The sequence below is a fragment of the Mesorhizobium sp. M6A.T.Ce.TU.016.01.1.1 genome, assembly GCF_003997065.1.
GTDB lineage: Bacteria > Pseudomonadota > Alphaproteobacteria > Rhizobiales > Rhizobiaceae > Mesorhizobium > Mesorhizobium mediterraneum.
Genome location: NZ_RZTJ01000004.1, coordinates 467940 through 523779, shown reverse-complemented (window position 1 = coordinate 523779; position 55840 = coordinate 467940). Strand labels below are relative to the sequence as shown.

Annotated in this window: 55 protein-coding genes and 2 tRNA genes (2 of these 57 only partly in view); 33 read left to right on the top strand and 24 right to left on the bottom strand. The window is 62.8% G+C overall.

Features of this window, described 5'->3' with window-relative positions; all coding sequences use genetic code 11:
- Positions 1-1110: the 3' portion of an O-antigen ligase gene (locus EOC94_RS11205; protein ID WP_127290399.1), read on the top strand. Its footprint begins 243 nt before the window's first position; 1110 of the gene's 1353 nt are visible here — the last part of the coding sequence; its start codon lies off the left edge, out of view; it ends in the stop codon at positions 1108-1110.
- Between the two features lie 41 nt (positions 1111-1151).
- On the top strand, positions 1152-1967 hold the full coding sequence (gene proC / locus EOC94_RS11200) for a pyrroline-5-carboxylate reductase (protein WP_127290397.1): 816 nt from the start codon (positions 1152-1154) through the stop codon (positions 1965-1967).
- A gap of 15 nt (positions 1968-1982) precedes the next feature.
- Here the strand turns inward: proC and EOC94_RS11195 are convergent, their stop codons facing one another.
- The 4 genes from EOC94_RS11195 to EOC94_RS11180 all read right to left on the bottom strand — a co-directional run bounded on the left by EOC94_RS11195 (position 1983) and on the right by EOC94_RS11180 (position 5005).
- Complete coding sequence (locus tag EOC94_RS11195) at positions 1983-2375, bottom strand: type II toxin-antitoxin system VapC family toxin (RefSeq protein WP_127290395.1); 393 nt, start codon at positions 2373-2375, stop codon at positions 1983-1985.
- Positions 2375-2617, bottom strand: a complete 243-nt coding sequence (locus tag EOC94_RS11190) for a type II toxin-antitoxin system VapB family antitoxin (protein ID WP_127290393.1) — start codon at positions 2615-2617, stop codon at positions 2375-2377. Before EOC94_RS11190 ends, EOC94_RS11195 begins: the two co-directional genes overlap by 1 nt.
- 103 nt (positions 2618-2720) lie before the next feature.
- Positions 2721-4034, bottom strand: coding sequence for an NAD(P)H-dependent oxidoreductase (locus EOC94_RS11185; RefSeq protein ID WP_127290391.1), 1314 nt, complete (start codon positions 4032-4034; stop codon positions 2721-2723).
- Between the two features lie 341 nt (positions 4035-4375).
- Positions 4376-5005: an outer membrane protein gene (locus EOC94_RS11180; RefSeq protein ID WP_245465539.1), complete on the bottom strand. Its 630-nt coding sequence runs from the start codon at positions 5003-5005 to the stop codon at positions 4376-4378.
- Between the two features lie 323 nt (positions 5006-5328).
- Here EOC94_RS11180 and EOC94_RS11175 point away from each other — a divergent pair, with 323 nt between their 5' ends.
- Positions 5329-6330: a YihY/virulence factor BrkB family protein gene (locus EOC94_RS11175; RefSeq protein ID WP_127290389.1), complete on the top strand. Its 1002-nt coding sequence runs from the start codon at positions 5329-5331 to the stop codon at positions 6328-6330.
- Here EOC94_RS11175 and EOC94_RS11170 read toward each other — a convergent pair.
- Complete coding sequence (locus EOC94_RS11170) at positions 6287-6571, bottom strand: DUF3606 domain-containing protein (RefSeq protein ID WP_127203583.1); 285 nt, start codon at positions 6569-6571, stop codon at positions 6287-6289. The genes EOC94_RS11175 and EOC94_RS11170 overlap by 44 nt on opposite strands.
- 216 nt (positions 6572-6787) lie before the next feature.
- Here EOC94_RS11170 and EOC94_RS11165 point away from each other — a divergent pair, with 216 nt between their 5' ends.
- Positions 6788-7051 (top strand): hypothetical protein, encoded by a 264-nt coding sequence (locus EOC94_RS11165; RefSeq protein WP_029348484.1) that lies wholly within the window; start codon positions 6788-6790, stop codon positions 7049-7051.
- Positions 7052-7239: 188 nt separating this feature from the next.
- The gene (locus EOC94_RS11160) at positions 7240-7440 is read left to right on the top strand and encodes a CsbD family protein (protein ID WP_095483513.1); all 201 of its coding nucleotides are present in this window, start codon (positions 7240-7242) and stop codon (positions 7438-7440) included.
- A 141-nt stretch (positions 7441-7581) separates the two neighbouring features.
- Here the strand turns inward: EOC94_RS11160 and EOC94_RS11155 are convergent, their stop codons facing one another.
- Positions 7582-7782 (bottom strand): hypothetical protein, encoded by a 201-nt coding sequence (locus EOC94_RS11155; RefSeq protein ID WP_095483977.1) that lies wholly within the window; start codon positions 7780-7782, stop codon positions 7582-7584.
- A gap of 218 nt (positions 7783-8000) precedes the next feature.
- Between EOC94_RS11155 and EOC94_RS11150 the strand changes: the two genes are divergently transcribed.
- The gene (locus EOC94_RS11150) at positions 8001-8891 is read left to right on the top strand and encodes a transglutaminase family protein (protein ID WP_127290453.1); all 891 of its coding nucleotides are present in this window, start codon (positions 8001-8003) and stop codon (positions 8889-8891) included.
- 321 nt (positions 8892-9212) lie between these two features.
- Here EOC94_RS11150 and EOC94_RS34070 read toward each other — a convergent pair whose 3' ends face one another.
- The gene (locus tag EOC94_RS34070; protein WP_185928207.1) at positions 9213-9389 is read right to left on the bottom strand and encodes a hypothetical protein; all 177 of its coding nucleotides are present in this window, start codon (positions 9387-9389) and stop codon (positions 9213-9215) included.
- A gap of 110 nt (positions 9390-9499) precedes the next feature.
- Positions 9500-9574 (bottom strand) — tRNA-Thr (locus EOC94_RS11145).
- Between the two features lie 159 nt (positions 9575-9733).
- Between EOC94_RS11145 and EOC94_RS11140 the strand changes: the two genes are divergently transcribed.
- From EOC94_RS11140 to EOC94_RS11085, 12 genes are all read left to right on the top strand, one after another.
- Positions 9734-9964: a hypothetical protein gene (locus tag EOC94_RS11140; protein WP_127290387.1), complete on the top strand. Its 231-nt coding sequence runs from the start codon at positions 9734-9736 to the stop codon at positions 9962-9964.
- A 128-nt stretch (positions 9965-10092) separates the two neighbouring features.
- Entirely contained in the window at positions 10093-11385 is a 1293-nt protein-coding gene (gene murA / locus EOC94_RS11135) for a UDP-N-acetylglucosamine 1-carboxyvinyltransferase (protein ID WP_095483508.1), read from the top strand.
- Between the two features lie 91 nt (positions 11386-11476).
- The gene (locus tag EOC94_RS11130; protein WP_127290385.1) at positions 11477-11911 is read left to right on the top strand and encodes a DUF2948 family protein; all 435 of its coding nucleotides are present in this window, start codon (positions 11477-11479) and stop codon (positions 11909-11911) included.
- 10 nt (positions 11912-11921) lie between these two features.
- Positions 11922-13214: a histidinol dehydrogenase gene (gene hisD, locus EOC94_RS11125; RefSeq protein ID WP_127290383.1), complete on the top strand. Its 1293-nt coding sequence runs from the start codon at positions 11922-11924 to the stop codon at positions 13212-13214.
- Between the two features lie 6 nt (positions 13215-13220).
- A complete protein-coding gene (locus EOC94_RS11120; RefSeq protein WP_126103672.1) occupies positions 13221-13706 on the top strand; it encodes a UPF0262 family protein in 486 nt (161 codons plus the stop codon).
- A gap of 1 nt (position 13707) precedes the next feature.
- The gene (locus EOC94_RS11115) at positions 13708-14172 is read left to right on the top strand and encodes a low molecular weight phosphatase family protein (RefSeq protein WP_281032968.1); all 465 of its coding nucleotides are present in this window, start codon (positions 13708-13710) and stop codon (positions 14170-14172) included.
- A gap of 92 nt (positions 14173-14264) precedes the next feature.
- Entirely contained in the window at positions 14265-14483 is a 219-nt protein-coding gene (gene infA, locus EOC94_RS11110) for a translation initiation factor IF-1 (protein ID WP_006200926.1), read from the top strand.
- Between the two features lie 27 nt (positions 14484-14510).
- Positions 14511-15137: a Maf-like protein gene (locus EOC94_RS11105; protein WP_126103674.1), complete on the top strand. Its 627-nt coding sequence runs from the start codon at positions 14511-14513 to the stop codon at positions 15135-15137.
- 49 nt (positions 15138-15186) lie between these two features.
- Entirely contained in the window at positions 15187-15384 is a 198-nt protein-coding gene (yacG, locus tag EOC94_RS11100; protein WP_095483502.1) for a DNA gyrase inhibitor YacG, read from the top strand.
- Positions 15385-15582: 198 nt separating this feature from the next.
- Positions 15583-15658, top strand: a tRNA-Phe gene (locus EOC94_RS11095).
- Between the two features lie 334 nt (positions 15659-15992).
- Positions 15993-16529 carry an MgtC/SapB family protein gene (locus EOC94_RS11090; RefSeq protein WP_095483501.1) on the top strand — a complete coding sequence of 179 codons (537 nt, stop codon included), beginning with the start codon at positions 15993-15995 and terminating at the stop codon, positions 16527-16529.
- A 259-nt stretch (positions 16530-16788) separates the two neighbouring features.
- A complete protein-coding gene (locus EOC94_RS11085; RefSeq protein ID WP_095483500.1) occupies positions 16789-17229 on the top strand; it encodes a hypothetical protein in 441 nt (146 codons plus the stop codon).
- A gap of 546 nt (positions 17230-17775) precedes the next feature.
- Here EOC94_RS11085 and EOC94_RS11080 read toward each other — a convergent pair.
- Genes EOC94_RS11080 through EOC94_RS11070 form a run of 3 tightly spaced genes read right to left on the bottom strand, consistent with a single transcriptional unit; the run spans position 17776 to position 21639 of the window.
- A complete protein-coding gene (locus EOC94_RS11080; protein WP_127290381.1) occupies positions 17776-18657 on the bottom strand; it encodes an alpha/beta hydrolase-fold protein in 882 nt (293 codons plus the stop codon).
- A gap of 20 nt (positions 18658-18677) precedes the next feature.
- Positions 18678-20723, bottom strand: coding sequence for a Fe(3+)-hydroxamate ABC transporter permease FhuB (gene fhuB / locus EOC94_RS11075; protein ID WP_127290379.1), 2046 nt, complete (start codon positions 20721-20723; stop codon positions 18678-18680).
- A complete protein-coding gene (locus tag EOC94_RS11070; RefSeq protein ID WP_245465538.1) occupies positions 20716-21639 on the bottom strand; it encodes an ABC transporter substrate-binding protein in 924 nt (307 codons plus the stop codon). The genes fhuB and EOC94_RS11070 overlap by 8 nt, the downstream gene beginning before the upstream one ends.
- A gap of 261 nt (positions 21640-21900) precedes the next feature.
- Here EOC94_RS11070 and EOC94_RS11065 point away from each other — a divergent pair, with 261 nt between their 5' ends.
- The gene (locus tag EOC94_RS11065) at positions 21901-23979 is read left to right on the top strand and encodes a TonB-dependent siderophore receptor (RefSeq protein ID WP_185928206.1); all 2079 of its coding nucleotides are present in this window, start codon (positions 21901-21903) and stop codon (positions 23977-23979) included.
- Positions 23980-24226: 247 nt separating this feature from the next.
- Positions 24227-24571, top strand: a complete 345-nt coding sequence (locus EOC94_RS11060) for a hypothetical protein (RefSeq protein ID WP_164547040.1) — start codon at positions 24227-24229, stop codon at positions 24569-24571.
- A gap of 68 nt (positions 24572-24639) precedes the next feature.
- Here EOC94_RS11060 and ggt read toward each other — a convergent pair whose 3' ends face one another.
- The 3 genes from ggt to EOC94_RS11045 form a co-directional block, all read right to left on the bottom strand.
- Positions 24640-26379, bottom strand: a complete 1740-nt coding sequence (ggt, locus tag EOC94_RS11055) for a gamma-glutamyltransferase (protein ID WP_126103678.1) — start codon at positions 26377-26379, stop codon at positions 24640-24642.
- Between the two features lie 367 nt (positions 26380-26746).
- Positions 26747-28039: an L-rhamnose catabolism isomerase gene (gene rhaI / locus EOC94_RS11050; RefSeq protein WP_127290375.1), complete on the bottom strand. Its 1293-nt coding sequence runs from the start codon at positions 28037-28039 to the stop codon at positions 26747-26749.
- A 168-nt stretch (positions 28040-28207) separates the two neighbouring features.
- The gene (locus tag EOC94_RS11045) at positions 28208-30310 is read right to left on the bottom strand and encodes a bifunctional rhamnulose-1-phosphate aldolase/short-chain dehydrogenase (protein WP_127290373.1); all 2103 of its coding nucleotides are present in this window, start codon (positions 30308-30310) and stop codon (positions 28208-28210) included.
- Positions 30311-30522: 212 nt separating this feature from the next.
- On the opposite strand from EOC94_RS11045, the gene EOC94_RS11040 reads away from it, so the two are divergent.
- The 7 genes from EOC94_RS11040 (at position 30523) to EOC94_RS11010 (ending at position 37656) form a co-directional block, all read left to right on the top strand.
- Complete coding sequence (locus EOC94_RS11040; RefSeq protein WP_127290371.1) at positions 30523-31332, top strand: DeoR/GlpR family DNA-binding transcription regulator; 810 nt, start codon at positions 30523-30525, stop codon at positions 31330-31332.
- Positions 31333-31377: 45 nt separating this feature from the next.
- Complete coding sequence (rhaS, locus tag EOC94_RS11035) at positions 31378-32373, top strand: rhamnose ABC transporter substrate-binding protein (RefSeq protein WP_127290369.1); 996 nt, start codon at positions 31378-31380, stop codon at positions 32371-32373.
- An 85-nt stretch (positions 32374-32458) separates the two neighbouring features.
- Entirely contained in the window at positions 32459-34000 is a 1542-nt protein-coding gene (locus EOC94_RS11030) for a sugar ABC transporter ATP-binding protein (RefSeq protein ID WP_127290367.1), read from the top strand.
- A complete protein-coding gene (locus EOC94_RS11025; RefSeq protein ID WP_127290365.1) occupies positions 33997-34974 on the top strand; it encodes an ABC transporter permease in 978 nt (325 codons plus the stop codon). Before EOC94_RS11030 ends, EOC94_RS11025 begins: the two co-directional genes overlap by 4 nt.
- Positions 34971-35972, top strand: coding sequence for an ABC transporter permease (locus EOC94_RS11020; protein WP_127290363.1), 1002 nt, complete (start codon positions 34971-34973; stop codon positions 35970-35972). Before EOC94_RS11025 ends, EOC94_RS11020 begins: the two co-directional genes overlap by 4 nt.
- Positions 35972-36289, top strand: a complete 318-nt coding sequence (gene rhaM / locus EOC94_RS11015) for an L-rhamnose mutarotase (protein WP_127290361.1) — start codon at positions 35972-35974, stop codon at positions 36287-36289. Before EOC94_RS11020 ends, rhaM begins: the two co-directional genes overlap by 1 nt.
- Positions 36286-37656, top strand: a complete 1371-nt coding sequence (locus EOC94_RS11010; RefSeq protein WP_127290359.1) for an FGGY-family carbohydrate kinase — start codon at positions 36286-36288, stop codon at positions 37654-37656. Before rhaM ends, EOC94_RS11010 begins: the two co-directional genes overlap by 4 nt.
- Here EOC94_RS11010 and EOC94_RS11005 read toward each other — a convergent pair whose 3' ends face one another.
- The 3 genes from EOC94_RS11005 to galE form a co-directional block, all read right to left on the bottom strand.
- Positions 37657-39483 carry an alanine racemase gene (locus EOC94_RS11005; RefSeq protein WP_127290357.1) on the bottom strand — a complete coding sequence of 609 codons (1827 nt, stop codon included), beginning with the start codon at positions 39481-39483 and terminating at the stop codon, positions 37657-37659.
- Between the two features lies 1 nt (position 39484).
- Entirely contained in the window at positions 39485-40735 is a 1251-nt protein-coding gene (locus EOC94_RS11000; RefSeq protein ID WP_127290355.1) for a D-amino acid dehydrogenase, read from the bottom strand.
- Positions 40736-40839: 104 nt separating this feature from the next.
- On the bottom strand, positions 40840-41835 hold the full coding sequence (gene galE / locus EOC94_RS10995; protein ID WP_127290353.1) for a UDP-glucose 4-epimerase GalE: 996 nt from the start codon (positions 41833-41835) through the stop codon (positions 40840-40842).
- Between the two features lie 276 nt (positions 41836-42111).
- Here galE and hemA point away from each other — a divergent pair, with 276 nt between their 5' ends.
- A complete protein-coding gene (gene hemA / locus EOC94_RS10990; RefSeq protein WP_095488094.1) occupies positions 42112-43389 on the top strand; it encodes a 5-aminolevulinate synthase in 1278 nt (425 codons plus the stop codon).
- Positions 43390-43421: 32 nt separating this feature from the next.
- On the opposite strand, the gene EOC94_RS10985 is transcribed toward hemA, so the two are convergent.
- Together EOC94_RS10985 and mscL are read right to left on the bottom strand one after the other, a co-directional pair.
- Positions 43422-44588, bottom strand: a complete 1167-nt coding sequence (locus tag EOC94_RS10985; RefSeq protein WP_127290351.1) for a pyridoxal phosphate-dependent aminotransferase — start codon at positions 44586-44588, stop codon at positions 43422-43424.
- 111 nt (positions 44589-44699) lie between these two features.
- Positions 44700-45119: a large conductance mechanosensitive channel protein MscL gene (gene mscL, locus EOC94_RS10980; RefSeq protein ID WP_127290349.1), complete on the bottom strand. Its 420-nt coding sequence runs from the start codon at positions 45117-45119 to the stop codon at positions 44700-44702.
- A 240-nt stretch (positions 45120-45359) separates the two neighbouring features.
- Between mscL and EOC94_RS10975 the strand changes: the two genes are divergently transcribed.
- A complete protein-coding gene (locus EOC94_RS10975) occupies positions 45360-48848 on the top strand; it encodes a PAS domain-containing hybrid sensor histidine kinase/response regulator (protein ID WP_127290347.1) in 3489 nt (1162 codons plus the stop codon).
- 35 nt (positions 48849-48883) lie between these two features.
- Here EOC94_RS10975 and EOC94_RS10970 read toward each other — a convergent pair whose 3' ends face one another.
- The gene (locus EOC94_RS10970) at positions 48884-49543 is read right to left on the bottom strand and encodes a response regulator transcription factor (RefSeq protein WP_095488092.1); all 660 of its coding nucleotides are present in this window, start codon (positions 49541-49543) and stop codon (positions 48884-48886) included.
- A gap of 125 nt (positions 49544-49668) precedes the next feature.
- Entirely contained in the window at positions 49669-50106 is a 438-nt protein-coding gene (locus tag EOC94_RS10965) for a hypothetical protein (RefSeq protein ID WP_126103692.1), read from the bottom strand.
- A gap of 109 nt (positions 50107-50215) precedes the next feature.
- On the opposite strand from EOC94_RS10965, the gene EOC94_RS10960 reads away from it, so the two are divergent.
- Together EOC94_RS10960 and EOC94_RS10955 are read left to right on the top strand one after the other, a co-directional pair.
- Complete coding sequence (locus EOC94_RS10960) at positions 50216-50566, top strand: DUF952 domain-containing protein (RefSeq protein ID WP_164758999.1); 351 nt, start codon at positions 50216-50218, stop codon at positions 50564-50566.
- Entirely contained in the window at positions 50563-51639 is a 1077-nt protein-coding gene (locus tag EOC94_RS10955; RefSeq protein WP_127290345.1) for a quinone-dependent dihydroorotate dehydrogenase, read from the top strand. The genes EOC94_RS10960 and EOC94_RS10955 overlap by 4 nt, the downstream gene beginning before the upstream one ends.
- A gap of 74 nt (positions 51640-51713) precedes the next feature.
- On the opposite strand, the gene EOC94_RS10950 is transcribed toward EOC94_RS10955, so the two are convergent.
- Both EOC94_RS10950 and EOC94_RS10945 read right to left on the bottom strand, forming a co-directional pair.
- The gene (locus EOC94_RS10950) at positions 51714-51992 is read right to left on the bottom strand and encodes a hypothetical protein (RefSeq protein ID WP_095488021.1); all 279 of its coding nucleotides are present in this window, start codon (positions 51990-51992) and stop codon (positions 51714-51716) included.
- Between the two features lie 28 nt (positions 51993-52020).
- Positions 52021-53358 (bottom strand): MATE family efflux transporter, encoded by a 1338-nt coding sequence (locus EOC94_RS10945; protein WP_127290449.1) that lies wholly within the window; start codon positions 53356-53358, stop codon positions 52021-52023.
- A gap of 117 nt (positions 53359-53475) precedes the next feature.
- Here EOC94_RS10945 and EOC94_RS10940 point away from each other — a divergent pair, with 117 nt between their 5' ends.
- Positions 53476-54378 (top strand): histone deacetylase, encoded by a 903-nt coding sequence (locus EOC94_RS10940; RefSeq protein WP_127203570.1) that lies wholly within the window; start codon positions 53476-53478, stop codon positions 54376-54378.
- Positions 54379-54430: 52 nt separating this feature from the next.
- Here EOC94_RS10940 and EOC94_RS10935 read toward each other — a convergent pair whose 3' ends face one another.
- The gene (locus tag EOC94_RS10935) at positions 54431-54694 is read right to left on the bottom strand and encodes a DUF6460 domain-containing protein (protein WP_095488019.1); all 264 of its coding nucleotides are present in this window, start codon (positions 54692-54694) and stop codon (positions 54431-54433) included.
- Positions 54695-54960: 266 nt separating this feature from the next.
- On the opposite strand from EOC94_RS10935, the gene EOC94_RS10930 reads away from it, so the two are divergent.
- Positions 54961-55840, top strand: partial view of an acyltransferase family protein gene (locus tag EOC94_RS10930; RefSeq protein WP_127290343.1) — the beginning only. It continues 992 nt past the right edge of the window; the window shows 880 of its 1872 coding nt (coding positions 1-880); the start codon lies at positions 54961-54963; its stop codon lies off the right edge, out of view.

Sequence of the window (55840 nt, the reverse complement as noted above, 5' to 3'; positions counted from 1 at the left end):
GTGGTGCGCTCGCTGCTCAGCCCGTCCTGGCTGCTGATGCTGGCTTTCCTCGTGCTGTCGGTGGTGATGGCAACCGACCCGCCGACGGCGATGCGCGCCGCCTCCTTCACGCTGCTCGGCATTTTGACAATGGCGACGATCCTGGCGCTGACCCGTGACGCCGAGGCTTTCTCGAAAGTCATCATCTTTACCACCGTCGTCGTCATGGGTCTCTCCTATGTCGGCCTAGTCGTCTTTCCGCACGAGGCGCTGCACACCACCGCTTCGCTGGAGCCGGAACATGCCGGCCTGTGGCGCGGCGTGTTCACCCACAAGAACATCGCCGGGCCTGTCATGGCCTGCTTCAGTTTCGCCGGGCTGTACCTCTATCGGCGCGGACAGCGGCTATGGGGCGCGTCGATCTTCTGCGCGGCGGTGATCTTCATGTTGCACACCGGTTCCAAGACGACCGCGGGACTGGTGCCGTTTTCGATCCTGATCGTCGTGCTGCCGAGCCTGATTGGCATGCGGCTCGGCACGCCGATCCTGTTCGCCCTGGCCATCATCGCCTCGGCGATCGGCACGCTGGGCATCGTCTTCCTGCCGCCGGTGAAGCATCTGGCGGCACTCTATTTCCCCGACCTGACCTACACCGGACGCACGACGCTGTGGGAGTTCGCCGGCGAGATGCTGGCGAAGCGTCCATGGACCGGTTACGGCTACGAGAGCTTCTGGGGCACGCCGCTGCTGCTCAACCAGGATCAGCCCTTCGACCGGGCCTGGGACATCCGAACCATCGTGCATGGCCATAACGGCTATCTCGACATCGCGGTGCTGATGGGCATCCCGGCGCTCTGCGTGGCGGTCTACACCTTCCTGATCGCACCGCTGCGCGATTACATGCGCATTCCCTTGCGCAAGGAAAACATCTATCTCGGCGACTTCTTCATGATGGTGGTGCTGTTCGCAGCGCTGAACGCCTTCCTCGAAAGCTTCTTCTTCCATCGCGCCGATCCGGTCTGGCTGTTCTTCGTGTTCGGCCTGTTCGGCCTCCGGCAGGTGTCGCTGCGGCCTATGGCGGTCCAGGGTTCGTCCCGACCCCATTCGTCCCAAGAGGGCTTTCCCGCCTAGTCGCGAGCGTCTATGGGAGAACCTTTTAGCGGAGGTTTTCCATGACGATCAGGCTCGTTCTCGCCGGCTGCGGCAATATGGGTTACGCCATGCTCTCGGGCTGGCTGAAATCGGGCAAGCTCCCCCCGGCGGCGGTTTTCGTGGTCGAGCCCAATGCCGATCTGCGCAAGCGCGCCGAAGCGCTCGGCTGCGATGCCGCCGCGGATGCCGGCGGCATTCCAGCGGACGCGGTGCCGGCCGTCGTCGTCATCGCGGTGAAGCCGCAGGTGATCCGCGACGTGACCGCCGCCTACAAGCGCTTCAATGATGGCCGCACCACCTTCGTCAGCATCGCCGCCGGAACGCCGGTCGCCACCTTCGAGGGCATTCTAGGCGACCGCGCGCCGATCGTGCGCTGCATGCCCAATACGCCGGCGGCGATCGGCAAGGGCATGATGGTGGTGTTTTCCAACAGGCTGGTGTCCGACGACACCAAACGTTTCGTCGCCGATCTGCTTTCGGCGAGCGGAGAAGTGACCGATATCGATGATGAAGGCCTGATGGATGCGGTGACGGCGGTATCCGGGTCTGGCCCCGCCTATATATTCCATTTCATCGAAGCGCTGACCGTGGCGGCCGAGAGGGCCGGATTGCCGACCAAAACCGCCAGGCTGCTGGCCATGCAGACGGTCTATGGCGCCGCCTCGCTCGCCGCCGAAAGCGGCGAAGATCCGGGCGTGCTGCGCCAGCAGGTGACCAGCCCGAACGGCACCACGGCCGCCGCGCTGGCCGTGCTGATGGGCGAGGACCGGCTGACCCACCTGCTCACCGAAGCGGTGGAAGCGGCGCGGCTAAGGTCGATCGAGTTGGGGAAGTAGGTTCGGCTTCGCGGATTACGCGAGATCGGTATGCGAAAAGTCGTTACCCTTATAGAGCAGTGCGGAGCCATGACTTTTTGCGCAGGCGTAAGAAAGGCAGTCGGCTAAGTTGAGCTGGGCGGGATGGCCACGCCCCTTTCCATAGTTTGAAAACGCCTGGATCGCGAGCGTTGCATCGCCGGCGTCGATCGGCACGATTTCGATTTCAGCCTCGCGAAGAAACGCTTCTATCGCGTCGCCGGCGACAACCGGCTGGACGGCGAGCATCGTTGAAAGCCGCATCGCCGCTTCAAGCACGGCCAGCGCCGAAGTTATCCTTGCGGGCGCTGCCTCGATGCGGTTGCTCCACTCGTCGGCATCCTCTTCTCCTGAAAGAATCGCGACAACCACGGAGGTGTCGACGAACATCAGGAATGCCCCCACATTTCGTCGATCTCATCCTTCGTCACAGCCCGACCGCCCTGGCCTGCCTTGGCCTGGAAGTCGTTGGCAATGGCTGCTAGCCGCGCCGCCAGGGGAATGCGTCCGCTTTCCCGCTTCAATTCGGATTCAAGCGCTTCGATGACCGCTTCGGTCATCGAAATCTTTCGTTTGGCAGCAAGCTCTCGCGCCAGTTCGCGTGCGCGCGGGTCCCTGATCTGAAGATTCATGTAATCGGCCTCCGCCTTCGCTGTCACTACAATATAGAGAGTTTGTCATGACAATACCAGCGTGCTCGGGAAAGCCGTCCGACAGCTCCCACTCTCGACGGCATCAAGCCCCATACAGCATTTCGTCCTGCAGCCGGCGCAAGGCGAACAGCCTAGTCGTCGGGTCGGGCGCGGCATTGCCTGATGTCAGCAGCTCGCCCTTCCTGACCGGTCTCAGCACCTTGCCGCCTTCGAGCAGGCCGACCGGCACAGCGCGGTTGGCGCGGGCCTCTTCGACAGTCATGGTCCACGAGCGGTAGCAGGTCTCGCCGATCGCATCGAAAATCTCTCCTGCCGCCAGATCGCGCTTGGCCACGGCGCAGACCTCGGCAACCGGCCTCGGCAGCGGCACCATGTCCGGTTTGCCATAGAGCGCTATTCGGGCGGCGGTGAGCGGCACTTCCAGCGAGGTCAGATGATAGGGCCGGAAGAAGCTGTAATACGGGCCGTGGCCGATATGCAGATCGTCCATGCGCTCGATGATGCGCGGATGCGTCGCCTCGACGATGACGAAGACGCCGGGCGCCACGCCTTTGCCGATGGTGTAGTCGACGACGCCCTTCTTCGACAGGATGCCGCCATCCGCGCGCGGGATGAGCACCTTGGCCAATTCATCGCGATCGGCCTTGGGGCCATGCATGCCGGCAATGTCAGGCACCAGCCCGGTGGCGTTGGCGATGGCGCACATCTCGACCATGGTTTTGGATCCGTCGACGAACTCGACCAGCATGCGCGGGTTCATGTTGCGGCGCAGCGCTTCCGCGCGATAATCATCGGGCACGGCGTCGTGGTTGAGCGGGTTGTTCTTGCCCTTGCCGGCCGAGACGATGGTGTAGCCGAGCGCCGAGGCGAACTCGATCAGTTCCATGCAGCTCGACGGCTCGTCGCCGGCACCGACCGAATAGACGACGCCGAGCCGGTCGGCCTGCTGCTTCAAATAGCAGCCGATGGTGACGTCGGCCTCGACGTTCATCATCACCAGATGCTTGCCGTGCTCCATCGCCATCAGGTCAAAATCGGCGGCGACCCCTGGCTTGCCGGTGGCGTCGATCACCACGTCGATCAGCGGGTTGGTCACCAGCATCTCGTTCGAGGTGATGGCGATCTTGCCGCTCTCGATCGCCTCGCTGACCTTCGACGGCGTATCGGCCTCCCGTGCCATCGCCTCGTCGCCATAGGCGATGCGGACGGCGTCACGTGCCGTGTGCGGGCGCCGGGTCGAAACGGCGCACACCGAAATGCCCGGCATAAGCATGCCCTGCGTCACCAGGTCGGTGCCCATCTCGCCGGAGCCGATGACGCCGATGCGCACCGGACGGCCTTCCGCGGCGCGCTTGGCGAGATCGCGGGCAAGCCCGGTCAGGGCGACATTGGTCATGCGCAAGTCCACTGCTTTTGATTTGAAGGGGGAATAGCAGGGAACGGTAACCTTTTGCCAACGAAACCGGCCGCCGTCGGCAATTTCTTGTGGCTGGCTCTCACGCCACGACCGGATAGTGTTCAGCCTAGATACTGTTCAGAGATGAGGAGACGTCCTTGTCGGCGCGGCGCGCCCGACAGGGTCTCAGGCGAGGTTGGCATGACAAAATGAGTTCACGCCCACACCGCAGTCATGCTGCCGTCAGAGCGACGACGGTGCCCAAGCCTGCGCTCAATTGCCTGAGGCCGGCTTGGGTCGTCCAGGGACCGCAGTCGGTTCGTCTGCTGGCGTCGTTTAGACTAGAACTTGTATGCGAGGCCTACAGAGACGGTGTGCATCGTCAGGTCGACTTCCCCGCGCGTGATGTCTTCCGTGCCGAAATCGTAATAGCGATACTCGGCCCGTCCAAGCCAGTTGTCGGTGAAAGCATGTTCAGCGCCGAGCCCCGCGGTCCAGCCGGTGAAGCTCATATCGTCATCTTCCACAACCGTAGACACTTCGCCATGCGCAAAAGCAATACCGGCCGTGCCAAAAAGCAAGGTGCGATCCCAAGCGTAGCCCACACGTCCGCGCACGGACCCGAACCAGTCGATCTCGGCGTCCCCGTCATCATCGTCGAGCTCGATCCAGCTCTTGTTTATGTCACCCTCGACACCGAACACGAAATTCCCGGACTGGAAATTATAGCCGGCAAGCGCTCCAACAAATGCTCCGTCCAGATCGGCCGTTCCAACAAGTGGTGGATTGGTGAAAATCGTCACATCCGCATCAGCCCAGCCATATCCGCCTTGCACGCCAAGGTAGACACCGCTCCAGTCATAGACTGAAGCGACCACGGGCTCCTCATATACTGGGTCTGCCGCGAGAGCGCATCCGCCCCAGGCAAGCAGCATCGTGGCGGTCAAAGCAGTCCGTCTGATGGAAAACATGGCACCCCTCCTCGGCTCCAGAATATCCCCCACAGTAGCCGGCTATCTCCCCGAAGTCTGTTGCTGAACTGCAACGCTGCGGGAAAACATTCAGCACGTCGAACTCTGGCCGTATTGCCGTAAAGGGGAACCGCACGCCCGCTCCCAGGTCTGCAATCTCCGCCGCCTGCTACCTCCTCGTCGTAGCAGTGGCACCTCGCCAAACAACTCAAGATCCATCACCTAGCCCCCGGATCCAAACGGACCAGGACTTCTCCCATTTGCTGCTCTGGTCCGCTGCCGTGCTGCCTCTAATTGCTTGCTGAGAAGCAGGTGAGCAAAACATGTGGAATCTGGCGAAAGAGGGCTGGGCACTCCTTGCAGAGAGCGTCCTCGGCTTCATCAATGACAACGCCCTGAGTCACGGCGCAGCGATGGCGTTTTATGCCACAACCTCGCTCGCGCCGATCCTGCTCATCGTTGTCGCTATCGCTGGCCTGGCCTTCGGAAACGATGCGGCGCAACTTGCCCTTTCGGCCCAGCTCGCGGGCCTGATGGGGCCGCAGAGCGCGGAGCTTTTGCAAGCGACGATCGAAAACGCCTCCCAACGGACGGCGGGCACTCTTGCTGCCATCCTGGGGCTCGTCACGCTGTTCGTCACCGCATCCGGCGTGTTCGGCGAAATGCAGCTTGCGCTGAACGAAATCTGGAAAGTCAAACCGGTTAAGACATCGATTTCCGGGCTTGTGCGGGCCCGCGCCGCAAGCCTCGGGCTCGTCGCCGCGCTTGGCTTCCTGCTCCTGGTGTCCCTGGTCGCGAGCGCCGCAATTTCTGCGCTCGGCGAAATCATCAACGCATATCTACCCTTCGGCACCATTATCCTGAGTACAATCAACGGGATCGTCTCGTTTGCCCTGATCGCGCTTTTGTTCGCGGCAATCTACAAGGTCCTGCCCGACCGCGCGCTGCGATGGCGAGACGTTGGCATCGGCGCCGTGGTGACGGCGTTTCTCTTCACGATCGGCAAGTCGCTGATCGGCTGGTATATCGGAGCAAGCGCGACCGCATCGTCATACGGCGCAGCCGGCGCATTGCTCGTCGTGCTGTTGTGGGTCTTTTATTCGTCCGAGATCTTTCTGCTGGGCGCCGAATTTACACGAGCCTACTCGGTTCGATACGGCAGCCGATCCGATCTGAAGGCGACCATCAAAGCAAGTGATCGCGAACAGAAGCTGGCGACGGCGGCCAGGATTGAAAAGTCTGAAAACGAAATCCTCGGCTGGATTGTTTTCAGCAGTCTGCTCACCGCGTTTCTAAGCCATTTCTGGCATCAACACCGGCGTTGAGACGTCCGGCGCGGCGGCCCGAGCCTAGCAGCGGCTTGGGGACATCCGATCGAAGCGACGTGCGAAGTTCCTTCGCCGCCGCCACCAGCTTGGCGCGGTTGCTTCCATATCTCTTGATCAACTGATGGACTTGCGCTGGAGTGATGCCGTTTTGCCGGGCAAAATGCGCTACTATGTAGTCCTCGCTGCCGGAGATCCGATCCCGGTGGCGGGGATAGAGCTTCGCCGCGTCGGCTGTCATGCTTACTCTCCTTTGGTCACGTTTGCTCACGATGCATGATTGGCCAACGCAAAAGGGGCGATTTCGTTGCCGCATGCGACACCAGTGCACTCCGCTTTTTCGCCGCAGCCCTAACGCAGCAAAGCAATCGGCCGACGCGCGCCTTCGGTTCCATACGTCGATTTTTCGAGACTCAGCCCTCTGGCACGCGCATGATATGGGCAGGGAGGAAAAGCCATGCGCGAATTGCCAAAGAGCATTGACGCAGACGTTGTAATCGAAATCAGCAGGTTGCTCGACGACCGTGCGAAGTCGGCACCAGTGCCAGTCCACAAGCTTGCCTCGATGATCTCGAATAGTGTCGAGACCGACCTGCCGACAGCTTCCATTGAAGAGCTGATCGTTGAAATGGCCATGACCCGCCAACTCCCGATGCTGTTCGATCTACCGGGGGCGGATGCAGATAACGTCATATCGATCGCCTTGGCGCGCGCCAGCTGATCCCGCTGGGGAACCTTTCTGTCGAGTTTCAAGACGCGGATGGTTCCATTCGCTCCCCTGCTCCAATTCGCCCCGCCGGCTCCGGCTGGCGGCTTTTTGCTCGCCAACAATAATCGTCATGGGCGATCCGCTGCTCGGGAACGTGTGGTGTCCAATTGCATTTCCTCTAGACGACAAAGGAGGAATCCATGAATTGGGATCAAATCAAGGGAAAATGGATGCAGTTCAAAGGCAAGGCCAAGGAGCAATGGGGCGACCTTACGGACGATGACCTTGATCGCATCGAGGGCAATCGTGACCAACTCGCAGGGCGTATTCAGGAGCGGTATGGAATCGCCAAGGAAGAGGCAGAGCGCCAGATAGACGACTGGTCCAGAAGCCTCACCTGAGCGTTCAGAATCAAGGCTGCGCCACAGATCGGCGCAGCCTTTCCAAAGCCTGCCGCTCCGAAATGAGCGGCGGGCGACGTGTAGGCGATGGTGGCGAGGTGATCTACGCCACTGTCGCTTTCAGGATGTTCGGAACGAGAACTAGCGCGCCGATTGTCTGTTGGCTTGTGCGGCGACTGCCGTGAGGAAAGCCGTTGCAGCAGTATCGCACGCCGCTCGGGACGGGCTGTAGGCGAAAAGGATCAGCTCGGCAGCCCCTATCGTAAGGCCATGCTTTTCAGCGAAAGCAGCTATTTCGTAGGGCTTGTCGTGACCTATGGCCAGATCGTAGTCTTCGTTCATTATTTCCTCCCGTTTGCGACGTTCCTCGCCTTGGCCCCTCCTTGGCGCAAAGATTAAGTTCCGGGGCATTGAGAGAGTCTACCAATTGGAGATTGCAAAAGGCTTAGGCCTACGGTGCCTGATGCGATCCGGTCGAGGCGGAGGACTCCATTTTGTCCGCTGCACATCGAAAAAGATTATATGATTGCGCTGATATCGCAGGTGGTCGACGCAAGCCAATGCCGATTTTTTCAGTCAAGCACACGACCGTCTATCGCTACACGCAACCGGTGACGTTCGGCGAGCACCGGCTGATGTTCAGGCCGCGCGATAGTTTCGATCAGCGACTTCTCGATCACGCGCTGTTTGTGAACCCCAAGCCCAAAGAGATTCGCTGGATCCACGACGTTTTCGGAAACTGCGTTGCGGTGGTCGACTTCAAGGGTTCCGAAGACGAACTGCGTTTCGTGACAGACATTCGGCTCGATCACACACCGCAGCATGCGCCTGATTTCCGGATCGATGAAGCGGCACTCAGTTATCCCTTCTCCTATGATCCCGACGAGGCAACCGACCTCACTCAAACCATGGAGCGCCATCATCTCGATGACGGCGACGAGATCGGCAAATGGGCGCGACAGTTCGTGAGTGCCAGAGGGCACACCGAGACGGGCAAATTGTTGATGACGCTTTGCTACGCCATCCACGAGAGCTTTGTGTATTCCCGACGAACTGAACCAGGGACGCAACCGCCGCTCATGACGTTGCACCTGCGTCGAGGCACATGCCGGGACTTTGCGTTGTTCATGATGGAAGCGGTTCGTTCGCTGGGTTTTGCCGCCCGTTTTGTGACTGGCTATGTCTATGTGCCGAACCGCGACAGCGCTTCTGTCCTCGGCGGCGGTTCGACGCATGCGTGGTGCCAGGTCTATTTGCCTGGCGCGGGTTGGGTCGAATTCGATCCCACCAATGGCATTGTCGGCAACCGGGATCTGATCAGAGTGGCTGTCGCCAGGCATCCGCAGCAAGCCATCCCTCTTTCTGGAAGCTACTCCGGCAGCGCGTCGAGTTTTCTCGGCATGACGGTGGAGGTCAAGGTGGCGAAGGAAGCCGGCACCAATGGAAATTAGCACTCTCTAATGTTTTGCGGGTTGTTACCGCGAACCCGCTGTCACGGCATATCAACGCTGACGTTTAAGGCTGCGCCCTGCTCAAGGCTTAGTTTCTTCCTGAGGAGGCGCGCTTGGGACTGGACAATCAGGGTGTGGCCATTTTTCACACGGAGAGGGCTTGTCGCCAGCGTCGCCATAACGTTCCACGAGTATTGCGAATCCGTAGGCGAAGGCGGCAAGAAGCGCCAGGATAACCACTATGCGAGCGGCCATACGGTATTGTAGCAGGATCCGGCTTAGGATTGACCCAGCATCAGCTTGCGCTCGGCAGGCTGCCCGTCACTTTTTGCGAAACTTGTCTCGGTTCCGAAGGTCCCAAGCATAATAGTAGGCGGCCATGATGCAGGGCAGCCCGGTACCGATCAACAAAAAGAAACCGACCTCACCGATCAGCGGCTCGAGCAATTTGCCGATCGCCAAGAGCGCGAACAATCCGATTAAGACCACAACAGGCATCGCGTCTTTTTAGCTGACGGGAGACATACCGGCACTTCTTCGTTCGCCTGCTGGCGCCGGAAAGAAGAAATGACTAGGCGAAGCGCACTATTGAAAATCTTCGGGAAATCTGGTGCTGCGAGAGAGGATTGAACTCTCGACCTCTCCCTTACCAAGGGAGTGCTCTACCACTGAGCTACCGCAGCCGCTGATGGCGGGGCTTCTGCCATATAGAACCGGCAAGCGCAAGGCCAAGCGCAAGCCATCTGTGAAAGCCCGCTCCGACGGCTTTTCCGGACATGGCACCGCCACAATGTTGGCTATCCCTGAATAGCGGCTGGCGCATCACCGCCCGGGACGGGACCATGAACGACACGACAATTCCACCTGACAAGGGCGGTCCATCGAAGAAGGACAGTCAACCGAAAAAGGCCGACCGCAAGAGCCGGCTTGCCGAGCAATTGCGCGCGAATCTGCAGAAGCGCAAGGCGCAGTCGCGCTCGCGGCGCGCTGGCGACGCCGACAAGCGGCGCGCTGGCGACGCCGACAGGCAGCCTGACGGGCTTAGTCCGTTAAGGGAAAAACAAAAGGATTGACCTATATCAACAGGCTGGGTCCAGGGTGGGAATCCTGTTTCTTGAACCAAGCCGGCCAATGGTCTAGACCGGCCACAACAGACTCAACCGATTGAAAACCGGCCTTTCGGCCGAGGGGACGTTCTTTCATGGATCGCATCAGAATTGTCGGCGGCAACAAGCTTGCCGGAAGCATTCCGATCTCGGGCGCGAAAAATGCCGCGCTGCCGCTGATGATCGCCTCGCTTTTGACCGACGACACGCTGACCCTGGAAAACGTGCCGCACCTGGCCGATGTCGAGCAGCTTATCCGCATCCTCGGCAATCATGGCGTCGACTATTCGGTCAACGGCCGCCGTGAAAAGCAGCAAGAAGGCTATTCGCGCACCATCAATTTTTCCGCCCGCAACATCGTCGACACCACGGCACCCTACGAGCTGGTGTCGAAGATGCGTGCATCCTTCTGGGTGATCGGCCCGCTGCTTGCCCGTATGGGCGAGGCCAAGGTCTCGCTGCCCGGCGGCTGCGCCATCGGCACGCGCCCAGTCGATCTTTTCCTGGAAGGCCTTCAGGTGCTTGGCGCCGATATCGACGTCGACACCGGCTATGTCATCGCCAAGACCAGGAACGGCCGTCTTGTCGGCAACCGCTACGTCTTCCCGAAAGTATCGGTCGGTGCCACCCATGTGCTGATGATGGCGGCGTCGCTGGCCAAAGGCGAGACGGTGCTCGAAAACGCCGCCCGCGAGCCCGAGATCGTCAACCTCGCCGATTGCCTCAACGCCATGGGCGCCAGGATTTCCGGCGCCGGCACCGCGACCATCACCATCGACGGCGTTGAAGCGCTGTCGGGCGCGCGCGTCCGGGTGATACCCGACCGCATCGAGACCGGCACCTATGCGATGGCCGTCGCGATGACCGGCGGCGACGTCGTGCTCGAAGGCGCACGCGCCGACCTGTTGCAGACCGCGCTCGACGTGATTTCCCAGACGGGTGCCGAGATCACGCAGACCAATTCCGGCATCCGCGTCAGGCGCAACGGCGCCGGCATTGCGCCGGTGGACGTGGCGACGGCGCCCTTCCCGGCGTTCCCGACCGATTTGCAGGCGCAGTTCATGGGCCTGATGACCATGGCCAAGGGTAAATCGCGCATCACCGAGACGATCTTCGAGAACCGCTTCATGCACGTGCAGGAGCTTGCCCGGCTCGGCGCCCACATCACGCTTTCCGGCCAGACGGCGATCGTCGACGGCGTCTCGAAGCTGAAGGGCGCCCCGGTCATGGCGACCGACCTCCGCGCCTCGGTGTCGTTGGTCATCGCCGGCCTGGCGGCCGAAGGCGAGACCACGGTCAACCGGGTCTACCATCTCGACCGCGGCTTCGAGCGGCTGGAAGAAAAGCTGTCCGGCTGCGGCGCGGTGATCGAGCGGATTTCCGGCTAGGTAAATTCACTGGCTTCGTAGTGCGGTTGCGCGGGCCGAAAAGACCGCCTAACAGAAGGTTGAATTGTCAACTTTCAGGTGCGAAATCCGCATGAACCTTCTCAAGCTTGTCGCGCTCGACGATCAGGATCTGAGCATCGTCTCGGCCCATATCCAGGACGCCGTGCTGAAGGTCGGCGACCTCGAATACATGCCGGCGGCCAAGCGCTTCGTGGTGACCATGAACCGCTTCGTCTGGGAGGCGAAATCGGGCCTGTTCCGTCAGCACAATGAGCGGCGGCAAAGTGTGCTGCATTTCGACCGGGTGCTGGGCGCCAAGACCAGCGGCATTGCCCGCGACAAGCCTGATGAGGTGCTGTCGCTGCTGGCGATCAGCTTTCTCGCCCTCGACAAGCCGGCCGGCATTGTCGAGCTGATCTTTTCAGGCGGTGGCGCGATCATGCTCGATGTCGAGTGCATCGAGGCGCGGCTCGCCGACATCGGTGGTGCCTGGGAAGCGACCTCGCGCCCCTTCCACAGAGCCTGAGCAGCGCAAGATGGCCATCACCCTTCGCCTGTCCGATGCCGATTTCGAGCAGCGTTTTGCCGCGTTCCTTTTGACCAAGCGGGAAGTCTCGGCTGATGTCGATGCCGTGGTGCGCGAGATCATCGCACGAGTGCGCGCCGAGGGCGACGCGGCGCTGGTCGACTACACGCAAAAATTCGGCGGCGGCGACCTGATCAAGCTCGGCATTGCCGTCTCCGAGGATGACATTGCCAAGGCGTACGACGCAGCGGATCCGCAGACGATCGAAGCGCTGAAATTCGCGCGCGAGCGCATCCGCGCCCATCACCAGCGGCAACTGCCGCAGGATGACCGCTATACGGACGCCGCCGGCGTCGAGCTCGGCTCGCGCTGGACGGCGGTCGAAGCGGTCGGGCTCTATGTGCCGGGCGGCACGGCGAGCTACCCGAGCTCGGTGCTGATGAACGCCATCCCAGCCAAGGTCGCCGGCGTCGAGCGCATCGCCATGGTTGTGCCTGCCTCCGGCGGCGGGGTGCCGCCGCTGGTGCTGGTGGCCGCCGACCTCGCCGGCGTCTCCGAAATCTACCGCGTCGGCGGCGCGCAGGCGATCGCGGCGCTGGCCTATGGCACCAAGACGATAAAGCCGGTCGCCAAGATCGTCGGCCCCGGCAATGCCTATGTCGCCGCGGCCAAGCGCCAGGTCTTCGGCACGGTCGGCATCGACATGATCGCCGGGCCTTCGGAAGTGCTTGTCGTGGCCGACGGCAGCAACGATCCGGACTGGATCGCCGCCGACCTGCTTGCCCAGGCCGAGCATGACGTGTCGGCGCAGTCGATCCTGATCACCGACGATCCCGCCTTTGGCGCGGCGGTCGAACAGGCGGTCGAGCGCCAGTTGAAAAGCCTGCCGCGCGCCGAGACGGCGGCGGCGAGCTGGCGCGATTTCGGCGCCGTCATCCTCGTTCCCCAAATCGAGGCAGCACTGCCGCTGGTCGACCGCATCGCGGCCGAACATGTCGAGCTTGCGATCGACGAGCCGGAAGCCTTCCTGGCGCGGATGCGCAATGCAGGTGCTGTTTTTCTCGGCCGCCACACGCCGGAAGCGATTGGCGACTATGTCGGCGGCTCCAACCACGTGCTGCCGACGGCGCGCTCGGCGCGCTTCTCATCCGGGCTGTCGGTGCTCGATTTCGTCAAGCGCACCTCGATCCTGAAGCTCGGGCCGGAGCAGTTGCGGGCGCTGGCGCCGGCGGCCATCGCGCTGGCCAAGGCGGAAGGCCTCGACGCGCATGGACGCTCCGTCGCCATACGGCTGAACATGTAGACTGACATGTCCGACTACGATCGAACCCATGGCAGGCTGATCGATGTCGAACTCGACGAATCGATCGGCCGTTCGACGCCCGATGTCGAGCATGAGCGGGCGGTGGCGATCTTCGACCTCATCGAGGAGAACCGCTTCCAGCCGGTCAATGACGACGGCGCCGGGCCTTACCGGCTAAAACTGTCGCTGGCCGAATCCCGCCTGGTCTTCGCGGTGACGCGCGAGGACGGCACGGCGGTCGTCACCCACATCCTGTCGTTGACGCCGCTCAGGCGCATCGTCAAGGACTATTACATGATTTGCGAAAGCTACTACGACGCCATCCGCACCTCGACCCCCAGCCAGATCGAGGCGATCGACATGGGCCGGCGCGGCCTGCACAACGATGGCTCGCAGACCTTGATGGACCGGCTGGCCGGCAAGATCGATATCGATTTCGACACGGCGCGCCGGCTGTTCACGCTGGTCTGCGTGCTGCACTGGCGAGGCTGAACTGCCAGCCCCTCTGCCCCGCTCGATCCTGCCCCGCTCGATCCTGTTTGTCTGCGGCATGAACGCCGTGCGCTCGCCGATGGCCGAGATGCTGGCGCGCCAAATGCTTCCGGCGACCACTTTCGTGGCGTCGGCCGGGGTGCGCGGCGGCGAACGCGACCCATTCGTCGACGCCGTGCTGGCCGAGGATGGGCTTTCGCTGGGTGGACGACACCCGAGGACACTGGACGATCTTGAGGACGACTATTTCGACCTGATCGTCACGCTGTCGCCGGAGGCGCATCACACCGCGCTCGAGCTTACCCGCTCGCTTGCCGTCGACGTCGAATACTGGCCGATGCCGGACCCGACCGGCGTGGGCGGCACGCGTGAGCAGATCATGGCCGCCTATCGTGAAGTGCGCGAACGGCTAAAGGCGCGGATCGGCGGCCGTTTTCTGGCGCCGGAAGCAAAAAAACCGCGCTGATTAAGCATGTTCACAAGCGCACGATTATCATATAGGTTCCGCCCAAATTCCGGCCGGGGCGCTGGGAATCCCCATCCAAGCAAAGGTATCGAATGCCGAAGGAAGAAGTCCTCGAGTTTCCGGGTGTCGTCACGGAATTGTTGCCCAACGCGATGTTCAGGGTGAAGCTCGAAAACGAACACGAGATCATCGCCCACACGGCCGGCCGCATGCGCAAGAACCGCATCCGCGTGCTGACCGGCGACAAGGTCCTGGTCGAGATGACACCATACGACCTGACCAAGGGCCGCATCACCTACCGTTTCAAGTAAGATCGTCAGAGTTCGGCCGGGATCGCGATGAGCATTTTGCAGAAGCTCGTGCTTGCCTCGGGTTCGCCGCGCCGGATCGAGCTGTTGCAGCAGGCCGGCATCGAGCCGGATCGCGTGCTGCCGGCCGGTGTCGACGAGACGCCGCTGCGCGCCGAGCATCCGCGCTCGCTGGCCAAGCGCCTGTCGAAGGAAAAGGCCGAGAAGGCGCTGGGCTCACTGCAGACGGAAGAGGACTATGCGCCCAGCTTCGTGCTGGCCGCCGACACGGTGGTCGCCGTCGGCCGGCGCATCCTGCCCAAGGCCGAAACGTTCGACGACGTCGCCAATTGCCTCGGGCTGCTGTCCGGCCGTTCGCACCGGGTCTATTCCGGCATCTGCCTGATCACGCCGGCCGGCAAGCTGCGCCAGCGGCTGGTCGAGACCAGGGTGCGTTTCAAGCGGTTGCCGCGCGCCGAGATCGACGCCTATGTGGCCTCGGGAGAATGGCGAGGCAAGGCCGGCGGCTATGCCGTCCAGGGGCTGGCCGGCGCCTTCGTCGTCAAGCTTGTCGGCTCCTACACCAACGTCGTCGGCCTGCCGCTCTATGAGACGGTGGCGCTTCTGACTGGCGAGGGGTTCAAGGTGCACGCCAACTGGCAGTCAGTTCGGCCATGAGTTTCGGGGTGGCCATGAGTTTCGGAGCGGCTATAAGTTCGGGGCGGCCATGAGCTCGGACGACAAAGTCACGCCGCTGCGCCCCAAGCGGCCATGCCCCGAATGCGGCAAGCCGTCGGCGCGCGAGACCTATCCATTCTGCTCGACACGCTGCAAGGACATCGACCTCAACCGCTGGCTCAAGGGCGCCTACGTCATTTCGGCCCGCGACGACGAGGACGAAACGGACGGTGACCCTCCCAAATGAGGCCCGTTCAGAGCAGTCCGCTGGTCCCGACCGTGGCCCATGAATCAGCCTGTCGAACAACTGCTGGTCTCCCGCTCGAAATCAACGCTTAAGCGCTGGACAGGCCGGATTCCCGTGCTATAACCCACGCGCTTTCAAGGGGCGCCTGCGGCGCTTTCAAGAAATCCGGTGTGCAACACTGCCCGCGTGCCGGAACAGGCCCAGATAGCTCAGTTGGTAGAGCAGCGGACTGAAAATCCGCGTGTCGGTGGTTCGAATCCGCCTCTGGGCACCAATTTTTCCCAAATAAATTCAGAAACTTATGAAAAAGCTGTGGTTCGGGATGAACTTCGAGCAGCGTGACTTTGATCTCCGGCTTGCACCGGCTGCAATCGAACTCCAGCTTTAGCGGACCGAACCCGCCGCCATACACCATCGTCAGGTCGGCCGAACGGCAATAGCGGACATTGCCGCAACTGCATTCCGCCTTGATGAGCATATCGTGCCGGGCCTTTCCCAGCGTGTCGATCGGATCGTGCGCCATAAGGTGGAGGCCGGCGCTCCCTCCGGCAAACCTTGGGGAACCTGGCCGGTCCGAGCACGTTGTGTCCGGTCAGCCCGGGTTACTCATGCAACAACTCCTCCAAGAATTCGGCCATCCGACATACGTCCCGTTTCCGGTTATTGCGGCCAGGCTTCTACTGGCGTCGATCTTCGGTGCTGCGATCGGTTTCGAACGCGAATGGCGAAATCGGCCTGCTGGCCTTCGCACCCATATCCTGATCTGCGTGGCAGCGGCTACTTTCGGTATTCTGACGATTGAAATCGTTCACGCGCCGATGTTTCTGCAGGAATCGGTGAAGGTGGATCCGATTCGTGTTGTCGAGGCGGTTACCGCTGGCGTCGCGTTCCTTGCCGCCGGATCGATTTTGTTTTCGAGAGGCGAGATCCACGGGCTGACGACCGGTGCAGGCATGTGGCTGTCCGGCGCAATTGGCGTGGCGTGCGGGCTCGGTCTGTGGCAGGTGGCGGCCCTCGGCACGCTTTTGGTGCTTGTCGTGGCAGGCCTTCTTTATAGTTTGGCAGCCAAGTCCGGGATTGGCGAGAGCACCGAACAAGGAAAGCCCATGTCGGAAGAAGATAAGTCCAAGCGGCGCAAAGGCTGAGGACAACGCCCCGCGTGCAAAGGACGAACCGCGGCGTGCGTGACGGATCCCAAGCTGGCCTCTGGCGCGTCATATCCCTCGCCTGCCTGGAGAAATTCGACCCCAGAGGTGGTTCGAATCCACCTCTGGACACCATTTTCCAACACAGCCGGCCTCGCCCGGCGAAACATCTTTGCTCGCATTGGGCAGATGGCGGAATCGATTTGCTTGGTGATCCCCTATCCTTAGGGCAAACTACCTCTGGGCTCTAGGAGGAGAAATGAGAGCACGCGCAGCAACGGTTGGAGATCTGGAAGCTCTTTTCCGTGATCTGTCCAAGCGGATATCGGATGAGTACGCCGCGGCCGGCAAGGACAGCAAGATCGCGTACGACAATCTGATGATGAATTTGAAAGAAGGCCGTGCTCATGCGCTGGTCCAGGGTGAAAAGACCGTGGCGATCATCGCGTGGCACGAGCATAGCGACGCTGCTGATACGCTGTTCGCCGCGCAGGAGGATTTCTTCAGCGCCGCGACCGTTCGCTTCTGCAAGCGGCACATTCGCCATATCCAGGCGCTCGCCGGCAACCTCCCCATTCACTCACGCAGCTGGCTCCAGAGACCGGACGTCGCAAAATGGTTTCGAATAATAGGCTATGTCGAGCGAGGCCAGGAGAATGGCGCCAACCTGTTCGAACTGCCCCCGGCTCGCGCCGAATGACAAACGCTGCCATTGATATCCGGTGGCGCCGCGCTCACAGTGGCGGGCCGATGGTTGAATCCAACTGAAGTGCGATTTTGCAATTCGCAGTTGATGCGCTGGCAAAAAAGGCCCGCCGCTCCATTTGCGAAGCGGCGAGGCCCCATATTCGGGGACGATGCCGGGGTGTTACCCGGCATTGCCTGCGGTGCAATTCAGATGCCAGACATATTGACCCATAATGGGTCACCGCACCGGGAAAGCGCAAACGACCTTCCGCGATCACACCACTGCCATCGCTCGCCACGCCTGCTATATTCCCTTGCGGTGGACCTGATTTCCGCCTGGCCGGCGCCTATCAGGCAAACTTACCCCAACGCCCCCCCAAGTGGCGCCGGCCAATCTTCGCCACCGACATCTCCAGCAAGCCCTGCGAGGGCGAGACTTGCGCGCCACCGTCGCCAGGCCCGATAGTCACCTCAAGCGGACCTCATATCGGGCACACACGGATCTGCGATCGGAAGAGGCGCCCTCGGTGCCGCGTTGGCGCGCCCCGAGCATCTGCGTTTAGGGACGATGCACCGCGAATGCCGCTTGAACGGCACGGTTGACCGTGACCGGCAGGATGGACATGTGGTTTTCGCCGGCATGCAGCTCGAAACCGGCGCTCAGTCCAGGGATCGCGCAGAGGCGTTCCGCCATCTGCCGCGCGAATTCGTCGGTGCGCGTCAGCTTCTTGTGCTCCAGGCGCTTTGCTTCATCCGCAGCACCGATCTGGAACGGCGCCAGCTTTTCCGTCTCGTATTCGCCGGCCGAGAGGATCACCTGCGTCCTCAAGCCACCCGGCACGGCGGCTTCGAACGCCTGGAGAAAGCGGTCGATGAGGCGATCCTCCCAATAGATGGCCGGGCTGGCAGCAATCCAGGTCTGGAAGGCGAGAGGGCGAGTGAACAGGGCATAGAGCGCAAACAGCCCGCCAAAGGAGTGGCCGTAAAGCGCCTGCCGGCCACTGTCGATCCTGGTGCGGTTCGCCACCCACGGCTTCAATTCGTCCTCGATGAAGGCGAGGAACTCTTCCGCCCCGCCGGTCCTGACCTCCGGGCCACCATCATGGAATGGCGGATAGGTCTTGCCGGGCGGCGGTCCGAGATCCCATGACCGCCTGAGCGGGTCGTAGGCGCCCGCCACGGGATAGCCGATGGCGACGACGATCCCCTCCTCGACATTGGTGCCGAGCGGGTAACCCGCCTGGGCGCGCATGGCATCGACGGCGGTGGCGATCACGGCGTTGCCGTCGGTCATGTAGAGAACCGGCCAGCCGGCCTGTGGCTCTGGCTTTGCCGGCACATGCAGGAATATCCGGTAGGGATCGCCGCCATGCATAGGAGCAAGATCGTGGACTGTGGTGTCGGCGATCAATGCGGGTGTCGAAATCAGTCGTTCGAACATGGGCGCCTCTTGCATCGGGATCAGCGGCGGCGCAGCAACCACATCAGCACCGGGCCGCCGATCAGCGTGGCGACGAGCCCGGCCGGAACCTGGCGCGGGAAGATGACGGTGCGGCCGATCCAGTCGGCGGCGACCATGATCAAAGCCCCGACCAGCACCGCGCCGGCGGCTTGCGGCAGCGCACGGGCGATCCCAAGGCGGCGGGTGAGATGCGGCGCCATCAGGCCGATGAAGGTCAGCGGGCCGACGATCAGCGTCGATGCGGCGGTGAGAGCAGCAACCATCAGCAGTACGAGAAGCCGGGTCTTGGGCACATCGACGCCGAGCGACTGGACGGCGGAGGACCCAAGCGGCAGCATATCCAGCCAGCGCAGGAAAAGCGGCGCGAGCAGCAACAGGCAAAAAGCGATGGCGCCGGTCAGAAGCGCGGCACCGGCATCGACGCCATAGGTCGAGCCGGTAAGCCAGTTGAGGAGCTTCACGGCGCGCGGGTCGCCGGTGGCGGTCAGCACCAGGATCAGCGCATCGAACAGCGCCGTCAGGGCCACGCCGGCGAGCAGCAAGCGCTCCGGCGCATAGGCGGCGCGCCGCCCGATCGCCAGCGTCACCAGCAGAGCGGCAAATGCGCCGACGGTCGCCGCCGCGGTCTGGGCCGGGCGGCCCGCATCGGCGAGCGAAAACAGCGCCACCATCATGCCGAGCGCCGCACCGGCGCTGATGCCGAGCACCTCGGGACTGGCCATCGGATTGCCGGTCAGCCGCTGCATCATCAGCCCGGCAAGCGCCAGCATAGCGCCGGCTGCCAGCGCGGCGGACACGCGGGGCCAGCGCCACGACAACAAGGGCTGCAACTGGTCGCCGAAGGCGAACGTCCAACCGTCCGGCCCCGGTCCATAGAGCAAGGCCAGCCCAAGCAACAGAAGCAGGGGCAGGCCAATCGTCGCCAGCACTAGGCCGGGCCGGCCTGTTCTGGGCAGGCGCTCCTCGGTGAGCGCCGGAATCTCCAGGCCAAGCGCCAGGCGTGGCAGCAGCCACAGCAGCAGCGGTGCGCCGAGAAGGGCTGTGATCGCGCCGGTCGGCAGCAGGTCGCCCTGCGCCCCGGTCGCCAATTGCACCGCCTGGTCGGCGGCCCACAGAAGCGCTGCACCTATGAGCGGCGCCATGACCAGCCGCTGGCTCAGCCGGCGCGCACCGCCGATGCGGGCAAGGGACGCCGCCGCCAGGCCGACGAAGCCGACCACGCCGACAGCAGCGACGACGAAAGCGATGAGCGCGACGGAAGCAGCCAGCCCAGCGAAACGATACACGCCAAGCGGAACGCCGAGGCTGCGCGCGCCTTCATCGTCGAGGCCAAGCAGGGTGAGCGGCCGCACCATGAGGCCGATCACCAAAGCCGCAGCGCCGATGCGCGGCAACAGCCAAAGCGTCGTCGTCCAGTCCTGCTGGCCGAGCGACCCGGCGCCCCAGATAAACAGGCTGGTCAGCCATTCGTGCCGGAGCACGATTAGGGCTGCTCCAACCGCGCCGGCATAGAGACTGACGACCAGCCCTGCCAACACGACGGAAAGCGGCGACAGGCCCTTATGCCAGGACAGAGCGAAGACGGCCGATATGGCGACAAAAGCGCCGGCAAGCGCCACCCATTCGCGGCCGTAGGCAAGCAGGGAGGGTGCCAGAAGCGTCGCCAAGGCCAGAGCCAGATAGGCGCCGGCCGAGACGCCGACGGTTTCCGGCGAGGCCAGCGGGTTGCGCAAGACCTGCTGCAGAACGGTTCCGGCTAGCCCAAGGGCGGCACCGCACAAAAGGCTGACCGCAAGCCTGGGCAGGAATGCATAGTGGACGAGAACCTGCCGCATGTCGTCGATATCAGGGGCGGTGAGCGATTGCAGCCAAAGTGCCGAAGGCAGCTGCACGGTGAGATTGGAAACGGTTGCCGCAACCGCTGCCGCCGACAGCATCGCGCAGAGCAGGATCGCGGCCACGGGCTGATTGCCGAAGATGCGGCGCGACCATCTCCGGCCGGCCAGTCTGCTGTCTTCCGCCAAGGCTGCTGGGTCGTCAGCCATGGGCAGCTTCCCCGGTCATCGCCTTGGCCAGGACGCGGGCAAAACGGGTGGCGGACGGCAGCGCGCCGAACATCAGGACGGCGGGAAGACGCATGATCGACCGGTTGCGCACGAAGGGCATGGCGTTCCAGACCGGGCTTTCGGTCAGCGTGCCGCCGGCGCCCTCGGGCAAGGGTTCGAGATAGGCAAGGCGCGCGTCGCTCGCGGTCGCCAGGCCGTCGATGCCGACGGTCGAAAACCCCCAATAGTTGGTCTCGCCCGTCCAGGCGTTGCGCAGCCCGATACGGTCGAACACCTCCTGAAACAGGCTTTTCCTGCCGTAGACGCGTACATTGCGCGGATCCAAGAAGCTGACGACATAGATCGGCCGCCCCGAAAGCGGCGCCAGTTCCCGGCGAACTTCTGAAAAATAGGCGTCCGTCGCCGTGATCAGCGCTTCGCCTTCCCTTTCCTTGCCGACAAGCCCGGCCAGTTGGCGGGTTGCCTCGATGGCGCGCTGATAGGGCTGTCCCGCTTCGGTATAGAGCCCGATCGTCGTCACCGGCGCAACGCGTTCGAGCAGCGGCTTGATGCCGTCGAGATACGGCATGGACAGGATGATGTCCGGGGCAAGCTGCTGCAGCAGTTCGAGATTGGGTTCCAGCAAGGTGCCGACATCGGCGATCTCCGGCGGCAGCGGTGGTTCGACCACCCAGTTCTCCCAGACGTCGCGACCGGCAATGGCCACCGGGTTGACGCCGAGCGTGAGCAAGGTCTCGGCCAGCCCGTCATCCAGGCAGACGATGCGCAGCGGCTTCGCCTCAACCGTCGAGGGGCCAATGCTGCCGGTGAAGGGCAGCGCGAAAATTCCGAGCGCCGCGCGCCGGGTCATTCGGTTGCGAGGGCGGATGGCCGTCTGGATGTGACGCTCAGGCACGGTCCCTGGTCTCTCTTCAATCGAGGTGTGGGCATTTCCGGAATTTGGCTGCCGGCGGTCGATACCGGTTGACTATGAAACATGACTTTAATAGTCAACATTGAAGATGACTAAAATAGTCAACATTTATTGCGCCGGCCGAATCGATGCCGCGCTGCGCAGACAGTGAGGGTGATCGAGATGAGGTTGAGCGCATATCGTGCGGCAGGTCGGCGAAACGGCATTCCAAGCCAAGGCTCCCTGATCGCTGCGACATGCCTCTTGACCCTGCTCTGCACCCAGGCCTTCGCGCAGGAAAATACGGTTGAGCTCAACCCGATCAATATCGAGGGACAGACCGACAGCCCGATCGGCCCGGATGACGGCTATATCGCCAAGAACACCACCACCGGCTCGAAGACCGACACGCCGCTGAGGGAAATTCTGCAGTCGGTGTCGGTGGTGACCCGCAAGCAACTCGACGACCGCCAGCCCGGGCAGCTTGAGGACGCGCTATCCTATCTTGCCGGCGTCACCACCTCGCCTTGGGGCGTCGACAACCGCTTCGACCAGTGCCTGATCCGCGGTTTCGACCTCTGCACCTCGGCGATCTACCGCGACGGGCTGCCGCAGAAGGTGATCGACTTCTCTGGCTTCAAGATCGAGCCCTACGGGCTGGAGCGCGTCGAGGTGCTGAAGGGACCGTCCTCGGTGCTCTATGGCGAGAACGAAGCCGGCGGCATGGTCAACGCCATCAGCAAGCGACCGACGGACACGCCGATCTATGACGGCTTCCTCAGCTATGGCAGCTTCGACACGGTCGAGGCCGGGCTCGACATCGGCGGGCCGGTCGACGACGCCGGCGTGTGGTCCTACCGGCTGACCGGGCTGGTGCGCAACGGCGCGATCGAAACCGACTATTCGCGCAACGACCGCATCTTCGTCGCACCGGCGCTGACATGGCAGCCGGACGCGCAGACCTCGCTCACCATCCTCGCCAACTACCAGTGGGACAGGCTGGCGCCCGGTCAGTTCCTTCCCGTGGGCTATGGCCTGCCGCGGAGCTTCTTCACCGGCTCGCCTGATTTCGACCGCTTCGACGCCAACCATGGCTCGATCGGCTACCAGTTCAGTCACGAGTTCGACGACCATTGGACGGTGCGGCAGAACCTGCGCTACGCCCAGCAGGATACCGACTACCGGCAACTCTATTTTGGAGACTGGCTCGGCGGCCCGGCGATGATCGACGACCACACGATGGCGCGCACCCTGTTCACGGTGGACGAGACGGCACGGCTGTTCAGCGTCGACAACCAGGCCGAGTACAAGGCTGACTTCGGGCTGGTCGAAAACAAGCTGCTGTTCGGTCTCGATTACAACAGGCAGTCCGTCGACGGTATAAACCACTATGGGCAAGGGCCAGACCTCGACATCCTGAACCCGGATTACTCGATCCCGATCACGCCACCCGCCGGCATCCTTGTGGATCGCGTGGAGACGATCGGACAGGTCGGCCTCTATGCGCAGAACCAGTCCAGGATCGCCGACCACTGGGTGCTGACTTTCGGCGGCCGACAGGCCTGGATCGACCACACCAATGAGGACCGCAGCGGCAACGGGGGCAGCTACGACCAGAACGACCATGCCTTCACCGGCAATGCCGGCGTCGGCTATCTTTTCGACAATGGCCTGACGTCCTATGCCAGTTATGCCGAATCCTTCACCACCAATATCGGCCAGTCCCAGTCCGGAGACGCGTTCCAGCCTTCGTTGGGAAAGCAATACGAAGTCGGCGTGAAGTACGAACCGACCTTCTTCCCTGGTTTCATCACTGCTTCGCTGTTCGACCTGCGCAAGACCAATGTCGTGACCTCTGTCGGTCAGTTTCAAGTTCAAACCGGAGAAGTCCGCCATCGCGGCCTCGAGATCGAGGCCAATGCCGACCTCGCGTCCGGCCTGAGCATGACTGCGGCCTACACCTATCTCGACGCCGAGATAACCAGGGATGCCCCCGCCGTCATCGGCAACCGCCCGTCGCTGGTGCCTGAACACCAAGCGTCGCTGTGGGCCAATTACGAGGTCGGCAACGGTATGCTTGAGGGCTTGAGCGTCGGCGCCGGCGTGCGTTACATCGGCGCAAGCTTCGGCGACAACGCGAACGCAACCAACGTGCCCGGCCACACGCTGGTCGATGCGGCACTGCGCTACCAGAAGAACGGCTGGCAGGCCGCGATCAATGTCTCCAACCTGTTCGACAAGACCTACTACTCGACTTGCTATAGGGCCGGCAGCAATGAAGACCTCAGCTGCATCTATGGCGAAGGCCGCGTCATCAAGGGCAGCCTCAGCATGAGGTTCTAGGGGCAGCGGCGGCGGCCTCCAGCATCATTTTTCCTCCATGAACGCATTGCATGCTGAAACGGCTCCGACCTGCGATTCCAGCCGGGCAGATCGCCTGGAACGGCAGGACGACCCGACATAAATCCAAAAAACCGGTAGCAAGCCGCCGCCAGAAAGTGTTGAAGACCGTGCCGATCGTATTCCACGCGGCGCGATCCAGTTGCGCTCGGCAAGGCTTGATGATTTGTTGCCGCTTCAAGGAGAATGAATGATGCGCGAGCCTGTCGGTCAAGACGAATATGGGTCGGCCAACCCCTTCGACCCGGACGACCTGTCGACGTTGAACGCAATGGGTCCGGGTGTGGCCAGCAACGATTTCGAGAAATACGCGGTCGCCGTGATCATCGTGTTCGGCGCCCTTATCATCGGTGGGCTGATGGCCGCATCCCTGGCCTTGGGGCACCGCAACGGCTTCCTGTACGCGCTTGGCGGCGCCACCGCGGCGTGGATATCCGGAAATGCGCTTCTGCTCGATCGGCCGCGTATCTATGCCTTGTTCGTCGGCGTGGCGGCGGTGATGCTGATTGCGTCCACCGTCACCTTGGTCATCTGACGGGTCTGCCGATATTCAGGTGATGCCGGCCTGACCTGAATCTCAACAGACCCCGGGGCGCACGAAACCTAATATCCGATTGCCTCGCCGGATGCGGCGCGGCTATCGATAGCGCCATTGTAGCGGGCGCCGCCGCCCTTTTCGATCTCGGCTAGGCTCTTGCCGCCGACCAGGATGCCGGCCGCTTGACCCCAGGTCGCCTCGGTGACATCGAGGTGGTAGCCCATGCCGGCAAGCATTTTTTCGGTGTCCGGCGACAGGCCAAACGGCTCGATGTAGACCGTGTCGGGCAGCCACTGGTGGTGGATGCGCGGCGCGTCGATCGCCTCCTGGATGTTCATGCCATGATCGACGACATTGACGATCGCTTCTAGCGTGATGGTGATGATGCGCGAGCCGCCGGGGCTGCCGATGACCATGAACGGCTTGCCGTCTTTGGCGACGATGGTCGGGCTCATCGACGACAACGGCGTCTTTCTCGGCTCGATCGCATTCGCCTCACCCTGGACGAGGCCGTAGAGGTTGGGCACGCCCGGTTTCTGGGTAAAGTCGTCCATCTCGTTGTTGAGCAGGATGCCGGTGCCGTCGGCGACAACGGCGGCGCCGAACGAGCCGTTCAGCGTATAGGTTACCGCGACGGCGTTGCCGTCATTGTCGACGATCGAATAATGCGTCGTTTCCTGGCTCTCGCCAAAACCCTCCGGCATCAATTCCTGCGACACGCCAGCCCGGAACGGATCGATCTTTTCGCGGATTTCTTTCGCATAGTTCTTGTCGAGCAGCTTTTCGACCGGATTGTCGACGAAGTCGGGGTCGCCGAGCGCCGAGTTGCGATCGACATAGGCATAGCGCATCGCCTCGACCATGACTTTGACGGTTTCGGCGGAACCGGCGCCGAGATAGGACAGCGGGTAACCTTCCAGCACGTTGAGGATCTCGCAGATGATGACGCCGCCCGAGCTCGGCGGCGGCGAGGAGGTGATCTCGTAGCCACGGTAGTTGCAGGTCACCGGCTCGAGCTCGCGGACCGCGTAGGTTTCGAAATCCGCCTTGGCCAGAATGCCGCCCTTCTCCGCGCTTGCCCTAACGATGCCGTCGGCGATCGGTCCTTTGTAGAAGGCATCGCGACCTTGCTCCGAAATGGCTGAAAGCGACGCGGCGAGATCGGCCTGAACAAGGCGCTCGCCGATGGCATACGGCTTGCCGTCCGGCTTCAGGAAGATGGCAGCGGCCGCTGGGTCCTTGGCCAGCCGCTCGGCGCCGCCTTCGAGCGAGGCGACATCGCCCTGCTCTAGCACGAAGCCGTCCTTGGCATAGCCGATCGCCGGCGCCATCAGGTCCTGCCGCGTCAGCGTGCCGTACTTTTCCCGTGCCATCTCGAAGCCGGCCACCGAGCCCGGCACGCCGACCGCGAGATAGCCGTTAAGGCTGGCGCCTTTCACCGGCTTGCCATCCTTGTCGAGATACATGGTCTTCGTCGAGGCGAGCGGCGCCCGCTCGCGGAAATCGAGAAAGGTCGAGCGGCCGTCCTTGAAGCGGATGGTCATGAAGCCGCCACCGCCGATATTGCCGGCGTTCGGATAGACCACAGCCAGTGCGTAGCCGACGGCAACCGCCGCATCGACGGCGTTGCCGCCTTTCTTCAGCACCTCGACGCCGACTTCCGACGCAAGATGCTGGGCGGTCACCACCATGCCATGCTCGCCCTTCGCCGGCTGTGGCGAGGCGGCGAATGCGGCCACCAGCGGCGCAAAGGTCAAGGTGAGGGAAAGACTGACGGCGATCAACGTTCGGCGGGTGTGGTGCATGGCCGTTCTCCGAGGGGCGTTGGATGTGCCTAGAAGACCCTGTCGGAGGGGTTGAGTCTACTGCCAATGGTAGAAAGATTCCGGAAGCCTTCGCGCGCTTTGCCGGTCCGCTTCGTAAAGCGCCGTTGCGCTCTTCGGCTGATGTTACCGCATGGATCCTAGGGTCTCCGCGACGTCGCTTCGCTCCTGCTCCGCCCTAGGGTCCACGCCGTAACATCTCAGTGTCGCAGCGTTGATGGCAAGCCCCATGCTTCACGCTTCAGCCGTTTTGTTCTTGCTTTGTGCCGACAGTTATGCTACAAATTCAATTACGGTGCTGATTTGCGCCGCGACCCGCCACTGGCGGGTTTTTCGTTTCAGGCCGACATCAAACAATCCCACCGCTGCCGCCGGCAACCGCCGGCCGTTCCGCCGCGACCTTGGCCCGGTAGCCGGCCGCCCGGTAGGCGGCAACCGGATCGATGGCGCCGCCCGTGTTCAGCCGCGCCATGGCGAGGATCGGCTCGACATCGGTGCGATAGGCGGCTTTCAGCGTCTGCGTCGCCATCAGCGCGTCGTTAGCGTCCTGATAGCCTTCCAGTGCCTTGCGATCGACCAGCAGCGCTTGCGCATAGGCGCGCTGCACCTCGACCGCCGACAGCATCAGGCTTTCGATCGGATCGGTGACATTGTGGCTCTGGTCGAGCATGTGGGCCGGATCAAAACCTTCGGCACCGGAAAGCTCGGCATCGACCAGCTCGTTGAAGACGAGGAACAGCCGATAAGGATCGATCGAGCCGGCGTCGAGATCGTCGTCGCCATATTTCGAATCGTTGAAATGGAAGCCGCCGAGTTTCTTGAACTGGATCAGCCGCGACACGATCATCTCGATGTTAACGTTGGGCGCATGGTGGCCGAGGTCGACCAGGCAGAAGGCCTTGTCGCCGAGCTCTTTGGCGATGATGTAGTTGGTGCCCCAATCCTGCACGACGGTGGAATAGAAAGCCGGCTCGTACATCTTGTGCTCGGTGAACAGCTTCCAGTCGTCCGGCAGTCCAGCGTAGATCTCCTTCATCGCGTCGAGATAGCGTTCGAACGCCTTGGCGAAATTGACCTGGCCGGGGAAATTCGAGCCGTCGCCGATCCATACCGTCAGCGCCTTGGAACCCAGCGTCTTGCCGATCTCGATGCATTCGAGATTGTGCTCGACCGCCTGCCGGCGCGTTGCGGCATCGGCATGCGACAGCGAGCCAAATTTGTAGGAAAGCTCCTGGTCTCGGGCGTCGGAAAACGTGTTCGAATTCATCGCGTCGAAGCCGAGGCCGAAGCGGGAGGCCGCCTGTTTCAGCCGGTTCGGATCGGCCTTATCCCACGGAATATGCAGCGAGACGGTCGGCGTTGCCTGCGTCAACTGCCGGATGACGGCGCAATCCTCGATCTTGTCGAAAATGTCGCGCGGCTCACCGGCGCCGGGAAAGCGGGCAAAGCGGGTGCCGCCGGTGCCGACGCCCCAGGACGGGATCGCCACAGCGAATTTTTCGACCTTGCCGCGGATGGCGTCGATGGCGATGCCGCGGCGGTCGAGGCGCGCGCCGAGCGAACCATAATCGCGCTTGAGGTCGGCTTCGCGCGCGGCATTGTCCTTGTCGACGATATCGGCGGAGATGATGGTTTCGGACACTGCGTTTCCTCCCAAAATGCGTTCGGTTGGCGCTGCCCCTCATCCGCCTGCCGGCACCTTCTCCCCGTATGGAGACGGGGAGAAGGTGAAGCTCCGCCGCTGGCGACCCCTCTCCCCGTTCTTCACGGGGAGAGGGTAAGGGTGAGGGGCAGCGCCGCCTTCAAACTATTAGCGCGTAAAGCTCTGCGCGTTGCCCGCGTCGACATTGACGATGTTGCCGGTCGACTTGGCCGACATGTCGGAGGCGAAGAAATAGATCGCCTCGGCGATGTCTTCGGGGAACACCGAACGCTTCAGCATCGAGCGCGAGCGATAATGCTCCTCGAGATCGTCGGTCGACATCTTGTAGGCGGCGGCGCGCTGTTCCTTCCACTCGCCGGTCCAGATCTTCGAGCCGCGCAGCACCGCGTCCGGGTTGACGACATTGACCCTGATCTGCGCTTCCGCGCCCTCCAGCGCCAGGCAACGCGCCAGATGGATCTCGGCGGCCTTGGCCGTGCAATAGGCAGCGGCATTGGGCGAGGCTGCAAGGCCGTTCTTGGAGGCGACGAAGACGACGTTGCCGCCGATCTTCTGCGCGCGGAACAACCGGAATGCTTCCCGCGAAACGAGGAAATAGCCTGTCGACAAGATGTCCATGTTCTTGTTCCACAGCGCCAGCGTCGTCTCCTCGATCGGCGCCGAGGTTGCCAGGCCGGCATTCGACACCAGAATATCGATGCCGCCGAACTCGACCGCGGTCTCGGCGAAGCCGGAGATCACCTGGTCTTCAGCGGTGACATTGATGACCAGCGGCCGCACGAAATCCTTGCCATAAGCTTGGGCCAACTCACCATTGGCGCTGGCAAGGGCGGCTTCGTCGATATCGGCCAGCACGACGCAGGCGCCTTCGCGCAGCAGCCGGTTGGCCGTCGCCCGGCCGATGCCGCCGGCGCCACCGGTGACCAGCGCGATCTGGCCGGCCAAGGCTTTCGGCTTCGGCAGACGCTGCAGCTTTGCCTCTTCGAGCAGCCAGTATTCGATGTCGAAAGCCTCCTGGTCGGGCAGGCCGACATAGGCCGACACCGTCGAGGCGCCGCGCATGACATTGATGGCGTTGACGTAGAACTCGCCCGATATGCGCGCCGTCGCCTTGTCGCCGGCGAAGGTGAACATGCCGACGCCGGGCATCAGATAGACCACCGCATTCGGATCGCGCACGGGTGGCGAATCCGCATGCTTGCACCTGTCATAGTAAGCCTGATAGCCAACCCGATACTCCGCCACGTCGTCGGCGAGACGGGCGATGACGGCATCGACATTGGGATTCTTGGGATCGAACTCGATGACCAGCGGCCGGATCTTGGTGCGCAGGAAATGGTCGGGGCAGGAGGTGCCGAGGGCCGCCAGTGGGCGCAAATCCTTCGAATTGACGAATTCGAGCACGGCGGGCGAATCGTCGAAATGGCCAAGCTTGTGGCTCTTCTCCGAGATCAGGCCGCGGATCCTCGGCATCAGCCTTGCCGCCACGGCGCGACGCGCCGGCGCGTCGAGCGATTTGACCACTTCACCACCGAAAATCGGCTTGCCTTCAGACTTGCGCTCGAACCAGTCGATCGCCTGGTTGATCACCGAGATCGTCGTCTCGTAGCATTCCCGAGGCGTCTCGCCCCAGCTGAACAGGCCATGGCTCGCCAGCACGACACCCTTGGCCTTGGGGTTCTCGATGCAGAATTTTTCCAGCCAGAGGCCAAGCTCGAAGCCCGGACGCTTCCATGGCAGCCAGCCGATCGTGTCGCCGAAGATCTCCTTGGTCAGCGCTTGCGAATCCTTGGCGGCGGCGATGGCGATGATGGCGTCGGGATGCATATGGTCGACATAGGGCTTCGGCACGAAGGCGTGCAGCGGTGTGTCGATCGAGGCCGCGCGTGGGTTAAGATTAAACGTGCAATGGGGCAGATAGCCGACCATCTCGTCCTCATGCTCGACGCCGCGATAGAGGCCCTTCAACGCGCGCAGCTTGTCCATATAGAGAGTGGCGAAGCCGTCGAGCTTGATCGAGGCGCTGTCGCCGCCCGAGCCCTTGACCCACAGCACTTCGACGTCCTCGCCGGTGAGCGGATCCTTTTGCCAGATCTTGGAGGAGGTGTTGCCGCCGCCATAGTTGGTGACGCGCTTGTCGGAGCCGAGAACATTCGAGCGATAGACGAGACGTTCCGGCTCGCTCATTGCTTGGGCTTTCGCGTCATCCCAAAGATTGGCGAGGCGCGTGCCGGAGCGCTTGTCGAGCATAGGTAATCCTCCCGTGACGTGAGACGCGCAAAACGGTGCGGTCAAGCCACCGCATAGCGGGTCAGCTTTGGTCGAATGTCCACGGAAGCAGCGGCATTGTCAATCATAAACGATCAAGATTGATCATATTGCACTGCACAATGGAATAATATGATCGGAAATGATTGACACTGCGCGTTTTGGGTGCCTAGATGCTCAGGCAGGGAGGAACCATGCACGAGAAAGAGCGCCACAGGATCATTTTGTCCGCCGTCCAGGAAAAGCCTGTGGTGACGGTGCAGGAAATGGTCGACCTAACGGACTCGTCCGAAGCGACGATCCGGCGCGACATCGCGGCGCTGCATGTGCAAAAGCGCCTGCGCCGCGTGCGCGGCGGCGCCGAGGCAATCTCGCCACCGCAGTTCATTGGCCTTGCCGGCCGGCCTTTTTCCGTCAACGAGACGATCAACGCTTCGCAGAAGCGGGCAATCGCGCGGGAAGCCGTGGAGTTGTGCAAGGAGGGCGAGCCGATCATCATCAATGGCGGCACCACCACCTTCCAGATGGTGCATTTCCTGACCGGCCGCCGCATGCCGATCTTCACCAATTCCTTCCCAATCGCCGAGCACCTGCTCAAGCACTCCAAGAACACGGTGATGCTGTCGGGCGGCACCATCTACCGCGAGCAGAACATCATCCTGTCGCCCTTCGAAAATGACGTGACGCGCAATTTCTATGCCCGCCGCATGTTCATGGGCGCGCAAGGGCTCGGGCCGTTGGGCCTGATGGAAGGCGATCCGCTGCTGATCCAGGCCGAGCAAAAACTGATCGACCAGGCCGACGAGCTGGTGGTGCTGGTCGATTCGTCGAAGTTCCGCAAACGCTCGAGCCTGATCCTGTGCGGCCTGTCGCGCATCGCCACCGTCATCACCGACGACGGCATCGAGGATCGCGAGGCCAAGATGTTGGAGGCCGCTGGTGTGACGTTGATCGTCGCCCGCACAGCGGCAAGCAATAAGGAAGAATCTTCGCTGCAGGCCTGAGGCCCGCAGCGGCGATGGAATGCAACGCTCAAGGGAGGATATTCGATGAGCTTTCTTAGGAAATTGATGGTTACGGCGGCGTTTTCGGCCGCCATGTTCGTGAATGCCGCCTATGCCGAGAACGTCAAGATCGCGCTGGTGGTCAAGTCGCTCGGCAACGGCTTCTTCGATGCCGCCAACAAGGGCGCCGAAGAGGCGGCCAAGGAACTCGGCGGCGTCGACATCATCTACACCGGCCCGACCAAGGCGACCGCCGAAGCGCAGATCGAAGTGATCAATTCGCTGATCGCCCAGAAGGTCAACGCCATCGCCATTTCGGCCAATGACGCCGACGCGCTGGTTCCGGCGCTGAAGAAGGCGATGGATCGCGGGATCACCGTCATCTCGTGGGATTCCGGCGTCGCTCCGGAAGGCCGCCAGCTCCACCTCAACCCGTCCGACACCAACCTGATCGGCGAGACCATCATCAAGCTTGCCGCCGACTACCTGCCGGAAGGCGGCGATGTCGCCATCCTGTCGGCTTCGTCCACCGCGACCAACCAGAACGCCTGGATCGACGCGGCCAAGAAGGTGCTGCCGGAGAAATTCCCGAAGATCAACCTCGTCGCCACCGTCTATGGCGACGACGACTCGGCCAAGAGCACGGACGAGGCCAAGGGCCTGCTAAAATCCTATCCGAACCTCAAGGCGATCATCGCACCGACCACGGTCGGCGTTGTCGCCGCCGCCCAGGTGGTGACTGACGCGAACCTGATCGGCAAGGTCAACGTCACCGGCCTGGCGTTGCCGTCCGAGTTCAAGAAGTTCATCGACAACGGCGCCAGCCAAGCGGTTGCGCTGTGGAACCCGATCGATCTCGGCTATTCGGCCGTCTACCTCGCCCATGATTTGGCGGTGAAGAAGGAAGAAGCCAAGCCAGGTGCCACGCTGTCGATCGGCCGCGTCGGCAAGGTCACGCTCGACGATACCAACTCGGCCGCGATGGCTCCGCCCTTCAAGTTCGACAAGTCGAACATCGAAGAGTTCTCCAAGATCTATTGATCCTGGAGCCCTTCAAGCCGGTGCGGCGGGACCTGAGGTCCCGCCGCGCCTTCAAACGAACCTTGCTTCAGGGCTTGATACGACTATGGACACGACAGCCCAACTCAACCCGACGACCGAGCAGCCTTTGGCTCCGGCTCCGCGCCTGACCCTGTCCGGCATCTCGAAGAGTTTTCCCGGCGTGCGGGCGCTGCACGATGTCAGCCTGTCGCTCTACCCCGGCCAAGTCACCGCGCTGATCGGCGAGAACGGCGCCGGCAAGTCGACGCTGGTCAAGATCATGACCGGCATCTACCAGCCCGACGCAGGCACCATCAGTATCGACGCCCAGGCCGTCACCCTGCCCAGCGCCCATGCCGCCTTCGGGCACGGCATCACCGCCATCCATCAGGAAACCGTGCTGTTCGACGACCTGACGGTGGCCGAGAACATCTTTCTCGGCCATGCGCCGCGCACCCGCTTCGGCACCATCGACTGGCGCACCATGCGCAAGAACGCTCGCGAGGTGCTGGACACGATGCGTGCCGGGCACATCGACGCCGACGCGCGGCTGAAGGATCTCGGCATCGCCAACAAGCATCTCGTCGCAGTCGCCCGCGCCATGTCGATCGACGCGCAGATCGTCATCATGGACGAGCCGACCGCAGCGCTTTCGCTGAAGGAGATCGAGGAGCTCTTCTTGCTGGTCGAGTTCCTGAAGAGCGAAGGCAAGGCGATCCTGTTCATCAGCCACAAGTTCGACGAGATCTACCGTATTGCCGACCGCTATACGGTGTTCCGCGATGGCGAGATGGTCGGCGAAGGCCTGATCAGGGATGCCGGCCAGAGCCAGATCGTGCGCATGATGGTCGGCCGCGCCGTCGATCATATCTTTCCCCAACGCACGGCCGAGATCGGTGCGCAGGTGCTCACTGTCTCCGGCCTGTCGCATCCGACCGAGTTCGACGACATCGGCTTCGAGCTGCATAGAGGCGAAATCCTCGGCTTCTACGGCCTTGTCGGCGCCGGCCGCAGCGAAGTGATGCAGGCGATATCAGGCATCACCCGCACCAGCGGCGGCACGATCGCGCTGGAAGGCAAGGCGATCGCGCCGAAATCGGCGGCGGATTCGATCGACGCTGGCATCGTCTATGTGCCGGAAGAACGCGGCAAGCAAGGCGTGGTGATCGGCCTGCCGATCTTCCAGAATATCTCGCTGCCCTCGCTCAAGCGCACGTCCAAATCGGGCGTGTTGCGGCTGGCGGAGGAGTTCGCGCTGGCTCGTTCCTATACCGAGCGGCTCGATTTGCGCGCCTCGTCGCTGAGCCAGGACGTCGGCACGCTGTCGGGCGGCAACCAGCAGAAGATCGTCATCGCCAAATGGCTGGCGACCGCACCCAAGGTGATCATCCTCGACGAGCCGACCAAAGGCATCGACATCGGTTCCAAGGCCGCCGTGCACGGCTTCATGGCCGAGCTCGTCGCGCAAGGCCTGTCGGTGATCATGGTCTCGTCCGAACTGCCCGAAATCCTCGGCATGTCCGACCGGGTCGTCGTCATGCGCGAGGGCCGTATCGCCTCGGTCTACGAGAATAAAGGGCTCGACGCGGAAACGCTGGTCAAGACGGCAGCGGGGATCGCGGCATGAAGGCTCTTCTCAAATATCGCGAAGTCTGGCTGCTCGCGGCAATCGTCGTGCTGATCGGGCTGATCTCGATGCGCTTTCCGGGCTTTGCCAACCCGGCCAATCTGCGCCAGGTGTTCAACGACACTTCGATCCTGATGATCCTGGCGCTGGGTCAGATGGTGGTGATCCTGACCCGCTCGATCGACCTGTCTATGGCATCCAATCTCTGCTTCACCGGCATGGTGGTGGCGATGCTGAACGCCGCGCATCCCGCAATCCCGATCCCGCTGCTGATCGTCATCGCACTGCTGGTCGGCCTGGTGCTGGGCGCCATCAATGGCCTGCTGGTATGGCGGCTGAACATTCCCTCGATCGTGGTGACACTCGGGACGCTCACCATCTATCGCGGGGCCACCTTCGTCATTTCAGGCGGCGCCTGGGTCAATGCCGATCAGATGAGCCCTGATTTCATCGGCCTGCAGCGCGCGGCCTTCCTCGGCATTCCCGTCCTGTCGTGGATCGCCATACTGGTCATTGCCCTGTTCTTTCTCTTGATGACGCGCACCGCGCTCGGCCGCTCGATCTACGCCATCGGCGTCAACCCGACGGCATCGGTCTATGCCGGCATCGATGTCGGCCGGACCAAGTTCGTCGTCTTCTGTATCTCGGGGATGGCCGCCGGTCTCTGCGGTTATCTCTGGATCTCGCGCTACGTAATCGCCTCGGTCGAGGTCGCCAACGGCTACGAGCTCAACATCATCGCAGCCTGCGTCATCGGCGGCATCTCGATCGCCGGCGGCATCGGCTCGGTCGGCGGCGCGGTGCTCGGTGCGCTGTTCCTCGGCATCATCTCCAACGCACTGCCGGTTATCAACATCTCGCCGTTCTGGCAGATGGCGATTTCGGGCAGCGCCATCATCCTGGCCGTGGTGCTCAACGCGCGCGGCGAACGCCGGCAAGGCCGCATCATCCTCAAAAAGGCGGAAGCGGCATGACCGACACCCCAGCCCCACGCCACATTCCCGACCGGCTCGACAAGCCATTCACTTCGGCGATCTTCTCATGGGAGGCACTGCTGGTCGCGGTGGCGGTCGCCATCTTCGCCGTTAACAGCTTCGCCTCGCCCTATTTTCTCGACGCGTGGTCGCTGTCGGACCTGACCTTCAACTTCACCGAAAAGGCGCTGATCGCGCTTGCCATGGCGCTGCTGATCATTTCCGGCGAGATCGACCTGTCGGTCGCCGCCATCATTGCGCTGGCTTCGACGATGATGGGCATGGCGGTGCAGGCCGGCGCCGGCACGCCGGTGCTGGTGGCGATCGGCATCCTGGTCGGGCTCGGCTGCGGCGCCTTCAACGGGCTGCTCGTCACAAGGCTGGGTTTGCCGTCGATCGTCGTCACCATCGGCACGATGAGCCTGTTTCGCGGCGTCGCCTTCATCGTCCTCGGCGACCAGGCCTACAAGGGCTATCCCTCGAGCTTCGCCTTTTTCGGCCAGGGCTATGTCTGGTGGGTGGTGTCGTTCGAACTGACGCTCTTCCTCGTCGCGGCCGTCATCTACTGGTTCCTGCTGCACCGGACGAGCTTCGGCCGCCGCGTCTTCGCCATCGGCAACAACCCGGTTGCGGCGCAGTTTTCCGGCGTGCGCGTCGGCCGCATCAAATTCATCCTGTTTTGCCTGACCGGCCTGATGGCGGGCATCGCCTCGGTGCTGATCACCTCGCGCCTCGGCTCGACCCGGCCGTCGATCGCGCAAGGCTACGAACTGGAGGTCATCACCATGGTGGTGCTCGGCGGCGTCAGCATCCTGGGCGGCGCCGGCAGTATAGTGGGCGTGGTGCTGGCCGCCTTCATCATGGGGCTGGTCACCTTCGGCCTCGGCCTGCTCAACGTGCCCGGCATCGTCATGTCGATCTTCATCGGCCTGCTGCTGATCATCGTCATCGCGCTGCCGATCGTCTGGCGGCGCGTGCGGCGGGAGCGCTTCACCTGATGCCCGAGAAATACGCGTTCAAGATGAAGCTCAATCCCGGCATGAAGGCCGAATACAAAAGGCGCCACGACGACATCTGGCCGTCGCTGGTCGCCCTGCTCAAACAGGCCGGCGTTTCCGACTACTCGATCCATCTCGACGAAGAGACCAACACCTTATTCGGCGTGCTGTGGCGGCTCGACGCCCACGGCATGGACGAATTGCCGAAGCACCCGGTGATGCAACGCTGGTGGGCGGAGATGGCCGACATCATGGAGACCAAGCCTGATAACGAGCCGGTGGCGGTGCCGCTGGAAACAATGTTCCATATGGAATGACCCGCCACGTCGCCGTCATCGACATCGGCAAGACCAACGCCAAGGTGGCGCTGGTCGATCTCGCCGACATGCGCGAAGTCGCGCTGCGCCGCATGGCGAACGCGCCCGTCACTGACGGTCCCTACCCGCACCACGATGTCGCGCTGCTGTGGTCGTTCATCCTCGACAGCCTCGCCGGGATTAATCGCGAACAGCGCATCGACGCGATATCGATCACCACCCATGGCGCGACGGGTGTGCTGGTGGACGCTGCCGGTGAGCTGGCGCTGCCGGTGCTCGACTATGAATTCGCCGGACCAGACACCCTCGCCGAGGACTATGACGCGGTCCGTCCCGCCTTCACTGAGACGGGCACGCCGCGCCTGCCGGTCGGCCTCAATCTCGGCGCGCAATTCTTCTGGCAGCAGAAGCGCTTCCCCGCGGAGTTCGCCAAGACCGCCGCGATGCTGATGTATCCGCAATATTGGGCGTTGCGCCTGACCGGTGTCGCTGCCAACGAGGTGACCTCGCTCGGCTGCCACACCGATCTGTGGAGCCCGTGGAAAGCGGATTTTTCATCGCTGGTTGACCGGATGGAATGGCGCCGGCTGATGGCGCCGGTGCGGCCGGCGAAGGATTGGCTCGGCCCGATCCTGCCCGCGCTTGCCAAGCTAGCCGGGCTCGACGCGCAAACGCCGGTGTTTTGCGGCCTGCACGATTCCAACGCATCGCTGCTGCCGCATCTCCTGTCGGATAGACCGCCTTTCTCCGTCGTCTCGACCGGCACTTGGGTGGTGTCGATGGCCGTCGGCGGCAACAAAGTCACGCTCGACCCGGCGCGTGACACATTGGTCAACGTCAACGCGCTCGGCGATCCGGTGCCGTCGGCGCGCTTCATGGGCGGCCGCGAGTTTTCGCTGCTGACCGAAGGCCAACCGGAAGACTGGAGCGAAGAGGATGTTGAGGCGGTGTTCGCCAGGACAGCTCTGCTGCTGCCGGCAACGCAACAGGGTTCGGGGCCGTTTCCGCACCACACTGCCGCATGGCTCAACGCCGACGGCATCAACAGCGGCCAGCGCTTTGCCGCCATCTCTTTCTACCTGGCGCTGATGACCGCGACGTGCCTCGATCTGATCGGCGCCGACGGCCCTGCTATCGTCGAAGGCCCATTCGCCCGCAACCGGCTTTTTGTCAGCATGCTGGCGGCAGCAACGGCGCGTGCCGTCATTGCGTCCGAGGCAGCGACCGGCACCAGCATCGGCGCTGCCTTGCTGGCGTCCGACCAAAGAACGGTCCAAGGCAAAGGCGAAAGGATCGAACCGCCAGCCGGTCCAGCCTGGGCAAACTATGCGCGCTCGTGGCGTGCGGCGGTCGAGGCGCGAGGCTGATCACAAAATCCGCTTGCCGAAAGCCGACATGACGAAGTTGACGGTGTCTGTCGCAATCCGCGATTCCAAATCGGCGGTCAGGCCGGAAACATCCATCGACAACAGCCCGCCGGACAGCGCGATCGCCTCCATCGCCTGATGCGTTTCGCGCACAGTGATGCCGCCGGAGCCAGCCGCCCAACCGGCGAATTCGGTCACCTCAGGCGAATAGCTGACATGGAAGCCCTGCGTGCCGGAGGTGGCGATGCGGATCGCCTCGTGCATCAGGTCGCGCATGCCCATGGCGTCGATATCCGTCATGGTGAAGGCAGAGACGCGCGAATCCTTCAGTACCCGAGCCTCGGCCGGATCGGCATGGCGCAAACCGACTATGACGACATTTTCCGGCGACAGCTGCGGCTGCAGCGCGCCGGGCTTGTGATCGAGGCCGAGCGCCCGCGCCAGCACCGAACCTTCCGGCAGGTCGATGCCGTCCTCGTCCTCGGGCATCAAGGCGGCGATGGAGTCGATCCAGATCAAACCGAAGGAGTGTGTCGCCCGCGCGGTCGTCGTCAGCGCTCTGTGGGCGACGCGCCGATCACTGCCGGCGGTGAGCCGGATCAGGCCGGACGGTGGCCGCTCGATATCGGCCAGTTCGACCACATCGAAATTCATTGCCTCCAGCCGGGCGCCGGTCGCTTCCCGGGCCAGTATGCCGGCGGCAGCCGGTTCGGCTGATATCGACACCATCTTGCGGCCGGAAAAATCCTCGACGTCGTGCATCGGGGCCTTTTCGACATATTCCGAGGTCATCGCCAGAAGCATGGCGCCATAGCTCATACGGAAGGCGACACGGTCGCCGACGGCGGGTGGCGGCTCGGCGTCGGTCACGTCGAGCAGCAGATGGTCACTGGAGGCGCCGAGCACCCGCACACCCTTGGCGATCGGGGTGAGCCCTTCGATCAACACGTCCTCGCGGCCGATATTGGCGATGGCACGCAACCTGTCGCCCTCGTCGGGAAACACTGGCTGGTTGCCGAAAGCGTCGTAGCCGGATTGGCCGATCGGCCGCGACGGCTTTAGCTTGACCTCGATGATGTCGCTGGTCAGGCGGCAGGCATCGGGTTCGAGTTCGGCCCACGGCGTCTCGCGGAAGGTTTCGACGCCGCCTTGCAATATCGCCTCGCCGACGCGCAGATTGTTGATGCCGGCGGGCAGCTTGCCTTCCAGCAGCAGCTTCAGCGACGATGACGCTCCGCCGGAAATCCAGTCGAGCCTTGTACTGGACAGCCGCTCGGTCTTGTAGGCGTGGGCGACGAGTTGCCCGAGATTTTCCTCGGTCGGCATGATGGCGCCGAAGCAGCCAAGATTGGTGCCGATGCCGGCGATACGCACGCCCCTGAGCGCTAGTATCTGCTCGACAGTGGGCACGAGATCGTTCGGCCAGATGCCTTCCCTGAGATCGCCGAGATCGATCATCAGCAAGATGTCGTGAACGCGGCCCATGCGCTCGGCGATGCGCGATAGCTCGCGGATGGTGGCGAGTTCAGACTGCAGGCTGATATCGACGGTGCGCACCACCTCCTCGATGCGCGCCATCGGCGGGCTGCGCAGCAGCATGATCGGCGCATTGATGCCGCTGTCGCGCAGCCGGCGGATGTTTTCGAAGCGCGATTCGGCGATGCCGGCGACGCCGCCGCGCAGCATGGCGCGAGCTACCTGCGGCATACCGCAAGTGCCCTTGGTGACGCCGAAGACCTTGATGCCGGACAGGGCGCAGCGGTCGACGATGGTGCGCGCATTGCGCTCGATGCGGCCAAGGTCGATGGCGACTTGCGGTCCCGACATTTTAGCCCCTGTAGACCAGCCCTTGCGGGTCGATCTCCGGGTTACGGCCGGCGACCAGATCGGCGAGGAATTTTCCGGAGCCGCAGGCCATGGTCCAGCCGACATGGCCGTGGCCGGTATCGAGGTAGAGGTTGCTGTAGCGCGCCCGGCCGATGACCGGCACCGAGTTCGGCATCATCGGTCGCAAGCCGGCCCAGAGCTCGGCCTTTTTCTCATCGAAGGCACCCGGGAAAAGCTCCTTGCCGGTCCTGAACATGGCGGCGAAATCGCTCGGCTTGTGGGTGCGGTCGAAGCCGGTGAATTCGGCGGTCGAAGCAAGCCGCAGCCGATTGCCCAGCCGCGAATAGCCAATGAGCTGATCCTCATCGGCGCCGCCCATGGTCGGCCCCTTGCTCTCGTCCTCCAGCGGCACGGTCGCGGTGTAACCCTTGACCGGATAGACCGGCAGATCGATGCCGTAGCGGCGACCGAGCAGCCCGCTTTCCGGTCCCATCGATATGACCACGGCGTCGCCGGCGACCGGGCCGGCCGAGGTCATCACCGCACGTACCCGATCGCCTTCGATGTCGAGGCCTTCGACTGATGTGCCGTAGAGAAATTGAACGCCGAGTTTCTCGGCGGCATAGGCAGCGAGGTTTTGGGTGAATTGGCTGGAATCGCCGGTCTGGTCGATCGGCGAATAGACGCCGCCGGCGATCTTGTCCTTCACTCCGGCGAGCCCAGGTTCCAACTCGACCAGCCGGTCGCGGCCGACGATCTCGATCGGCAGACCGTGCTCGGCGAGATAGCGGTAATTGTCGGTGCCGGTATCAAAACTCTGCTGCGAGCGGAAGAAATAGAGAATGCCCTTCTTACGCTCGTCATAGTGAATGCCGGTGTCGGCCGAGATGGCGTTGATGCAGCCGCGCGAATAGAGCGCAAGGCGCAGCTTGATGTCGGTGTTGGCGCGCAAACGCGCTTGCGTGCACTGGCGCAGGAAGCGCAGACTCCAGGCGAAGAAATAGGGATCGAAGCGCAGCCGCACCTTGATGCCGAGATCATGGTTGTAAAGCGCGCGCAGGAACGTCTTCAGCGCGGCGGGCGAGGCCCAGGCGGTGGCGTCGCCTGGCGAGACCAGCCCGGCATTCGATTGGCTGGTGCCGCGCGCCGCTGCCGGGTGGCGCTCGATCACGGTCACCTCGTGGCCGTCGCTCGCCAGATAATAGGCGGCCGCCGTGCCGACGACGCCAGCTCCGAGCACCAATATTCTCATGCCGCCCCCCCAAAGGTCACACGCGGCCAAATGCGTTCACGCTTCGCCGCGCAGCTCCTTCAATAGCGCTTCTGCGTAGAGCTTTCGAGCCTAAGAACTTGGTCTCAGCTCCGCGCCGAATTCTTGCCGGTCAGGATGCGCTCCCAGGCGAGCGCGTCGGCGACAATCAGATCGAGGTCGTCACGTTCCGGGGTCCAGCCGAGCTCGCGGCGCGCCAGCTCCGAATTGGCAACCACCGCGGCGGCGTCGCCCGGACGGCGCTCGCCCATCCGCACGTCGAAATCACGACCGAAGACGCGGCGCACGCTGTCGATCACCTCAAGCACCGAATAGCCGTGGCTGTAGCCGCAATTGGCGACGAGGCTCGTCCCGCCGGCGCGCAGCCGCTCCAGCGCCAGCCGATGCGCCGCCGCCAGATCGCTGACATGGATGTAGTCGCGCATGCAGGTGCCGTCGGGTGTCGGATAGTCGGTGCCGAACACCTGCATGAAGGGACGCTTGCCGAGCGCCGTCTCGGCGGCGACCTTGATCAGATGCGTGGCGCCCGGCGTCGACTGGCCGGTGCGGCCCTTCGGATCGGCGCCGGCGACGTTGAAATAGCGCAACGCCGTATAGCGCAAGCCATAGGCGATTGCGGCGTCGCGCAGCATCCATTCGCTCATCAGCTTGGACAGCCCGTAGGGTGATTCCGGTGCAAGGCGGGCATCCTCGCGCACCGGTTCCAGCCCGGCGCCGCCATAGACAGCGGCGGTCGAGGAAAAGATGAAATTGTGCACGCCTTCGCGCACCGCGGTCTCGATCAGCGTGCGCGTCTTGCAGGTGTTGTTCTCGTAATAGCCGAGCGGGTCGGCGACCGATTCGGGAACCACGATGGAGCCGGCGAAATGGATGATCGCGTCGACCTTGTTGTCGCGGATGATCGAACCGACCAGCTCCTTGTCGGCGACATCGCCGACGACGAGCTTTGCCTCTGGCGCCACCGCCCATTCAAAGCCGGTCGAAAGCCGGTCGAGGACGACGACGCTTTCGCCGGCATCCAGCAGCTCCCAGACCATATGGCTGCCGATATAGCCGGCACCACCTGTCACCAAAACCGTCATCCGCGTCCTCGCTGCTCAAGATTTGTCGGAAACTGTCTCAACACCCGCCTTACTGGAAAGGCTGCCACTAGGCCATTAGTACCATTAGTGTCTGTGGTGACCAGCCTCATCGACGCGTGGCATCGTCCTGAAACAAAATTGATGCACATCAAGGGAATAGGCCATGATCCGTGGTCGTTAGGAACAGGCTTGGGGCGTGGCATTTTGACCAAAAAGGCCAAGTGGACGTCGAATAGGGCAATGATTATGATCCCACGCAAAAATTGGGAAGCCGAAATGAACTATCAGCGTTTCTTCGAAGACGCGATCGACCAGCTCCATGCAGAGCGTCGCTACCGCATCTTCGCCGACCTCGAGCGCATCGTGGGGAAATTCCCGCGCGCCATCTGGCGCGCCAACGGCCGCGCCCAGGAAATCACCGTCTGGTGCTCCAACGACTATCTCGGCATGGGCCAGCATCCAGACGTCATCGCGGCGATGCAGAATGCCGCCGGCAAGATGGGATCTGGCGCCGGTGGCACCCGCAACATCTCCGGCACCAGCAACCCGCTGGTCGAGCTTGAACTGGAACTGGCCGACCTGCACGACAAGGAAGCCGCACTCGTCTTCACCTCCGGCTTTGTCTCCAACGAAGCCTCGATCTCGACTATTGCGCGGCTCCTGCCCAACTGCCTGATCGTCTCGGACGAACTCAACCACGCCTCGATGATCGAGGGCGTGCGGCGTTCGGGGGCCGAGAAGAAGATCTTCCGCCACAATGACGTTGCCCATCTCGAAAGCCTGCTGCAGGCGGCGGGCCGCGAGCGCGCCAAGCTGATCGTCTTCGAGAGCGTCTATTCGATGGACGGCGATATCGCGCCGATCAGGCAGATCGTCGATCTTGCCGAGCGCTACAATGCCATGACCTATATCGACGAGGTCCACGCCGTTGGCATGTATGGACCGCGCGGCGGCGGCATCACCGAGCGTGAAGGGCTGGCCGACCGTATCGACATCATCGAAGGCACGCTGGCCAAGGCGTTCGGCACGCTCGGCGGCTATATCACCGGCACAAGTGCCGTGATCGATGCCGTGCGCTCCTATGCGCCGGGCTTCATCTTCACCACGGCGCTGCCGCCGGCCATCGCCGCCGCGGCGACCACGTCGATCCGCCATCTGAAGCGCTCGCAGGCCGAACGCGACGCGCAGCTGCGCCAGGCGACACGGACCAAGCAGGTTCTTACCGCCGCCGGCCTGCCGGTGATGGACTCCGCTACCCACATCGTGCCGCTGCTCGTCGGCGATCCCGAGCTCTGCAAGATGGCCAGCGACCGCCTGCTCGGCGTCCACGGCATCTATATCCAGCCGATCAACTACCCGACCGTGCCGCGCGGCACCGAACGGCTGCGCATCACTCCGACGCCGTTCCATTCGGATCATCTGATCGCGGAACTTCAGGATGCTCTCGTCGAGACCTGGGATGCTTTGGGCATACCCTATGGCTCGGCGGGCCGGCCGGCCGTGAGGGAAAGCGACCGCGTCATTCCGTTGCTGGTGCCGAAGTCCGGCGGCTGAAGCCCGGGTTTCAACTCGGGCTTCGAGGCAGCTCACACACTCGTCATCCACTTCGCCAGCCGGTGCGCCGCTTCCTCGAGCTGGTCGAGGCGGCGGTGGAAGCACAGCCTGAGGAAGGCCTCGCCGCCGGGGCCGAAGGCGGTTCCGGGCGCCAGGCCGACACTGGCGCGGTCGACGATGTCGAAGGCGGCGGCGCGTGAATCGGTGATGCCGTCGATCGCGAAGAACAGATAGAACGCGCCTTGCGGCACGGTGAAGCGTGCCCTGCCGGTCGCAGCCAGGATGCCGCAGACCAGGTCACGCGCCGCCCTCGCCCGCTCCACTTGCTCGACGATGAAGGCGTCGCCTTCGTCGAGGGCGACGACGGCGCCGCGCTGCATGAACTGGGCGACGCCAGAGGTCGAATACTGGACCAGGTTCTCGAATACCTGCTGCAAAGCAGGATGGGTCTTGATCCAGCCGACGCGCCAGCCGGTCATCGCCCAGTTCTTGGAAAAACTGTTGACGAACAGAATGCGATCCTCGTCGGCCATGATGTCGATGAAGGACGGCGCGCGACGGTCGCCATAGTGGAACAGCGAATAGATCTCGTCGGCGATGATCCACAGACCCCTTTCGCGGGCAAGGTCGAGGATCGCCTGCAGCGTCTCCCTGTCGGCGGTCCAGCCGGTCGGGTTGGACGGCGTGTTGACGAACAGCGCCTTTGTCCTTGGCGTGATCGCCGCCTCGATCTTGCCGACGTCGCAGGACCAGCCATTGCCGGACTGGTCGAGCGTGACAGCGACCGGGATGGCGCCCGCCAGGCTGGCGGCAGCGGCGAAGTTCGGCCAGGCCGGCGACAGATAGACGACCTCGTCGCCGTTGCCGGCGACGGCGTCGAGCGCCAGCTGGATGGCATGCATGCCCGAACCGGTGACGATGAATTCTTCCTCGGCGAAACTCTTGCCGAAATGCCTGACGTAATAGCGAGCAAGCGCCTGCCTCAGCTCGGGGATGCCTTTTTGCCAGGTATAGAAGGTCTCGCCGCCGGCAAGCGCCCGGGCAGCGGCATCGGTGATGAAGGTGGGCGTCGGCAGGTCACCCTCGCCGGCCCAGAGCGGGATCATGCCGTCGCGGTCGCGGCCGCGGTTCATGACGGCGACAATGCCGCTTTCCGGCGCTGCCCGGGCCTCGGCGCGCAAATTCTCGATCAGGGTCATGGATAGATCCGTTTTCGTCTTCTGGACTGCTAGCGTGTTTTGCGACAGGCGAAAACAGAAAACCCCGGCCGAAAATGACCGGGGTTTTGGTCCAGAGATCTTGCCCCTGGATTATTTCCTGGCGAGGAGATCGCGAATTTCGGTGAGCAGCGCGACATCGGCCGGCGGAGCGGCAGGGGTGGCGGGCTTTTCCCGTTCCAGCCGCCTGCGCAGATTATTCACCGCCTTGACCATCAGGAAGATGATAAAGGCGAGGATGAGGAAATTCAGCGCCACGGTGATGAAACTGCCATAGGCGAAGACTGCGCCCTGTTTCTTGGCATCCGCCAGCGACGTGGCATTGACGGCAGAGGACAGGGCGAAGAAGTAATTGTTGAAGTCCAGTCCGCCCAAAATCGCGCCCACGATCGGCATGATGATGTCGTTGACCAGGGAATCGACGATTCTGCCGAAGGCGGCGCCGATGATGACGCCGACGGCCAGGTCCATCACATTGCCCCTGGAAATGAACTCCTGGAATTCTTTCAGCATTCGACCCTCCTTGTCATGACGGGGCCGTGCTGCCGCCCTACCCGCGCCTTTCGGAACCGGCCCACAGGCAAGATAGCAAAAACCTGCGGTTGCAGCATGGGCAAAAGACTGGTTTCCACCGGCCAAATTTCCCGAAGCCGCAGCCATCCTGCGCCGAAAGCCGCGATGGACTTGATCGCCAAGCTGTGATTGCGTCTCAGCAGGCCGGATGCAAAACCGGTAAGGGAGGATTATCAAGCCGTGCAGGGCTGGTTTATCGTCATCATCGCGATAGCCTATGTGACGTTGCTGTTCGTCATCGCCAGCCTCGGCGACCGGCGCTCGGCGGCATCCGGGCCTGGCCAGGCCCGCCCCTTCATCTATGCGCTCAGCCTGGCGATCTACTGCACCTCCTGGACCTTCTTCGGTTCGGTCGGCCTTTCCTCCGAGCGCGGCCTCGAATTCCTCGGCATCTATACCGGACCGGTGCTGGTATTCGTGTTCGGCTTTCCGCTGCTTCATCGCATCGTCAGGCTGGCCAAGACCGAGAAGATCACCTCGATCGCCGACTTCCTCGGTGCCCGCTACGGCAAGAGTTTCACTGTTGCGGCGATCGCCACGCTGATCGCGACGATCGGCGCGGTGCCCTATATGGCGCTGCAGTTGAAGGCGATTTCCGGCTCGGTCAGCCTGATGGTCGAGCATTATACCGGCTCGCCACCCTCTTTCGATCCGTTCGTCAGTGACATCTCGCTGGTCGTTGCCATGCTGCTTGCGCTGTTTGCAGTGCTGTTCGGCACGCGCCACGCCGACGCCACCGAGCACCAGGACGGGCTGGTGCTGGCGGTGGCGGTCGAAACCGTGGTCAAGCTGGCCGCTTTCCTGGCGATCGGCCTGCTGGTGATCTTCCTGATCTTTGGCGGCCCAGGCGATATGGTCGACAAGCTCGCGGAGAATTCGCAAGTTCAGCAAGCGATGGGCTACAGGACGTCGCTCGCAACCTGGCTGGTGCTGACATGTTTGAGCGGCTTCGCCATCATCATGCTGCCGCGCCAGTTCTACGTCACCATCGTCGAAAACCGCAGCGAGGCCGAGCTGCGCACCGCGACATGGGTGTTTCCGCTCTATCTGGTGGCGATCAACCTTTTTGTGCTGCCGATCGCGCTCGCCGGCCTGGCGCTGGTCGGCACCAGGACCAGCAGCGACCTCTACGTCTTGTCGCTGCCGCTGCTCAGCGGCCACGATTTGCTGGCGATGGCGGCCTTCATCGGCGGCCTGTCCGCGGCGACCGCAATGGTGATTGTCGAAAGCGTCGCGCTGTCGATCATGATCTCCAACGACCTCATCATTCCGCTGTTCGTGCGCCGCCTGCTCAGGACCACGACTTCCGAGAACGAGGACTGGTCGGCGCTCATTCTCAACGTGCGGCGGGCGGCGATCTTCATCATGCTGTTCATCGCCTTCCTCTACTATCGCGAGAGCACCGACAGCGCGCGGCTCTCCTCGATCGGCCTGATGTCCTTCGCCGCGATCGCGCAGTTCGCGCCGGCATTGATCGGCGGTTTGATCTGGCGCGGCGCCAACGGCAGGGGTGCTGCACTCGGCATGGTCGCCGGCATCGTCGTCTGGGGCTACACGCTGCTGCTTCCGTCGCTCGTCGCCTCCGATACCGGCATCGTCGTCCACGGCCTATTCGGTTTCGAAGCGTTGCGGCCGCAGGCACTGTTCGGCACCGTCGCCGAGCCGCTGAACCATGGTGTCTTGTGGAGCCTGTCGATCAACACCCTGTTCTTCGTGCTCGGCTCGCTGTCGCGCGCGTCGGTGCCGCTGGAACGCATCCAGGCGTCGATCTTCGTGCCGCGCGAGGCGAGCCCGATGCCCAGCCTGCGCCGCTTCCGCACCACCGTCACCGTCAATGGCCTCAAGGACACGATCGCGCGTTATCTTGGCGTCGAACGTACCGAGCGGTCCTTTCAGACGTTCGAAGAGAGCAGTGGCGTTTCGTTGCACGGCAACGAGCAGGCCAGCATGGACGTCATCCGCTTCTCCGAGCAGCTTCTGGCGAGTGCCGTCGGCTCCTCCTCGGCGCGGCTGATCCTGTCGCTGCTGCTGCGCCGCAACGACCGCGAATCCAAGGATGCCTTCCGCCTGCTCGACGACGCCACCGAGGCGCTGCAGCACAATCGTGACCTGTTGCAGATCGCGCTCGACCAGATGGAACAGGGCATTACCGTCTTCGACAGGGATTTCCGGCTGATCTGCTGGAACCGCCAGTATCGGGCGCTGTTCGACCTGCCCGACGAGATGGGCCAGGTCGGCGTCTCGCTCGATCGCATCCTGCGCTACCTTGCCGAGCGCGGCGACATTCCGGCCGACCAGAGGGTGGCGATGCTCAACCGCCTCACCAGTTTCGTCAGCCCCTGGCAGATGGAGCTGAAGACCAGCGGCCGCATCCTGGAGTTGCGTTCCAATCCGATGCCGGACGGCGGCATCGTCGCCACCTATGCCGACATCTCCGGACGCGTCGAGCAGGATCTGGCGCTCAAGCGCGCCAATGAATCGCTGGAACAGCGCGTCAAGGACCGCACCGTCGAACTGACCCGCGTCAACGAGGAGCTGGCACAGGCGCAGATGCTGGCCGAGGAGGCCAATCTCGGCAAGACGCGCTTCCTTGCTGCCGCCGGCCACGACATCCTGCAGCCCCTGAACGCCGCCCGCCTCTATTGCTCGTCGCTGATCGAAAAGGCCGGCAAGGGGCGGGCCGGCAAGGCGGCGATCAACATCGAATCCTCGCTGGAATCGGTCGAGACCATTCTCGGCGCGGTGCTCGATATCTCGCGCCTCGATGCCGGCGCGATGAAACCGGACGACACCGTCTTCAGCTTGGACGAGCTGCTGCGACAGATCGGCAACGACTTCCAGCCGCTTGCCGCCGAGAGGAAGCTCGGCCTGACGATCGTGCCGTCGTCGCTCAGCGTGATGACGGATCGCAATCTCCTACGCCGCCTGATCCAGAACCTCGTATCCAACGCCGTCAAATACACGCGCCGCGGCCACGTCCTGGTCGGGGTGCGGCGGCGCGGCGAACTGGTCGAGATACAGGTGATCGATACCGGCATCGGCATTGCCGGCGACAAGCTGAACACGGTCTTCCGCGAATTCACCCGGCTCGACGAGGGTGCGCGCGAGGCCGAAGGCCTCGGCCTCGGCCTCTCGATCGTCGACCGCATCGCTCGCGTCTTGCGCCTCGAAATCCGGATCTTTTCGAACCCGGGCAAAGGCACGCGCTTTTCCGTCATCCTGCCGGTCGCGGCAGCGCAGGAGCCACGCCGCGAGATCGTGGCGAAAGCGTCGGTCCGCACCGCAGCTTCGCTTGCCGGGCTCCGCGTGCTCTGCATCGACAACGACGCCCGCATCCTCGACGGCATGCGGCTGCTGCTCGAAGGCTGGGGCTGCAGCGTCGACACATTTTCCGGCTCTGAGGATCTCGGGAGATCCGTCATGCATCGCCCCGACATCGTGCTTGCCGACTACCATCTCGACGGCGAGACCGGTCTCGAAATGATCGCTAAACTGCGCGCGATCCACGGCCAGGACATGCCGGCCGTTCTGGTCACTGCCGACCGATCGAGCGAGGTGCGCGCCACCGCCGCCAGGCTCGACGTGCCGGTGATCAACAAGCCGCTCAAACCGGCGGTGCTGCGCTCGATGATGGCCAGGGTAAGGCCACTGGCGTCGGCGGCCGAGTAACGATCACAACATTTTGTTGACCCCGGGTGCCGAGGTCAGATGGCTGCCGGCAGCGGGTCGCTGCCGATCTTGGACAGCAGGATCACCGCCTGGGTGCGGCTGTCGACGCCAAGCTTCTGCAAAATGGCTGAGACATGCGCCTTGATCGTCGCTTCGGAGACACCGAGTTCGTAGGCGATCTGCTTGTTGAGCAGCCCTTCGGCCAGCATGCCGAGCACGCGCGTCTGCTGCGGCGTCAGCGTTTGCAGCCGCTTGATCAGATCGGAGATCTCGGGATCGCGCTCGACGCCGAGATCGATGCCGGTGGGCGCAGCGATGTCGCCGGCAAGCACCGACTGCACAGCGCTGCGGATCTCCTCCATGCTGGCCGATTTGGAGATGAAACCCGAAGCGCCGAGATCGAGCGCGCGCCGGATGGTCACCGGGTCATCATGCGCCGATACCACCACCAGCGGCACCGTCGGATGGATGCCGCGCAGCGAGATCAGACCGGAAAGGCCGCTCGCGCCCGGCATCGACAGGTCGAGCAGCACCAGATCGACTTCCTCATTGGCCACGACCAGCGCCTTGGCGCTTTCGAAATCGCCGGCCTCGTGAATGCCGGCGACGTTGCCGATGCCGGCAAGCGCCTCTCTCAGCGCGCCGCGAAAAAGCGGATGGTCGTCGGCAATGACGAAAGTGTAGCCTGACGGCACATGGCCCTCCCCGAATCCCATTGATGATTGTCTGCTTCTTACGGGATCAGTCGACGATTATGCGGCGATATCAGCCATTTTCAAGCGGCAAGACTATGCGCCGGGTTTCTTCCGGTGACCGGTGCTCAGGTTTTTTGCGAATTGGGTTTGGCGCCATCTTCGCCGCTGTCCTTTTCCATGTCCTTGACGATACCCATGAAGCCGCGCAGGAAGCGCTCCATGTAGCTCATCGTCTTGTTGAAATCCTCTTCGCTGGGCAACGTCGACTCAAACCGGGCGGCAAGCGAGTTCTCGAGCTTGACGACGCGCTCGTCGAGCGCCTTCACCGAATTTTGCAGCCGGTCGACCTCGTCCTGGAAGGCGGCGCGTTCATCGGCCGCCATCTTGCAGACGAGCTGGCCGGCCCGCTCCTCGCAGATCGACATCGCACCGGTCTGCGTGTCCATGCGGACATAGCCGGTGGCCGATTTTTCCAGCCGGTAGCGGTTCGCTTCCTCGGAAAAGGCCGACGCCGCGACGAGCGAGACGAGCGCTGCGGGGATTAAGACGTGCTGCGGACGCATATTGTCCTCCATGGGCCAGTAGCGCAATTTATCGCATGTTTGCGCCGGAAATGGGGAAGAACTCTGGCGCACCCTTCCCCGCATGGTTGGTTCGGACTATAGCGCAATCATGTCTCAGATTATCTACAAGATAGTACCCGAACCGCTGTGGCGCGAGGCCGAAAGAAATGGCCGCTTCACCGGTGCGCCGATCGACGTCGCCGACGGCTTCATCCATTTTTCCACCGCCGGGCAGGCCAGGGAAACGGCTGCAAAACACTTCGTCGGACAGACCGGGCTGTTGCTGGTCGCGATCGATGGAGCCAAACTGGGTGATGCGCTGAAATACGAGGTTTCGCGCGGCGGCGCGCTGTTCCCGCATCTTTACGGCCCGCTCGACCTGAAGGCCGTCGTCTGGGTGCAACCGTTGCCGCTGGGCGCCGATGGCCTCCACCAATTCCCGGCGCTGGAGGCCGAATGAGCGTGCTTGACCGGCTCGGCCAGAGGCTCCTGTTCGCATTCGATCCGGAAGCCGCCCACGGCCTGTCGATCGCCGCACTGAAATGCGGGCTGCCGGTGGCCGGGCGACCGGTGCGCGACGATAGGCTGAAAGTCAGCATCTGCGGTATCGATTTCCCCAATCCGCTCGGCATGGCTGCCGGCTACGACAAGAACGCCGAGGTTCCCGATGCCCTGCTTGGCCTCGGCTTCGGCTTTGCCGAGGTCGGCACGATCACGCCGCTGCCGCAGGCCGGCAACCCGAAGCCGCGCATTTTCCGGCTGACATCGGACGAAGCGGTGATCAATCGGCTGGGCTTCAACAATGAGGGTCACGAAGGCGCCGAGAAACGGCTTGCCGCCCGCAAGGGCCGCGCCGGCATCGTCGGCGTCAATATCGGCGCCAACAAGGACAGCGCCGACCGCGTCGGTGACTATGAACGCGGCGTTATCAGGTTTGCGCCATACGCGACCTATCTGACGGTCAACATCTCCTCGCCGAACACGCCCGGCCTGCGCAACATGCAGGCGCGCCAGCAGCTCGGCGAGCTCTTGTCGCGCGTCATGGCCGCACGGGCGGCAGCGGCCGCGCAGCCGCCGGTCTTCCTCAAGATCGCGCCGGACCTGGTCGAGGCCGAGCTCGAGGATATCGCCGCCGAGGTCACCGACAAGGCAATAGACGGCGTCATCGTTTCCAACACGACGATTGCGCGGACTGGCCTGCGCAGCGCCGGCCTTGCCGGCGAGACCGGAGGGCTTTCGGGAAAACCGCTATTCGAGCGCTCGACCATCGTGCTGGCCAAGATGCGCAAACTGCTTGGCCCGGACCGCGCCATCATCGGCGTCGGCGGTGTCGATTCCAGTGAGACGGCGCTGGAAAAGATCCGCGCCGGCGCCGATCTCGTCCAGCTCTATACCGGCATGATCTATGCCGGGCCCGCACTGCCGGGCCGCATTCTTTCCGGAATGATCCGCTTCGTGGAAAAAGAGCGGCTCAAATCTGTCCGCGATCTGCGTGACCGCCGCCTCGACTTCTGGGCGTCGAAACAACTGTAAACTGCTCTAAAAAGCGTAGTGTCTCAGTTCGAGATGCATCCGCTCACGACCCATTTGCGCTCATTCGTTCAGGGTCAATTGCGACTGACGATCCGCTCGCAGGTGGCGCCGCCGATAGCAGGCAACAACCCAAAAAGAAGCAACTGGGCAGTTCCGCCGACACCAAAAATTGCGGAGAGAATGAACGCAACGAGCAGCCCCAGCGCCGCGCCTAAGACATATGGCAGGTAACTTCGCACAGTTTTCCCCAGAGCAATTGCTGCATCAAGCTGCTGGAAAGCGTAACAAAATCGACTGGACGTGCAAGCGATCTGCTGACGCCAGAGCCTGTGGAAAATAGGATCGCTTTCCACCCTGTGCCGAATGTGACCAGGACACTGCCTAAAACGCCGCCCGGATCCGCAAGCGCAAAATGGCAAGCAGGCTGAAGCCGCGCACCAGCAGGAAGACGTGCAGCGCCGCCCACAGGCCGTGATTGCCGAAGGCCGGCGCCAGGATGAGCAGGGCAGCGCTGAAGACGAGGAACGACAAGAGCATCATGTTGCGCATATCGCGCGACCAGGTCGCACCGATGAAGACCCCATCCATCTGAAACGCCAGCACGCCGCTGAGCGCGGTGAATGCCGCCCAAGGCAAATAGATGTCGGCAACGGCGCGAACATCTTGTGACGTCGTGATCAGGGCGATCAGATCGGTACCGCCCAGCAAAAGGACAAGCGTCGCCGTGGCCGCCAGCCCGAAGCCCCAGAACAGGGTCAGCCGCACCGCCTGCCGGAATTGCATGGCGGCACGCGCGCCGATGGCCCGCCCGGCGAGCTGTTCGGCTACCGTGGCGAAACCGTCGAGGAAATAGCCGGCGATAAGGAAGAAGTTCATCAGCACCGCATTGGCGGCCAGTGTCACCGTCCCGAATTGTGCGCCCTGGCGGGTGAATAGCGCGAAGGCAGCGAGCAGCGAGAACGACCGGATCATGATGTCACGGTTGAGCGACGCCATGCGCAAGAATGCCGGCAGATCGAAGACGCGATGGCGCGGCAGCCGGGGTGCCGCCCAGAAACGCCTGATGACGATTGCCAGGCCGAGCAGCATGGCGACGAATTCACCGGTGACGGTCGCCCAGGCGACGCCGGCGACGCCCCAGCCGAGCTCCAGCCCCAGCAGGATGCAGAGCGCGATGTTGATGCCGTTCAGCACCAATTGCAGCATCAGTCCCAGCCCGCCCTCGCCGCGCCCCAGCACATAGCCGAGGATGGCGTAGTTGATCAGCGAGAACGGAGCCGCGAGCAGCCTGATGCGGATATAGACGGCCATCGCTTCGCTGACGCGCGGCTCGGCATCCATGAACCACTGTCCGGCGGTGGCGAACAGTGGCGCAAGGGCGGCAAGCACGATGCCGGCAACGACCGCGATCAGCACGGCACGCCAGAACACCGCCTGTTCCTCCAGTTCGTCGCCACGTCCAAGCGCCTGGGCGACGAGGCCCGTGGTGCCGGAGCGCAGGAAATTGAACGAGGTGAAGACGACGTCGAAGACCAGGGCACCCGCCGCCAGGCCACCGAGAAGGGCAGCGTCGCCGAACTGGCCGATCACCGCGGTGTCGACGATGCCGAGCAGCGGCGTCGTCAGATAGGCCAGCGTCATCGGCACCGCGATGGCGAGCACCGAGCGGTTGGTGACGACAAAGGACCGTCTGTTGGCCGTTGCTGACACCTGATCCAGGACCCGACCCTCATTGCGGCTTGCTCGAATGGCCGATGTGCCCCAGTTTCCCGACGCCGCGCAATCTTTCATCGCGTCATGGTCAACCGAAACCCGCTTCTGGCGCACCGAGCGCTCATGCCACTGCAGATCGTTCATCATCCCGACTACGACGCCGGTTTTGCCGTCAACCATCGCTTCCCGATGAGCAAATACCCATTGCTGATGGAAGCCCTGAGCGCGCGCGGACTTGCCGGGCCCGAGGCGCTCAGCATGCCCAGGCCGGCGCCGGCATCATGGCTGAAGCTTGCTCATGCCGCCTCGTATGTCGATCAGGTGCTGGCCTGCGAAGTGCCTGAAAAGATCGAGCGCGAGATCGGCTTTCCGGTGGGTCCGCGGGTCTCGCTCAGGGCGCAGCTCGCAACGGGCGGCACGGTGCTGGCGGCGCGGCTGGCGTTGCTGAACGGCATCGCCTGCAACACCGCCGGCGGCAGCCATCATGCGCGGCGCGCGCAAGGCGCCGGCTTCTGCACCTTCAACGATGTTGCCGTGGCTTCGCTGGTGCTGCTTGCCGAAGCTGCCGCCCGCAACATCCTGATCGTCGATCTCGACGTCCATCAGGGCGACGGCACGGCGGACATTCTGGGCGATGAACGGCGCGTGTTCACCTTTTCCATGCATGGCGACCGTAACTATCCGGCGCGCAAGATCGCTTCCGACCTCGACGTCGCCCTGCCCGACGGCACCGGCGATGCGGCCTATCTCGAAAGGTTGGGCGGCATTCTGCCGGAACTCACCGCCAGGGCGCCCTGGGACATCGTTTTCTACAATGCCGGGGTCGACGTCCATGCCGATGACCGGCTTGGCAGGTTATCGCTGTCGAACGAGGGGCTGCGCGCCCGTGACGACATGGTGATCCGTCATTTCCGCGCGCTCCGCATCCCGGTCTGCGGCGTTATCGGCGGCGGCTATTCGACTGACGTGGCGGCGCTTGCCGCGCGCCATGCCATCCTGTTCGAAGTGGCATCAGGCTTCGCGTGAGGCCTGACCGATTGAGCATGATCCTTGCCGAACCGCAGGTTCGGGGCCATACCTATTTCCGGTAGTTGGCGATCCTGAGCAGGAGGAAGGCCGGAATGACGATCGCCGCGCCCAGCAGGATGTAGCCGAGGAAACGGTCAATGGCGCGGAAGCCCAGATTCCAGAGATCGACGAAGAAATTCCGGATGCCGTAGAGCACATCCACCGGCGACCAGCCGAAAGCGTTCATGACAAGGCCGACGAGGAACGATACCACCAGCAGCTTCAGAAGCACCCGGAGCGGCGTATCGCCGAGAAAGCGCGTCAGTGCGGACAAGGCGTGTCTCCAGATTCGGTTAACCCGATTCGGGTACAGGTTCAGAAATACGCACTTGCCGCGCTGGCATCAAGGTGGTCGCTGAATCCAGTTGCTCCGCACGGCGGTTTGCGGATTGTCTGCTCGCCGATCTTGACACCTATGTTGCAGCGCAGCAAAATTGGAGGACAGAGGGTAATCCGTTGATATTGATCTGCCAGACTCATCGCCCGACTATGGACGGACTGCGCCGTCTCGCCGTGACCTGCGAACACAGGGCTTCTTGAATGAAGTACCGGCGCGATATCGATGGCCTTAGGGCTGTTGCGGTGCTGCCGGTTGTACTCTTCCATTTCGGAATCTCGGCAATTCCAGGCGGCTTTACCGGCGTCGATATCTTCTTCGTCATATCCGGCTACCTGATCACCGGAAGTCTTCTGGACGACCTTGAACGCGGCCAATTTTCGATCGTCAGCTTCTACTGGCGCCGTGCCCGGCGCATTCTGCCGGCTCTGATCTTTGTCACGCTTCTCACCTGTATTGCGGCATTGTTCATTCTTCTGCCGTCAGATCTGCATGAATTCAGTCTCAGCGTCATAGCGGCCTCGACTTTCTGGTCGAACATCTATTTTTGGAAAACGTCAAATTACTTCTCCATCGATGCCGAGCTCCGACCGCTGCTGCATACGTGGTCGCTTTCGGTCGAGGAGCAGTACTATATCTTTGCCCCAATCCTGATGTTCCTGATCTATCGCTATTTTGCGAAGCGCTGGCTGACAGCACTCCTGCCGATCATTCTCGGCAGCTTCGTGCTGGCGGTGATGGCGACATGGCTGGCGCCAAGCGCGGGATTCTACCTGCTGCCGACACGGGTCTGGGAACTCATGCTGGGCGCCGTGCTCATGCTGAAACGGCCCCCGCCCTTGAGCAATCGATTCCTTATGGACCTGGTGGGGCTGGCCGGATTTGGCCTTCTCGCCATCGGGTTCTTCGCGATTTCGGAGAGCGACCCGTTCCCGGGCTACAACGCTTTGTATCCGTGCCTCGGAACGGCCCTCCTCATCTATGTTGGACAAAACAGCCCCTCGACGATCGCTAGCCGCATACTCGAAGTCCGGCCGCTGGTCTGGATCGGCCTCATCTCGTATTCGCTGTATCTTGTTCACT

Excerpts from the sequence above, each read along its gene's own strand:
- EOC94_RS11190 (WP_127290393.1), bottom strand. The coding sequence starts at position 2,617 with ATGAATCTTCAGATCAGGGACCCGCGCGCACGCGAACTGGCGCGAGAG.
- mscL (WP_127290349.1), bottom strand. The coding sequence starts at position 45,119 with ATGCTGAAAGAATTCCAGGAGTTCATTTCCAGGGGCAATGTGATGGAC.
- EOC94_RS10965 (WP_126103692.1), bottom strand. The coding sequence starts at position 50,106 with ATGCGTCCGCAGCACGTCTTAATCCCCGCAGCGCTCGTCTCGCTCGTC.
- EOC94_RS34070 (WP_185928207.1), bottom strand. The coding sequence starts at position 9,389 with ATGCCTGTTGTGGTCTTAATCGGATTGTTCGCGCTCTTGGCGATCGGC.
- yacG (WP_095483502.1), top strand. The coding sequence starts at position 15,187 with ATGAGCTCGGACGACAAAGTCACGCCGCTGCGCCCCAAGCGGCCATGC.
- EOC94_RS10940 (WP_127203570.1), top strand. The coding sequence starts at position 53,476 with ATGCCACTGCAGATCGTTCATCATCCCGACTACGACGCCGGTTTTGCC.
- EOC94_RS11025 (WP_127290365.1), top strand. The coding sequence starts at position 33,997 with ATGAAGGCTCTTCTCAAATATCGCGAAGTCTGGCTGCTCGCGGCAATC.
- EOC94_RS11120 (WP_126103672.1), top strand. The coding sequence starts at position 13,221 with ATGTCCGACTACGATCGAACCCATGGCAGGCTGATCGATGTCGAACTC.
- EOC94_RS11180 (WP_245465539.1), bottom strand. The coding sequence starts at position 5,005 with ATGTTTTCCATCAGACGGACTGCTTTGACCGCCACGATGCTGCTTGCC.
- EOC94_RS11045 (WP_127290373.1), bottom strand. The coding sequence starts at position 30,310 with ATGCTCGACAAGCGCTCCGGCACGCGCCTCGCCAATCTTTGGGATGAC.
- EOC94_RS11155 (WP_095483977.1), bottom strand. The coding sequence starts at position 7,782 with ATGAACGAAGACTACGATCTGGCCATAGGTCACGACAAGCCCTACGAA.
- EOC94_RS11090 (WP_095483501.1), top strand. The coding sequence starts at position 15,993 with ATGCAACAACTCCTCCAAGAATTCGGCCATCCGACATACGTCCCGTTT.
- proC (WP_127290397.1), top strand. The coding sequence starts at position 1,152 with ATGACGATCAGGCTCGTTCTCGCCGGCTGCGGCAATATGGGTTACGCC.
- EOC94_RS11105 (WP_126103674.1), top strand. The coding sequence starts at position 14,511 with ATGAGCATTTTGCAGAAGCTCGTGCTTGCCTCGGGTTCGCCGCGCCGG.
- EOC94_RS11150 (WP_127290453.1), top strand. The coding sequence starts at position 8,001 with ATGCCGATTTTTTCAGTCAAGCACACGACCGTCTATCGCTACACGCAA.
- hemA (WP_095488094.1), top strand. The coding sequence starts at position 42,112 with ATGAACTATCAGCGTTTCTTCGAAGACGCGATCGACCAGCTCCATGCA.
- EOC94_RS11130 (WP_127290385.1), top strand. The coding sequence starts at position 11,477 with ATGAACCTTCTCAAGCTTGTCGCGCTCGACGATCAGGATCTGAGCATC.
- EOC94_RS11080 (WP_127290381.1), bottom strand. The coding sequence starts at position 18,657 with ATGTTCGAACGACTGATTTCGACACCCGCATTGATCGCCGACACCACA.
- EOC94_RS11160 (WP_095483513.1), top strand. The coding sequence starts at position 7,240 with ATGAATTGGGATCAAATCAAGGGAAAATGGATGCAGTTCAAAGGCAAG.
- EOC94_RS11165 (WP_029348484.1), top strand. The coding sequence starts at position 6,788 with ATGCGCGAATTGCCAAAGAGCATTGACGCAGACGTTGTAATCGAAATC.
- murA (WP_095483508.1), top strand. The coding sequence starts at position 10,093 with ATGGATCGCATCAGAATTGTCGGCGGCAACAAGCTTGCCGGAAGCATT.
- EOC94_RS11085 (WP_095483500.1), top strand. The coding sequence starts at position 16,789 with ATGAGAGCACGCGCAGCAACGGTTGGAGATCTGGAAGCTCTTTTCCGT.
- EOC94_RS11005 (WP_127290357.1), bottom strand. The coding sequence starts at position 39,483 with ATGTCGGGACCGCAAGTCGCCATCGACCTTGGCCGCATCGAGCGCAAT.
- galE (WP_127290353.1), bottom strand. The coding sequence starts at position 41,835 with ATGACGGTTTTGGTGACAGGTGGTGCCGGCTATATCGGCAGCCATATG.
- EOC94_RS11175 (WP_127290389.1), top strand. The coding sequence starts at position 5,329 with ATGTGGAATCTGGCGAAAGAGGGCTGGGCACTCCTTGCAGAGAGCGTC.
- rhaS (WP_127290369.1), top strand. The coding sequence starts at position 31,378 with ATGAGCTTTCTTAGGAAATTGATGGTTACGGCGGCGTTTTCGGCCGCC.
- rhaM (WP_127290361.1), top strand. The coding sequence starts at position 35,972 with ATGCCCGAGAAATACGCGTTCAAGATGAAGCTCAATCCCGGCATGAAG.
- EOC94_RS11010 (WP_127290359.1), top strand. The coding sequence starts at position 36,286 with ATGACCCGCCACGTCGCCGTCATCGACATCGGCAAGACCAACGCCAAG.
- fhuB (WP_127290379.1), bottom strand. The coding sequence starts at position 20,723 with ATGGCTGACGACCCAGCAGCCTTGGCGGAAGACAGCAGACTGGCCGGC.
- EOC94_RS10960 (WP_164758999.1), top strand. The coding sequence starts at position 50,216 with ATGTCTCAGATTATCTACAAGATAGTACCCGAACCGCTGTGGCGCGAG.
- EOC94_RS11195 (WP_127290395.1), bottom strand. The coding sequence starts at position 2,375 with ATGTTCGTCGACACCTCCGTGGTTGTCGCGATTCTTTCAGGAGAAGAG.
- EOC94_RS11140 (WP_127290387.1), top strand. The coding sequence starts at position 9,734 with ATGAACGACACGACAATTCCACCTGACAAGGGCGGTCCATCGAAGAAG.
- EOC94_RS11170 (WP_127203583.1), bottom strand. The coding sequence starts at position 6,571 with ATGACAGCCGACGCGGCGAAGCTCTATCCCCGCCACCGGGATCGGATC.
- EOC94_RS11030 (WP_127290367.1), top strand. The coding sequence starts at position 32,459 with ATGGACACGACAGCCCAACTCAACCCGACGACCGAGCAGCCTTTGGCT.
- hisD (WP_127290383.1), top strand. The coding sequence starts at position 11,922 with ATGGCCATCACCCTTCGCCTGTCCGATGCCGATTTCGAGCAGCGTTTT.
- EOC94_RS10985 (WP_127290351.1), bottom strand. The coding sequence starts at position 44,588 with ATGACCCTGATCGAGAATTTGCGCGCCGAGGCCCGGGCAGCGCCGGAA.
- infA (WP_006200926.1), top strand. The coding sequence starts at position 14,265 with ATGCCGAAGGAAGAAGTCCTCGAGTTTCCGGGTGTCGTCACGGAATTG.
- EOC94_RS11000 (WP_127290355.1), bottom strand. The coding sequence starts at position 40,735 with ATGAGAATATTGGTGCTCGGAGCTGGCGTCGTCGGCACGGCGGCCGCC.
- EOC94_RS11020 (WP_127290363.1), top strand. The coding sequence starts at position 34,971 with ATGACCGACACCCCAGCCCCACGCCACATTCCCGACCGGCTCGACAAG.
- EOC94_RS11040 (WP_127290371.1), top strand. The coding sequence starts at position 30,523 with ATGCACGAGAAAGAGCGCCACAGGATCATTTTGTCCGCCGTCCAGGAA.
- EOC94_RS11060 (WP_164547040.1), top strand. The coding sequence starts at position 24,227 with ATGATGCGCGAGCCTGTCGGTCAAGACGAATATGGGTCGGCCAACCCC.
- ggt (WP_126103678.1), bottom strand. The coding sequence starts at position 26,379 with ATGCACCACACCCGCCGAACGTTGATCGCCGTCAGTCTTTCCCTCACC.
- EOC94_RS10955 (WP_127290345.1), top strand. The coding sequence starts at position 50,563 with ATGAGCGTGCTTGACCGGCTCGGCCAGAGGCTCCTGTTCGCATTCGAT.
- EOC94_RS11185 (WP_127290391.1), bottom strand. The coding sequence starts at position 4,034 with ATGACCAATGTCGCCCTGACCGGGCTTGCCCGCGATCTCGCCAAGCGC.